At 63.5% G+C, this 56,724-nt stretch carries 52 protein-coding genes and 1 CRISPR repeat array (1 of these 53 only partly in view); of the genes, 28 read left to right on the forward strand and 24 right to left on the reverse strand.

The features are described 5' to 3' along the window. Positions 1-83 precede the first annotated feature (83 nt). Together LU493_RS12575 and LU493_RS12580 are read right to left on the reverse strand one after the other, a co-directional pair. Positions 84-581, reverse strand: coding sequence for a C40 family peptidase (locus LU493_RS12575; RefSeq protein ID WP_275288130.1), 498 nt, complete (start codon positions 579-581; stop codon positions 84-86). A gap of 73 nt (positions 582-654) precedes the next feature. After that, complete coding sequence (locus tag LU493_RS12580) at positions 655-999, reverse strand: hypothetical protein (RefSeq protein WP_275288131.1); 345 nt, start codon at positions 997-999, stop codon at positions 655-657. Positions 1,000-1,143: 144 nt separating this feature from the next. Here LU493_RS12580 and gloA point away from each other — a divergent pair, with 144 nt between their 5' ends. Continuing rightward, positions 1,144-1,677, forward strand: a complete 534-nt coding sequence (gene gloA, locus LU493_RS12585; protein WP_275288132.1) for a lactoylglutathione lyase — start codon at positions 1,144-1,146, stop codon at positions 1,675-1,677. 418 nt (positions 1,678-2,095) lie between these two features. Here the strand turns inward: gloA and LU493_RS12590 are convergent, their stop codons facing one another. The 9 genes from LU493_RS12590 to LU493_RS12630 form a co-directional block, all read right to left on the reverse strand. Beyond that, a complete protein-coding gene (locus LU493_RS12590; protein WP_275288133.1) occupies positions 2,096-2,344 on the reverse strand; it encodes a hypothetical protein in 249 nt (82 codons plus the stop codon). Further along, entirely contained in the window at positions 2,341-2,649 is a 309-nt protein-coding gene (locus LU493_RS12595; RefSeq protein WP_275288134.1) for a nucleotidyltransferase domain-containing protein, read from the reverse strand. Before LU493_RS12595 ends, LU493_RS12590 begins: the two co-directional genes overlap by 4 nt. Before the next feature lie 146 nt (positions 2,650-2,795). Further along, the gene (locus tag LU493_RS12600) at positions 2,796-3,533 is read right to left on the reverse strand and encodes a DODA-type extradiol aromatic ring-opening family dioxygenase (protein WP_275288135.1); all 738 of its coding nucleotides are present in this window, start codon (positions 3,531-3,533) and stop codon (positions 2,796-2,798) included. Positions 3,534-3,587: 54 nt separating this feature from the next. Further along, positions 3,588-3,971, reverse strand: a complete 384-nt coding sequence (locus LU493_RS12605) for a DoxX family protein (protein WP_275288136.1) — start codon at positions 3,969-3,971, stop codon at positions 3,588-3,590. 83 nt (positions 3,972-4,054) lie between these two features. Further along, entirely contained in the window at positions 4,055-4,972 is a 918-nt protein-coding gene (locus tag LU493_RS12610) for a LysR family transcriptional regulator (protein ID WP_275288137.1), read from the reverse strand. A 14-nt stretch (positions 4,973-4,986) separates the two neighbouring features. After that, positions 4,987-6,000, reverse strand: a complete 1,014-nt coding sequence (locus LU493_RS12615) for a metal ABC transporter solute-binding protein, Zn/Mn family (RefSeq protein ID WP_275288138.1) — start codon at positions 5,998-6,000, stop codon at positions 4,987-4,989. Between the two features lie 19 nt (positions 6,001-6,019). Beyond that, positions 6,020-6,910 (reverse strand): metal ABC transporter permease, encoded by an 891-nt coding sequence (locus LU493_RS12620; RefSeq protein ID WP_275288139.1) that lies wholly within the window; start codon positions 6,908-6,910, stop codon positions 6,020-6,022. Next, positions 6,894-7,628, reverse strand: coding sequence for a metal ABC transporter ATP-binding protein (locus LU493_RS12625; RefSeq protein ID WP_275288140.1), 735 nt, complete (start codon positions 7,626-7,628; stop codon positions 6,894-6,896). The genes LU493_RS12620 and LU493_RS12625 overlap by 17 nt, the downstream gene beginning before the upstream one ends. Then, positions 7,628-7,777 carry a hypothetical protein gene (locus tag LU493_RS12630; protein WP_275288141.1) on the reverse strand — a complete coding sequence of 50 codons (150 nt, stop codon included), beginning with the start codon at positions 7,775-7,777 and terminating at the stop codon, positions 7,628-7,630. Before LU493_RS12630 ends, LU493_RS12625 begins: the two co-directional genes overlap by 1 nt. A gap of 280 nt (positions 7,778-8,057) precedes the next feature. Here LU493_RS12630 and betT point away from each other — a divergent pair, with 280 nt between their 5' ends. Both betT and LU493_RS12640 read left to right on the forward strand, forming a co-directional pair. Beyond that, a complete protein-coding gene (gene betT / locus LU493_RS12635) occupies positions 8,058-10,118 on the forward strand; it encodes a choline BCCT transporter BetT (protein ID WP_275288142.1) in 2,061 nt (686 codons plus the stop codon). A gap of 123 nt (positions 10,119-10,241) precedes the next feature. Then, complete coding sequence (locus tag LU493_RS12640; protein ID WP_275288143.1) at positions 10,242-10,793, forward strand: porin family protein; 552 nt, start codon at positions 10,242-10,244, stop codon at positions 10,791-10,793. 25 nt (positions 10,794-10,818) lie between these two features. Here LU493_RS12640 and LU493_RS12645 read toward each other — a convergent pair whose 3' ends face one another. Beyond that, positions 10,819-11,688, reverse strand: coding sequence for a WYL domain-containing protein (locus tag LU493_RS12645; protein ID WP_275288144.1), 870 nt, complete (start codon positions 11,686-11,688; stop codon positions 10,819-10,821). Between the two features lie 154 nt (positions 11,689-11,842). On the opposite strand from LU493_RS12645, the gene cas1f reads away from it, so the two are divergent. From cas1f to cas6f, 6 genes are all read left to right on the forward strand, one after another. After that, positions 11,843-12,817, forward strand: a complete 975-nt coding sequence (gene cas1f / locus LU493_RS12650; protein WP_275288145.1) for a type I-F CRISPR-associated endonuclease Cas1f — start codon at positions 11,843-11,845, stop codon at positions 12,815-12,817. After that, positions 12,814-16,158: a type I-F CRISPR-associated helicase Cas3f gene (gene cas3f / locus LU493_RS12655; RefSeq protein ID WP_275288146.1), complete on the forward strand. Its 3,345-nt coding sequence runs from the start codon at positions 12,814-12,816 to the stop codon at positions 16,156-16,158. The genes cas1f and cas3f overlap by 4 nt, the downstream gene beginning before the upstream one ends. Positions 16,159-16,242: 84 nt before the next feature. After that, positions 16,243-17,613: a type I-F CRISPR-associated protein Csy1 gene (gene csy1 / locus LU493_RS12660; RefSeq protein WP_275288147.1), complete on the forward strand. Its 1,371-nt coding sequence runs from the start codon at positions 16,243-16,245 to the stop codon at positions 17,611-17,613. Next, positions 17,600-18,559: a type I-F CRISPR-associated protein Csy2 gene (csy2, locus tag LU493_RS12665; protein ID WP_275288148.1), complete on the forward strand. Its 960-nt coding sequence runs from the start codon at positions 17,600-17,602 to the stop codon at positions 18,557-18,559. Before csy1 ends, csy2 begins: the two co-directional genes overlap by 14 nt. A 17-nt stretch (positions 18,560-18,576) precedes the next feature. Then, positions 18,577-19,608 carry a type I-F CRISPR-associated protein Csy3 gene (csy3, locus tag LU493_RS12670; RefSeq protein WP_275288149.1) on the forward strand — a complete coding sequence of 344 codons (1,032 nt, stop codon included), beginning with the start codon at positions 18,577-18,579 and terminating at the stop codon, positions 19,606-19,608. Between the two features lie 3 nt (positions 19,609-19,611). Beyond that, positions 19,612-20,181, forward strand: a complete 570-nt coding sequence (gene cas6f, locus LU493_RS12675) for a type I-F CRISPR-associated endoribonuclease Cas6/Csy4 (protein WP_275288150.1) — start codon at positions 19,612-19,614, stop codon at positions 20,179-20,181. 130 nt (positions 20,182-20,311) lie between these two features. Continuing rightward, positions 20,312-22,748: direct repeats of the CRISPR family, unit length 28 nt; unit sequence GTTCGCTGCCGCCCAGGCAGCTCAGAAA. A 113-nt stretch (positions 22,749-22,861) separates the two neighbouring features. On the opposite strand, the gene LU493_RS12680 is transcribed toward cas6f, so the two are convergent. Beyond that, positions 22,862-23,800 (reverse strand): glycerophosphodiester phosphodiesterase, encoded by a 939-nt coding sequence (locus LU493_RS12680; RefSeq protein ID WP_275288151.1) that lies wholly within the window; start codon positions 23,798-23,800, stop codon positions 22,862-22,864. Positions 23,801-23,935: 135 nt separating this feature from the next. On the opposite strand from LU493_RS12680, the gene LU493_RS12685 reads away from it, so the two are divergent. Then, positions 23,936-24,526, forward strand: coding sequence for a DUF4202 domain-containing protein (locus LU493_RS12685; protein ID WP_275288152.1), 591 nt, complete (start codon positions 23,936-23,938; stop codon positions 24,524-24,526). Between the two features lie 110 nt (positions 24,527-24,636). Next, positions 24,637-24,915, forward strand: coding sequence for a hypothetical protein (locus tag LU493_RS12690; RefSeq protein WP_275288153.1), 279 nt, complete (start codon positions 24,637-24,639; stop codon positions 24,913-24,915). Positions 24,916-25,002: 87 nt separating this feature from the next. Here LU493_RS12690 and LU493_RS12695 read toward each other — a convergent pair whose 3' ends face one another. Continuing rightward, positions 25,003-26,259 carry a dicarboxylate/amino acid:cation symporter gene (locus LU493_RS12695; protein WP_275288154.1) on the reverse strand — a complete coding sequence of 419 codons (1,257 nt, stop codon included), beginning with the start codon at positions 26,257-26,259 and terminating at the stop codon, positions 25,003-25,005. 118 nt (positions 26,260-26,377) lie between these two features. Continuing rightward, positions 26,378-27,154, reverse strand: coding sequence for a dienelactone hydrolase family protein (locus LU493_RS12700; protein ID WP_428994562.1), 777 nt, complete (start codon positions 27,152-27,154; stop codon positions 26,378-26,380). Between the two features lie 247 nt (positions 27,155-27,401). Here LU493_RS12700 and LU493_RS12705 point away from each other — a divergent pair, with 247 nt between their 5' ends. Further along, a complete protein-coding gene (locus tag LU493_RS12705) occupies positions 27,402-28,640 on the forward strand; it encodes an ABC transporter substrate-binding protein (protein ID WP_275288221.1) in 1,239 nt (412 codons plus the stop codon). Positions 28,641-28,743: 103 nt separating this feature from the next. Here the strand turns inward: LU493_RS12705 and LU493_RS12710 are convergent, their stop codons facing one another. The 7 genes from LU493_RS12710 to typA form a co-directional block, all read right to left on the reverse strand. Next, on the reverse strand, positions 28,744-30,048 hold the full coding sequence (locus tag LU493_RS12710; RefSeq protein ID WP_275288155.1) for a branched-chain amino acid ABC transporter permease: 1,305 nt from the start codon (positions 30,046-30,048) through the stop codon (positions 28,744-28,746). Then, on the reverse strand, positions 30,045-31,052 hold the full coding sequence (locus tag LU493_RS12715) for a branched-chain amino acid ABC transporter permease (RefSeq protein WP_275288156.1): 1,008 nt from the start codon (positions 31,050-31,052) through the stop codon (positions 30,045-30,047). Before LU493_RS12715 ends, LU493_RS12710 begins: the two co-directional genes overlap by 4 nt. 40 nt (positions 31,053-31,092) lie before the next feature. Then, the gene (locus tag LU493_RS12720) at positions 31,093-31,797 is read right to left on the reverse strand and encodes an ABC transporter ATP-binding protein (RefSeq protein WP_275288157.1); all 705 of its coding nucleotides are present in this window, start codon (positions 31,795-31,797) and stop codon (positions 31,093-31,095) included. A 90-nt stretch (positions 31,798-31,887) separates the two neighbouring features. Continuing rightward, positions 31,888-32,658 carry an ABC transporter ATP-binding protein gene (locus tag LU493_RS12725; RefSeq protein ID WP_275288158.1) on the reverse strand — a complete coding sequence of 257 codons (771 nt, stop codon included), beginning with the start codon at positions 32,656-32,658 and terminating at the stop codon, positions 31,888-31,890. 73 nt (positions 32,659-32,731) lie between these two features. Further along, positions 32,732-34,177, reverse strand: coding sequence for a sodium-dependent transporter (locus LU493_RS12730; RefSeq protein ID WP_275288159.1), 1,446 nt, complete (start codon positions 34,175-34,177; stop codon positions 32,732-32,734). A gap of 149 nt (positions 34,178-34,326) precedes the next feature. Continuing rightward, complete coding sequence (locus LU493_RS12735; RefSeq protein WP_275288160.1) at positions 34,327-34,650, reverse strand: hypothetical protein; 324 nt, start codon at positions 34,648-34,650, stop codon at positions 34,327-34,329. A 179-nt stretch (positions 34,651-34,829) separates the two neighbouring features. Beyond that, positions 34,830-36,656 carry a translational GTPase TypA gene (gene typA / locus LU493_RS12740; RefSeq protein WP_275288161.1) on the reverse strand — a complete coding sequence of 609 codons (1,827 nt, stop codon included), beginning with the start codon at positions 36,654-36,656 and terminating at the stop codon, positions 34,830-34,832. Positions 36,657-36,854: 198 nt separating this feature from the next. Here typA and LU493_RS12745 point away from each other — a divergent pair, with 198 nt between their 5' ends. The 10 genes from LU493_RS12745 to ntrC all read left to right on the forward strand — a co-directional run bounded on the left by LU493_RS12745 (position 36,855) and on the right by ntrC (position 47,208). Continuing rightward, entirely contained in the window at positions 36,855-37,739 is an 885-nt protein-coding gene (locus tag LU493_RS12745) for a LysR family transcriptional regulator (protein ID WP_275288162.1), read from the forward strand. A gap of 137 nt (positions 37,740-37,876) precedes the next feature. After that, a complete protein-coding gene (locus tag LU493_RS12750; protein ID WP_275288163.1) occupies positions 37,877-38,773 on the forward strand; it encodes a HalD/BesD family halogenase in 897 nt (298 codons plus the stop codon). Between the two features lie 274 nt (positions 38,774-39,047). Then, the gene (locus tag LU493_RS12755; protein ID WP_275288164.1) at positions 39,048-40,325 is read left to right on the forward strand and encodes a M24 family metallopeptidase; all 1,278 of its coding nucleotides are present in this window, start codon (positions 39,048-39,050) and stop codon (positions 40,323-40,325) included. 20 nt (positions 40,326-40,345) lie between these two features. Then, the gene (locus tag LU493_RS12760; RefSeq protein ID WP_275288165.1) at positions 40,346-41,206 is read left to right on the forward strand and encodes a glycine betaine ABC transporter substrate-binding protein; all 861 of its coding nucleotides are present in this window, start codon (positions 40,346-40,348) and stop codon (positions 41,204-41,206) included. Between the two features lie 466 nt (positions 41,207-41,672). Further along, positions 41,673-43,079 (forward strand): glutamate--ammonia ligase, encoded by a 1,407-nt coding sequence (glnA, locus tag LU493_RS12765; RefSeq protein WP_275288166.1) that lies wholly within the window; start codon positions 41,673-41,675, stop codon positions 43,077-43,079. 175 nt (positions 43,080-43,254) lie between these two features. Then, positions 43,255-43,548, forward strand: coding sequence for a type II toxin-antitoxin system HigB family toxin (locus tag LU493_RS12770; protein WP_275288167.1), 294 nt, complete (start codon positions 43,255-43,257; stop codon positions 43,546-43,548). Beyond that, positions 43,545-43,994 (forward strand): helix-turn-helix domain-containing protein, encoded by a 450-nt coding sequence (locus LU493_RS12775; RefSeq protein ID WP_275288168.1) that lies wholly within the window; start codon positions 43,545-43,547, stop codon positions 43,992-43,994. The genes LU493_RS12770 and LU493_RS12775 overlap by 4 nt, the downstream gene beginning before the upstream one ends. After that, on the forward strand, positions 43,991-44,590 hold the full coding sequence (locus LU493_RS12780; protein WP_275288169.1) for a DUF4124 domain-containing protein: 600 nt from the start codon (positions 43,991-43,993) through the stop codon (positions 44,588-44,590). Before LU493_RS12775 ends, LU493_RS12780 begins: the two co-directional genes overlap by 4 nt. A 172-nt stretch (positions 44,591-44,762) precedes the next feature. Beyond that, positions 44,763-45,809, forward strand: coding sequence for a nitrogen regulation protein NR(II) (glnL, locus tag LU493_RS12785; protein WP_275288170.1), 1,047 nt, complete (start codon positions 44,763-44,765; stop codon positions 45,807-45,809). Next, complete coding sequence (gene ntrC / locus LU493_RS12790; RefSeq protein ID WP_275288171.1) at positions 45,802-47,208, forward strand: nitrogen regulation protein NR(I); 1,407 nt, start codon at positions 45,802-45,804, stop codon at positions 47,206-47,208. The genes glnL and ntrC overlap by 8 nt, the downstream gene beginning before the upstream one ends. A 210-nt stretch (positions 47,209-47,418) precedes the next feature. Here ntrC and LU493_RS12795 read toward each other — a convergent pair whose 3' ends face one another. Further along, on the reverse strand, positions 47,419-49,236 hold the full coding sequence (locus tag LU493_RS12795) for an aminopeptidase P family protein (RefSeq protein ID WP_275288172.1): 1,818 nt from the start codon (positions 49,234-49,236) through the stop codon (positions 47,419-47,421). A 3-nt stretch (positions 49,237-49,239) separates the two neighbouring features. Then, the gene (locus LU493_RS12800) at positions 49,240-50,811 is read right to left on the reverse strand and encodes a peptide MFS transporter (protein ID WP_275288173.1); all 1,572 of its coding nucleotides are present in this window, start codon (positions 50,809-50,811) and stop codon (positions 49,240-49,242) included. A 327-nt stretch (positions 50,812-51,138) separates the two neighbouring features. On the opposite strand from LU493_RS12800, the gene LU493_RS12805 reads away from it, so the two are divergent. The 6 genes from LU493_RS12805 to LU493_RS12830 form a co-directional block, all read left to right on the forward strand. After that, the gene (locus LU493_RS12805) at positions 51,139-52,092 is read left to right on the forward strand and encodes a hydroxymethylglutaryl-CoA lyase (RefSeq protein ID WP_275288174.1); all 954 of its coding nucleotides are present in this window, start codon (positions 51,139-51,141) and stop codon (positions 52,090-52,092) included. 2 nt (positions 52,093-52,094) lie between these two features. Continuing rightward, positions 52,095-53,300, forward strand: a complete 1,206-nt coding sequence (locus LU493_RS12810) for a CaiB/BaiF CoA transferase family protein (RefSeq protein WP_275288175.1) — start codon at positions 52,095-52,097, stop codon at positions 53,298-53,300. Between the two features lie 98 nt (positions 53,301-53,398). Further along, positions 53,399-54,397, forward strand: a complete 999-nt coding sequence (locus LU493_RS12815; protein WP_275288176.1) for a Bug family tripartite tricarboxylate transporter substrate binding protein — start codon at positions 53,399-53,401, stop codon at positions 54,395-54,397. Then, positions 54,394-54,858, forward strand: coding sequence for a tripartite tricarboxylate transporter TctB family protein (locus tag LU493_RS12820; protein ID WP_275288177.1), 465 nt, complete (start codon positions 54,394-54,396; stop codon positions 54,856-54,858). Before LU493_RS12815 ends, LU493_RS12820 begins: the two co-directional genes overlap by 4 nt. Positions 54,859-54,867: 9 nt before the next feature. After that, on the forward strand, positions 54,868-56,364 hold the full coding sequence (locus LU493_RS12825) for a tripartite tricarboxylate transporter permease (protein WP_275288178.1): 1,497 nt from the start codon (positions 54,868-54,870) through the stop codon (positions 56,362-56,364). Between the two features lie 73 nt (positions 56,365-56,437). Then, positions 56,438-56,724, forward strand: partial view of a deoxyguanosinetriphosphate triphosphohydrolase gene (locus tag LU493_RS12830; RefSeq protein WP_275288179.1) — the start only. It continues 1,051 nt past the right edge of the window; 287 of the gene's 1,338 nt are visible here — the first part of the coding sequence; it begins with the start codon at positions 56,438-56,440; the stop codon falls past the right edge of the window.

The following is a 56,724-nucleotide window of genomic DNA, read 5'->3' on the forward strand; positions in this document are numbered from 1 at the left end:
CTTCGAGCTTCGAGCTTCGAGCTTCGAGCTTCGAGCTTCGAGCTTCGAGCTTCGAGCTTCGAGCTTCGAGCTTCGAGTAGCCCCTAAGGGGCTGGGGCGGCGGCACCGAGAAACCGCTCCTGCCAGTAGTCCAGCCCCAGCGTCGTGGTGGTGACGCGCCGCCCTCGGCCGGGAGCATGGATCATCTGGTCATGACCCAGGTAGATCCCCACATGGCTGGCATCGCCGCCTCCGGCGGTGTCGAAGAACAGCAGGTCTCCCGGGCGTGCCTCGTCGATCGGCGGCAGGGCCTCGAACTGTTGACGTGAGGTGCGTGGCACCTTGATGCCCGCCCGGGCGTAGGCAAGTTGTACCAGACCCGAACAGTCCAGCCCGCTCGGGGTATCGCCGCCGAAGCGGTAGGGCGTGCCGAGCGCCTGACGCGCCTCGGCGAGGATCATGGCGCGGTTCATGGAGAGGTTGCCGCCATCGCGGGTGGCCAGGTCGGGGCCGGCGCAACCCGCCAGCCACGAGAGCCACAGCACTGCCAGCAGCCATCTCGGCAAGAAGATCGCAAGGTGGCGGATGGCGTGTGATGGCATGCGCGGGGCTCCATGGCTGTGAGGTTCCGTCTCCCTCGCATAGCCTAGGCGCTGATGTCGACGCTGGCGAGCATCAGCGAAAGGCGATGCGCGTGCCATGGGTCAAGCGTTCCTCGGGCGTGATGGCGTGTCCCGGAACGCCGATCATCTCGTCGCCGCACTGGTCATCCCAGGTCAGTACACCGTGGGTCAGCCCCAGTTCACCGAGGCGCTCGCGGAGCTCGCCGGTACCCAGGTAGGTGCAGGTATGCCCGGCCTTGTCGGTCAGGGTGGATACGCCGTTGGCATGATGGAAGCGCACCGTGTAGATGCCATCCTGGGACTCGACCTCGACGATGGGCGAGAACCCGTGGGCCAGGGCGTGGGAGAGCTGCTTGTAGGTGATGCGATCACCTGGAGAAAGGTCGGTGGCGGCCATGATGAGCCCCCTTCGCGTGGTGGTGTCGTCTCTCAATGTAGAATCCCGCCGGGGTCGTCGCCATCCCGCCGGCGGGGTGGAAATTCCGGTGCTTCGCCCCCATTCAGGCAGCACTACCCCACACGACGCGAAAAGGAGAGGGCCATGAGCTTTGAGGGTGAGCAGTATCCCGGCGTGAAGGCACCGGCCGCCGAGACCGATGGCTTCCGCCTGAATCACACCATGTTGCGGATCAAGGATCCGCAGACGGCGCTGGACTTCTATTCGCGTGTCTTCGGCATGCGGGTACTGCGCAGGCTGGATTTCGAAGAGATGCAGTTTTCTCTGTACTTCCTGGCCAAGCTCGAAAAAGGCGATGAGGTGCCGGAGGACAAGGCGCAACGCAGCGTCTGGACCTTCAGCCAGAAGGGGCTGCTGGAGCTGACCCACAACTGGGGGACCGAGGAAAAGGCGGACTTCGCCTATCACGACGGCAACGCCGAGCCCCAGGGTTTCGGGCACATCTGCTTCTCGGTGCCGGACCTGGACGCCGCCGAGGCCTGGTTCGATGCCAATGAGGTCGAGTTCATCAAGCGTGCCGCCCAGGGCAAGATGCCGGATGTGGTCTTCGTCAAGGACGTGGACGGCTACTGGATCGAAGTGGTCGAGGCCGCGCGGATGGCCGACAAGGGCGACTAGCGTCGCCAGTGTCGAGCTACGAGCTACGAGCTACGAGCTACGAGACAAGCCCCCGACACAAAGCGTAGAGGCCGCCCCCTTGGGGCGGCCTCTGTCATCGTGTGCTGATTCGGTGTGTGTTGATTCGGTGTCTGGGCGATCAATCGAAGATGCGCTCGAACTCTTCCGAGAAATCCTGGCTGGAGGGAGATATCTGGAGCCAATCGATGCTCAAGGCAAGGAGACGTCGGGCTGTATGAAAGAGTATATGGGATAGCTCATGCAGCAAGTTGAAATGCTCGGCAATCTCTGAGTAGTTGGTGGCATACTCATGCGCGGCCATGTTGCGGATGGCGTGACAGCGTTGCCAGTCGGCCGTGGAGTCGATGACCCCTTGTTTTTCGAAAAAGGCGAGTACTTTTAAGAAGTTATCACTTGGCTATCCCACAAGAAGAGCGCTATGTCGCATGGCGGAGGCCAGGGAATCCTGTAATTTGGCGAATCGCTCGTTGATGGCGGCGAGTGTCTCGAAGAGATCAATATCCTTCTTGTGTGCTTCGAGCCATGCGGCTTCGAGGGGCCAGGCTACCCGGGCCTCGGATTGGTGCAGGAACCAGGCACAACGCTGAATGGCTTCCAGGAGCTGTGCCAGATGGTGTTGTTGCCTATCGAGAATATCCTGGCTCATGCGGCATCCTCGAGCTTGATCGATCGGGCCTGGTACAGGGTGATGGCTTGAAAGGGCGTCGGCTCATCCCCTTGTGTATAAGTCAGAATATCCACAGGGAGTTGCAGGCTGGCCTCCAGGGCCTGCTTCAGTTCGGCACGTGCCAGAAGCGGGATGGGCGTGCTGGAAACCAGCAGCAGGTCCAGGTCGCCACCTCGCCGAGTCTCATCGAGGCGGGAACCAAAGAGTCGAATATCCACGTCACTACCCACCAGATGTCTGGCAATGTCGAGGATACGATGACGTTGCTGGTGGCTAAGGCGCACGAGAATGCTCCGGAAAAGAATGACTCATGAGAAGTCTAGCACTCTGCCGGATATCGCCGACACCTGGCGCCGGCTTGCCCATGGGCCGCTCCCTTGGGGCGGCCTCTGTCATCGTGTGCTGATTCGGTGTCTGGGCGTGGTGAGGATCAAGTGAAGGCGTAGAGATCCATGGTCAGCACGCCGTGTTCCACGCTGTGGTGTCGTCGCTCGGCGCGCCCGCCGGCCCCCATGGCCACCAGCAATGGCTGGAAATGTTCCGGGGTGGGGTGGTTGGCGAGCGCCTGTGGCGCTTTCTGCCAGTCGAGCAGGGCGTCGCGGTCGTCGCTGATCAGACGCTCGTGCACCCAGTCGGCGAAGGTGCTGACCCAATCGGGTACCGGTGCCTCGATGGCGTCAATGGAGCGCAGGTCGTGGGTCAGGCTGCCCGAGCCGACCACCAGGATGTTCTCCTCGCGCAGCACGGCGAGTCGTTCGCCGAGCGTGGCCAGTTCGGCATTGGACCAGCCCGTGGGCAGTGACAGCGATACCACCGGGACATCGGCTGCCGGGTACATCAGTGACAGCGGCACCCAGGCACCGTGGTCCAGGCCGCGCTCCACCGGCATGGCATCGAGCTCGCGGGCCAGTCGGTTGGCCAGCTCGGGCTCGCCCGGCGCTGGATACTGGCACTCGAAGAGTTCGCGGGGGAAGCCGCCGAAGTCGTGAATGGTCTCGGGGCGCTCGCTGGTGCTGACCATCAGTTGTCGGCTGGCCCAGTGAGCCGAGATGACCACCACCGCGGCAGGGCGAAGGGTCCGGCCCAGCTGGCGCAGAAAATCGTGAGCCGGTGTGCGGGTCAGGGCCAGCATCGGTGAGCCGTGGGAAATGAAGAGGCTGGGTAGCATGGTGAGTACCTCCTGGCCAGGCGTCATGACGCGTGACCTTCATGGAATTCGGGTTCAGGCGATGCGCTGGTTCAGGACCAGGCGTCCTCCACCGAGACCTGCCTGCACGAGCAGAGCCAGCATCCAGAAGACCGGGAACTCCCAGCCCCCGCCTTCATTGGAGAATAGCCATCCATTGCCCGCGTGAACCCAGGTGGCGCCGAGCAGAAGCGGGACCAGTGCGAGGCTGATCCAGCGGGTATATATGCCGAGGATCAGAGCCAGGCCACCGCCCACTTCCGCGAGAATGGTCGGGTAGGCGAGCAATCCTGGCAGGCCCAGCGACTCGAAGTAACCGACGGTGCCGGGCACGGTAAAGACGAAGACCTTGAGCAGGCCATGGGCCAGGGCGAGAGTGCCGAGGGAGAGGCGTAACAGCGTAATGGCGTAGGCTTGCATGATGTCCTCCGATAGAGCGTGTGTTGGTCGATGGCCACACTCTATACCGGGACATTGTTGGGATAATCAGTGATTTTTACACATCACTGTTGCGTTATAGGCGACAATTCGAGGTCATGCTCCCATGCCGGCGGGTCGCCCCAGGCGTCGGCGAGGAAATCCAGGAAGCGCGTTACCTTGGCAGGAAGGTGGCGTCTGGCCGGATAGATACCGTGCACACCCAGTACCTGGGGGGGCATGTCGGTGCAAAGCGGCACCAGGCGGCCGCTGCGGATACTGTCGGCCACCAGGAAACTGGGCTGGTGGACGATGCCGAGCCCGGCCTCCGCGGCCGGGGTGAGAACATCCCCATTATTGCTTTCCAGTGGCCCCGACGTGTCACGGCGCTGTCCATCCCATTGCCAATCGCTGCTGAAGGCGCCCAGATAGCGCAGGCAGCGATGCCCGGCGAGCTCCTCCGGGCGACGTGGTTCGCCATGGGTCGCCAGGTAATCGGGAGAAGCGCATAGCACCATCCGGCAACGGGTCAGGCGGCGAGCCACCAGGGTGGAGTCGGGCAGATTGCCAATACGAATGGCCAGATCGTAGCCTTCCTCCAGCAAATCGACGCGACGATCATTGAGGTCCAGGCGTACTCGCAATTCGGGGTGCTGGACCATGAAGTCAGCCACCAATGGCGACAGGTGACGAATACCGAAACTCATCGGCCCATTGAGGCGCAGGTGCCCATGCATTTCGGTGACGTCGGCACTAACGTCGGTCCGGGCATCCTCCAGTGCCTGCAGGATGCTCTGGGCTCGGGCGAGATAGCGTTCACCGGCCTCGGTCAGGTGCAGGCGCCGCGTGGTACGTTGCAGCAGGCGCGCCTGTAGATGCTCTTCCAGTTCCATGATCAGTCGCGACACTCGAGTGCGCGACAAGTCGAGTGCTTCGGCCGCCCGGGTGTAACTGCCCAGTTCGGCGACTCGTACGAAGGCCGTCATGGCATCCAGCTGGTTCATGAGCCCCTCGGTGGTCAGTGCTCGTGATCGTGCTGCGTCTCGGAGTCGCCCCCTGCCAGGGCGTCGTGCAGCACGCGGGCATTGTGACGCATCATGCCGATATAGGTGCTGGCTTCGCCCTCGGGAGCCAGGGCGCCGGAGTAGAGGGTGCCGGCCACCGGGCGGCGGGTTTCCTCGGCCAACTGGTCGATGAGCGCCGAGCTGGTCATGTTCTCGTGGAACAGCGCACGGACATCGTTGGCACGGATCACCTCGATCAGTTCGGCCATGCGAGCCGCGCTGGGGCCGGCCTCGGTGGACAGTCCGGCCGGCGACAGGAAGCTGACGCCGTAGGCGCGGGAGAAGTAGCCGAAGGAGTCGTGGCCGGTGATGACGCTGGTGGACTCGGGCAGTGCCGCCATCTGTTCGCGGATCTCGGCATCCAGGGCGTCGAGATCGGCGAGGTAGCCCTGGGCGCGCTCGCGATAGTCGGCCTCATGGGCCGGGTCGGCGGCGATCAGGCCGTCGCGGATGTTGGTCACATACGTCTTGCCGAGGCGCGGGTCCAGCCAGGCGTGCGGGTCGTCTCCGCCGTGATCATGCTTGGCATGGTCGTGCTCGTCATGATCATGGCTGGCGTGTTCATGGTCAGCGTGGTCGTGCTCACCATGGTCGTCGCCTGCAGCCGCGCCGTCCTGATCCGCGATGCCTTCGGTAGCGACCACCGTTGGCCCCTCGTAGTCGCCAGCGCCGAGCAGGCGCTCCATCCAGCCTTCGAAGTGCATACCGTTGAACACGACCAGGTCGGCCTCGGCCAGGTTGCGCGCGTCGATGGGACGTGGCGAATAGACATGGGCATCGCCGTCCGGGCCGACCAGGGCGTCGACCTCGACATGTTCGCCGCCGACCCGCTCGACCATGTCGGCGAGGATGCTGAAGCTGGCGATGACCTGCACGCGATCCTCGGCCAGGGCGCCGGGCATGGCCAGCAGGGCGGAGAGACCGGCGGCCAGCACGCTGTAGTGCTTCAAGGAAGTGATGGATGACATCGGAGGATCTCCCGGAGAGTCAGTGAGGAGTGGGTGAACCCAGCGGCGCGGCGCGGCGCCGGTGACGAGCGAAGAGGCTGTGATGACGGCCGCACAGCGCCGAGACGATGTATGCCAGGCCGGCCAGCAGGATGATCGCCGGGCCGGAGGGCAGGCTGAAGTGGTACGACAGCAGCAGGCCACCCAGATTGGCGACCAGGGCGATGACGATGGCAATGGCGATCAGGCCTTCCAGTCGTTGGCTCCAGAAGCGTGCGGTGGTGGCCGGCAGCATCATCAGACCCACCGCCATCAGGGTGCCCAGGGTCTGGAAGCCGGCGGTCAGGTTGAGCACCACCAGGCCCAGGAAGACCCCATGCACCAGGCCGCCGCGCACGCCCTGCCCGCGCAGGAACAATGGATCGAGACACTCGACCACCAGGGCGCGGAAAAGCACCGCCAGGGCCAGCACGATCAGCGAGGCGATGCCGGCGATCAACAGCAGGGCGGTGGTATCCACGGCCAGTATCGAGCCGAACAGCACATGGGTCAGGTCCACGCTGCTGCCGCCCAGCGAGACCATCATGACGCCGGCGGCCAGCGAGATCAGGAAGAAGCTGGCCATGGCCGAATCCTCGCGATGGCCGGTCATCTGCGAGACGCTGCCGGCCAGTATCGCCACCAGGATGCCCGACAGGATGCCGCCCAGGCTCATGATCGGCAGCGAGAAACCGGCGAACAGAAAACCCAGGGCGATGCCGGGCAGGATAGCGTGGGACATGGCGTCGCCGATCAGGCTCATGCCGCGCAGCATCAGAAAGACCCCCAGGGGCGGGGCGGCCAGCGACAGGGCCAGGCCGGCAACCACGGCGCGGCTCATGAAACCGTACTCGAAGGGGGCGATCAGCCAGGCGTCAAGCAGTGCCAGCATGAGGAAGATCCGAAAAGTCGATGGGCAGGCGAGGCGCGCGAGCGGGCTGGCCCGTGTGATGGTCGAGCAGGGCCTCGGGGCCGACCCAGCGGCCATGGCCGCCGGCCAGCAGCAGCACGTCGTCGGCCAGGCGCGACAACTGTTCCATGTCGTGCAGCACCACCAGGATGGTGGCACCGGCGGCGGCCATGTCGCGCAGGACCTCCATCAGCACCTCGACGGTCTCGCCGTCGACGTTGGCGAAGGGCTCGTCGAGCAGCAGCAGTTCGGCCTCCTGCATCAGGGTGCGGCCGATCAGGGCGCGCTGGCGCTGGCCGCCGGAGAGCTCGCCCAGTTGACGGTGAGCCAGGTGAGAGATGCCCAGCCGCGCCATGATCTCCCGTCCCCGGCGATAATGCGCGGCGCAGTATCCCTTCAGGGCACCATGACTCGGCCAGGTGCCGGTCATGATCAGTTCCTCGACGCTCATCGGGAAGGTCAGGTCCAGGGCGAGCTGCTGGGGCAGCCAGGCGCAACGTTCCCGCGAGACGCTGCATGCCACACGGCCGGCCACCGGCGGCAGCATCCCCATGAGCGCCGAGATCAGGGTGCTCTTGCCGGCGCCATTGGCGCCGATCAGGGCGGTGATCGCCCCATCCTGAAAGCGGCCGTCCAGATGCTCGAGGACGGTCTGTCCGCCTCGGGCCAGCTGCAGGTCATGAAGCTGCAGGCGCGCCATCAGCCCGCCCCTCCGAGTGCCCAGGCCACCGCCAGCCATAACAGGACCAGCGGTGCCGCGGCGAGCAACAGGCGTCGCGTCGCGGACAGCGACATCAGGGAAAAGTGACATGGCCCCTCGGGGCGGTGGCGGTGGGTGCGATGCGCCATGGTGATGAACCTCCGGTAAGGCGCAAAGGTTATAACATAACATAACAGGCGAGGCCAAACGGATCTGTTGCCCTGTCGAGGCAAAAGGTGTTCGAGGTTGAAAGACGCCGGGCCTGACGAGCAGCCGATGCCCGCAGCCGCAGTGTGTGCCGAGGGCGTTGCGTTGACATCATCGGGAAGAATTGTTGCGATGCAGCGCCCTTGGCCGGGTAGAGTCTGGCTATGCGGCTATCATTACCCGCATGCCACTACCCTTCTTTCCACCAAACGAGTTCATTCCATGACCACGGATACGCACAAGGAGGTCGAGGAGCGCGATCGTCTCAACCCGGTCGTCTTCTACAGCTCCGTTGTCGGTATCGTCGTCTTTTCCCTGTGGACGATGCTGGCCACCGAGCAGGCCAATGGCGTGATCGGCGCCATACTGGGCTGGATATCCCGGACCTTCGGCTGGTACTACTTCCTGACCGTCGTGATCTATCTGGGCTTCGTGATTTATCTGGGCTTTTCCCGCTACGGCAAGATTCGCCTCGGCCCTGAGCACTCGCGACCCGACTTCAATCTGTTCTCCTGGTCCGCCATGCTGTTTTCGGCGGGTATCGGCATCGGGGTCATCTTCTTCGCCCTGGCCGAGCCGGTGACCCAGTTCTACAACGCGCCGGAAGCCCCCGACGGACAGGTTGCCGCGGCACGCCACGCCATGCAGTTGACCTTCCTGCACTGGGGCCTGTCCGGCTGGGGCATCTATACTCTGGTAGGCATGTCGCTGGCGTTCTTCAGCTATCGCCATAACCTGCCGCTGACCATTCGTAGTGCCCTGTATCCGATCTTCGGACAGCGTATCTACGGGTTCATCGGCCATGCCGTCGACACGGCGGCCGTACTCGGCACGGTATTCGGTATCGCCGCCAGCCTGGGGATCGGCGTCATTCAGCTCAACTTCGGGCTGGATTACATGTTCGGCATCCCCGAAAGCACCTGGACCCAGGTCGTGCTGGTGCTGGGCATCGTGCTGTTCGCCACCATTTCGGCGGTCACGGGGGTGGAGCGCGGCATTCGACGGCTCTCCGAGTTCAACATTCTGCTGGCCGTGTTGCTGCTGTTGTTCGTGCTGTTCGCCGGCAAGACCATCTTCCTGCTCAATGCGTTGGTGATGAACATCGGCGATTACCTCTCCGGTTTTGTCAGCATGTCGTTCAACACCTATGCCTTCGATCCTCCCGCCGACTGGCTCAACGCCTGGACGCTGTTCTTCTGGGCCTGGTGGATTGCCTGGGGGCCCTTCGTCGGCCTCTTCCTGGCGCGTATCTCGCGGGGGCGCACCATCCGTACCTTTGTGCTGGGCACGCTGACACTGCCGATCATCTTCATGATCCTGTGGATGTCCCTGCTGGGTAACAGTGCCATCGACATGGCCATGCACGGCGCCACCGACTTCGGCGAGAGCATCATGGCCAATCCGCCGGCGGGGATCTATCTGTTCCTCGAGGAGTATCCGGCCCCCATTGTCACCACCATGGCGGTCAGCATCCTGGCCATCGTGTTCTTCGTCACCTCGGGGGATTCCGGTGCCCTGGTGCTGTCGAACTTCACCTCGATCCTGAAGAACGTCAATTCCGATGCGCCGATCTGGATGCGCATCCTCTGGTCCATGGTGATCGGGGTGTTGACGCTCTCCCTGCTGCTCGCCGGGGGGCTGGGCGCCCTGCAGAGCGCCGTGGTCATTACCGGCCTGCCCTTCTCGATCGTGCTGTTCTTCATGATCGCCGGGTTGCACAAGGCACTGAAGATGGAGGCCTTCAAGGAGGACAGCCGTCTGCTCAGCCTGTCGGGCCAACTCTCGGGCCGCACCGGCGGCGAACGTGGCCGACGCGATAATTGGCAGCACCGCCTCAAGCGATCCATGAGCTTCCCCAACGAGAAGCAGGCCAAGCGGTTCATGGATGACACCTGCCTGCCGGCGCTGGAGGCCGTGCGTGACTCCCTGGGCGAGCAGGGTGTCGAGGTGGAGGTCAATCAGGGCGTGCAGAACGGCTATGACTACATGTCCCTGAACGTCGACCTGCAGGACGAGCAGAACTTCACCTATCAGGTGTGGAGTCAGGGCTTCCCCACGCCAGGCTTCGCCATGCATACGCCCCAGGCCGACAAGCGCTACTACCGGGTCGAGGTCTACCTGATGGAAGGTAGCCAGGGATACGATCTGATGGGGTACAGCCAGGAGCAGGTCATCGAGGATGTGCTCGATCAGTACGAACGGCACATGCAGTTCCTGCACCTCAACCGGTTGGAGCCCGGCCATATCAACATGCCGGACAGCCCCGAGCAGCCACCGGCCTGATCAGACTCAGGCTCTCGCCGATACGCCGCCGGTCCCTTCAGGGGCCGGCGGCGTTTTCCATAGCCCCCGTCGGCGGGGCTGACTGGTAAACTGTGCACTCACTCTTGCTGCAAGGATGACGCGATGTCTCTCGAACGCGCATTGCCGACGCTCGGCGCCCTGGGCGTGGCCGGCCTGCTGGCCCTGGCGGCCCCCAATGCCTTTGCCACCGGCGATACCGGCCTCTACCTCGGGGGCGGCGTCGGCCAGACCCATGGCGACGGCAATTTCGACGACGAAGCCGAGCACTGGAAGCTGGTGGGCGGCTACAACGTTGGCTGGCTGCCCTTCCTCGATGTGGGCGCGGAGCTTGCCTACGTCAACGCCGGTACCCTCGATGGCCAGGCGAACGGTCAGTCGGCCAGTCTCGATGTCGATAGTGTCCAGGCCACCGGCGTACTGGGCTGGAGCCTCGGGCCGCTGGGCCTCTATGCCAAGGCCGGCATGGCCGACTGGGATGCCGAACGGCGCGGCCATGGCGTCGGCGGCGATCTCTCCGGTACCGACCCCGTCTACGGCGTGGGCGCGCGGTTCGGCCTGCTTGGGTTGACCGGGCGTCTGGAACTCGAGCGCCTCGATACCGACGAGATCGGTGACCTGGACATGGTGACGGCCGGCGTGGTCTACACCTTTTAACCCTGGCCCGGCACGGGGCCAGGGGTCAGGACCAGAGGATCCAGGAGGCCAGGGACTCGCGGTTGGCGATCTCGATCTGCTGAGCGCGGGGGTTGGCCTCCGCATGGTGCGGGTTGATGCCCAGCTCGCGCAGGGCGTAGCGCGCCAGGGGGCCACGGCAGTGCAGCTCCAGCTCGCCATCTTGCATGCCGTAATCCAGTGCCAGCAGATCACGCTCGGCCTGAGGCAGGCGTCGGTCGGGAATCAGGCGTACCGCCACGCGGGTCTGCCAGCGCTCATCGTGCTCGACCCCATGCTCACCGAGCATGGGGCCTGCATCCTCCGGCACGCCGCGAAAGCGGCTGAGCACGAAATCCCGATAATTGCGGTGTTTCTCGCAGTAGGCCCTGACATGCCAGCGCCCGGCGGCGAACACCAGGGTGTGCGGCACGAGAATACGATCCTCGCCCTCCGGACTCGAGAAGGACGCATACGTCACCTCCAGCCGGCGTCCCTCCCGGGCCGCCTTGACCACCTCACGCACTACATTCGGGGATATCGTCCGGCTCGGCATCGGCAACGACTCGGTGTTCGCCGCCCCCACGCCGAGCCCGGCGAAGGGCGACCCCAGGGTGTCGTGAGCATTCAGCAGGTGTAGATACTCATCGACCCGGCCCTGGGTGAAGCGAGGCAGGAAATCGGGGCTCGGCAGGAAACCGTGGCGCGTATCGTCGTACCCCAGATTCTCCGGGGCCAGCTCCCGGTAGCGACGCAGCACCTTCTGCGCCTGCTGGCGTCCGATACCGAACGCCTCACCGATCTGACCGGCCACGACCCGGCCTTCCCACAGCGCCAGAATCTCGATCAGCCGATAGCGTGCCAGGGTGTCCCAGGCAAGGGGCGTGTGCGCACTCATGACGGCCTCCATCCTTGGTTGCCATGTTCAACCCGACGATCATGCCCCGAAGTGTAGCCGGGTTGAAGAGTATCGTGGATGGATGTCCATGGGTGGCGGGGATAGGGAGCGCGTGCTTGGATGGGGGAGACGACAGGGCAGTAAGGGCAACAGCATGGATGATCTTTCTCCATCGGATCTCAAAACGATTCTGCACTCGAAGCGTGCAAACCTGTACTACCTCCAGCATTGTCGCGTGTTGGTGAATGGTGGCCGTGTCGAGTATGTGACCGACGAGGGCAAGGAGTCGCGTTACTGGAACATTCCCATTGCCAATACCACTTCATTATTACTGGGCACGGGAACCTCGATTACCCAGGCCGCGATGCGCGAGCTGGCCAAGGCAGGGGTGCTGGTCGGTTTCTGCGGAGGTGGCGGAACGCCACTTTTCGCAGCCAACGAAGTGGATGTCGATGTTGCCTGGTTAACACCGCAGAGCGAATATCGCCCGACTGAATATCTGCAGTACTGGGTGCGCTTCTGGTTTGACGACGAAAAGCGTCTAGAGGCCGCCCGCACCTTCCAGATGGCGCGGTTATCGCGTATCGAGACGCTATGGAAAAGTCGACCTCTCAAGGAAGCGGGCTTTGAAATATCCGCACAGCACCTGGGTGATGTACTGGCACAGCATAGAAGCGCGATTGGCAATGCCGCCGATACGGTCGAATTGCTGACCCTCGAAGCGCGTTTGACCAAGACGCTCTTCAAAGTGGCGACGCAAGCGGTGGGTTACGGCGAATTCACGCGTGCCAAACGTGGCAGTGGAACCGACCCCGCCAATCGGTTTCTCGACCATGGCAATTACCTGGCCTATGGGTTAGCGGCAACCGCGACATGGGTATTGGGGATTCCCCACGGCTTGGCGGTGCTGCATGGCAAGACCCGCCGGGGTGGTCTGGTCTTCGATGTCGCTGACCTGGTCAAGGATGCCATCATTCTCCCGCAAGCATTTTTGTCAGCCATGCGGGGCGACGAGGAGCAAGAGTTCCGCCAGGCCTGTATCGAGCGGTTAACGCGTACCGAGTCTCTCGATTTCATGATCGATACGCTAAAAGCCGTGGCCCTCGACCTCGGAGGGCCGGACGCATGAATGTGCTGTTGGTCTCTCAATGTCACAAGAATGCCCTCAAGGAAACCCGGCGTATTCTGGATCAGTTCGCTGAGCGTCGTGGTGAACGCACCTGGCAGACCCCGATTACGCTCGAGGGACTCGAAACGTTACGCAAGTTGCTGCGCAAGACGGCCCGCAAAAATACCGCCGTGGCGTGTCACTGGATTCGTGGTCACGACCACAGTGAACTGGTGTGGGTGGTAGGCGATGCCAAGCGCTTCAACCTGCAAGGAGCGGTGCCCACCAATACGACGTCGCGGGATATCCTTCGTCGTGAAGACGAAAACGACTGGCATAGTGGCGAGGATATACGGCTGCTGGCGTCCATGGCGGCACTGTTGCACGACTTGGGGAAAGCGTCCGTAGCCTTCCAGCAACGCCTGCAAGGCAAGTTGGAAGGGCGCAACTTGTACCGCCATGAGTGGGTGTCGCTGCGTCTTTTCCAGGCCTTCGTCGGTGATGACGATGACGTAACCTGGTTAACGCGGCTCGCCAAAGGCCACTATCAAACGCAAGACTGGCTAAAGAAGTTGGAGCGCGACGGGCTCGATGCCAACCCCTCCGCAGTATTCCGCCGATTGCCGCCGTTAGCGGCTGCGCTTGGCTGGTTGGTCATTAGCCACCATCGTTTACCTCTCAAACCTCCCGATGACACTTCGGACACGGCGACCCGCTGGGGGAGCCGCAATGTCACGCTACAAATGGAGCAGTTGGATGATCTGCTAGGACTCATCGACGCGCAGTGGAATGAAATTCCCTCGACGCAAGAGTCGGCACGCATCACGCCCTATTGGCAATTCAAGCATGGCTTGCCGGTGGAGACACGGCGTTGGCAGGAGCGGGCGGCCAAGCAAGCGAAGCGCCTTTTGACACGTCTTTTCGGCGACACCTGCTGGCTCGATAGTCCTTATGTCATGCACCTTTCCCGCTTGTGCTTGATGCTTGCCGATCATCACTATTCGAGCCTCGAAGACCCTATGCACCGTGTGCCCGGTGAGCCTCAGTATCCGCTGGTAGCCAATACCGTGCGCAAGACGGGGCAACCGAATCAATTGCTGGATGAGCACATTCTGGGTGTCGAGAAACATGCGGCAGTGGTGGCGCGAGCGCTCCCCAGTGTTGATAGTCACCTGCCTCGCCTGGCTCGACATAAAGGCTTTCGCAAACGTAGTAACCATGTGCATTTTCGCTGGCAGGACAAGGCGTTCGATCTTGCCCAATCGCTGCGTGAACGCAGCCAGCGCCAAGGCTTTTTCGGAGTCAATATGGCCTCCACGGGCTGCGGTAAGACGCTGGCCAACGGACGTATCCTGTATGCGCTGGCCGACCCGGAGCAGGGTGCACGCTTTTGTATCGCGCTGGGACTCCGCACGCTCACCTTGCAAACCGGTCAAGCCTTGCGTGAACGCCTCAACCTGGGAGAAGACGAACTCGCGGTGAGGGTCGGTGGCAGTGCCAACAAAGCGCTTTTCGATCACTACGAACGTGAAGCCGAGGCCAGCGGTTCCGCCTCTCGTCAGGGACTGATCGATGAGGATGCCCACGTCGTGTTCGAGGGCAATTTCGAGGGTCACCCGCTGCTTAAACGTCTGGGAGATGAGCCGGGAACACGCTCACTGGTTGCTGCCCCCATTCTGGTATGCACAGTGGATCACTTGGTGCCGGCGACCGAAAGCACGCGAGGGGGCCAGCAGATTGTCCCCATGTTGCGCCTGATGAGCAGCGACCTGGTGCTTGATGAAATCGACGACTTCGATATCAACGATCTGCCCGCGCTAACACGCTTGGTCCATTGGGCGGGGCTGCTGGGCTCGCGCGTGTTGCTGTCATCGGCCACCTTGCCTCCCGCTCTGGTGCGAGGCTTGTACGATGCCTACCGCAGTGGGCGCGAAGCCTACCAGCGCCATCGCGGCGAGCTTGGCTTGCCAGTCGATATCTGCTGCGCATGGTTCGATGAGAATGATCGCCAGCATCACGACAGTGCCGATGGTGATGCATTCAGCGCCGCGCATGCCGCTTTTGCTGAGCGTCGACTCAAGCGCTTGGCCGATAGCCCTGTGCGGCGGCGAGGGGAGCTCATCCCCATGCCGTCTCTGGGAAAACGACCGGAAGAGATTCGCGCTGGCCTGGCCGGATTGCTACGTGACCAAGCTGGCCAGCTGCACGAGCGTCACCATTCTTGCGACCCGATAACGGGCAAACGCGTGAGCTTTGGCCTGATACGCATGGCCAATATCGACCCTCTGGTGGATGTCGCCACTGAACTGTTCCAGTTGGGCGCCCTCGATAGCCAGCGGATTCATCTTTGTGTCTATCACTCCCGACATCCGCTCGTTATGCGCTCGGCGATCGAACGACGCCTGGACCAGACGTTGCAACGTGCTGAGCCGGACAGAGTGTTCGAGCAGGCCGATATTCGGCGTTTACTCGATGACAGTGAGGAAGAAGATCATTTGTTTATCGTGCTTGGCAGCCCGGTCACTGAGGTTGGGCGGGACCACGATTACGATTGGGCCATTGTCGAGCCCTCTTCCATGCGTTCGATCATTCAGCTGGCCGGGCGGGTATGGCGTCATCGCGACAAGCGCTGCGACACGACGAATGTCCAACTCCTGGAGTCCAACCTCAAACATCTGGAAGACCCCGGGCACCTCGCCTTCCAGCGCCCGGGGTTCGAGACGGACGAATCCTGGCGACTCAATAGCCATTCGCTGAAAGCATTGCTTGCGCCGGAAGACTATCAGGTCATCGATGCTCGGCCGCGTGTGCTGGCGCATGAGGCCTTGCAGCCGCGTGACAGCCTGGTGGATCTGGAGCATCAACGTCTGACAACGCAGATGATCGAACAATCCGCCCCACCGTTGACCAAAAAAGAGCGCCGGTTAGGCAAGGCGCCGTCACTACCACCGCTAGGGGCTTATAGCTGGTATGTCGTGCCGCGCATGCATTTGACCGGCGTGCTCACCCAGCGTCAGCCATTCCGTCAGCAAACACAGACGGATGTGGCCTTGGCCCTGTTGCCCGACGAGGGCGGTGAAACCTGGACGCTGCACCGGGTTGAGGACGGCACCAAGCATGGCGAAACGCTCTATGTGGAAGTGGAAGAGAGCCTGTTGACGCGAATCGACCTGGCGACAGAGCAAGGCGACAGGATTCAGCCCTGGGGAGACGACGACTATCTGACGGCGCTTGCCGACCTCGCCGAGGATCTGGAGATCCCGCTTGATAGAGCTGCGCGGACGTTTGGCATCGTCAGCGCACCCGAGAATACGCGTGGGTGGCGTTATCACCCTGTGCTGGGGTTTGTGAACAGAAGGTGAGTGAAGTGGAAAATAAAGCAAGGTAATGTGAACAGTAAAATGTTATTCATTCAATGAGTGTGCCGATTAAGGTGATCTATGGCAATGACACAACAAGCAGCAGGGATACGTGAGGTCATCGATCGATTCATAAAGGAACGTTTCGATACCAAAGCGGAAAAATTAGCCCCCGATGATCCCAAGTACCAAGAACTAGTTGAACAGTTTCAGCGTGATACCTGGCTTGATGATGCCGCTCGGCGTGTCAGTCAGCTGCAAGTCGTGACCCATTCCCTAAAACCCATTCATCCGGATGCCAAGGGCTCTAACCTATATGCACCCCCTGAGTCTCTTGATAAGCATTCCGCGGTGGGAAGTCATGTGTTGTCAATAGACTTCGACGGCGATGTCGTGGGCAATGCCGCGGCTCTCGATGTGTATAAGTTCCTGAAGCTCGAGTACGACGGCAAATCATTGCTGGAGCGGGTGCTTGAGGACGACGCTGAGCTGGCGCGTGCCTTGAGCGATACTCCTGAGCAGTCACAAGTCTGGATGCAGTCCTTTTTTGCCATTACCGAGCCTCGCGGTGAGCATGCTTCTCATACCCGTGCCAAGCAGGTGTATTGGCTGACAGGCGAAGATGCGGTCGATAATGACGACTTCCACCTACTGGCGCCGCTCTATGCGACCTCGCTGGCGCACCGAGTCTTTCAGACAATCAATCATGATCGTTTCAGCGATATGGCCAAGGAGGCTCGCAAGGCAAAGCGCGAGGGTCGTGCTGGCGAACAAGAAGTTCATGATTACCCCAATATAGCCGCACAAAAAATGGGCGGTACAAAGCCACAGAATATTTCGCAATTGAATAGCGAGAGGGGCGGAAATAATTACTTGCTGGCCTCGTTGCCACCCCGCTGGAATGTACGCGATATCCGTCCGCCGCTAAAGGTGGATTCGGTACTAGACGAACCCGGGATATTTGGTCGGCGAAAGGAAGTGAGGTCGTTGGTCGGTGACTTGAAGCACTTTCTTGAAGCCGCCCCCAAAACGGATATGCATACCCGTGATCTGCGCGATGACTACACTGCGATGATCCTGGATGAGCTCGCGTTGTTTACGATGCAGATGCATGAACTCTCGCCGGGCTGGAGTGCTGACGAAAACTGTCGCCTGTCGATGGAAGAAGCTTTCTGGCTTGACCCTGGCCGCGCACAGGATGATAGCGACTTTCGTGAAGCGCGTAATAATACCGACTGGCCTGGCGAGGTTCGGCGACGATTCGCCAATTGGCTCAATAAGGCGCTTGGCGGAAAGTTGCCCTTGGGCGATGTGGAATTTCGCCACTGGCACAAGGAACTTTCCCGGGATGCCAATCAGCAACACTTGTTGGATAGCGACCGCCGTTGGATGGAAGCCTTGATGGACGACCTGGAAAGTATCGACGATTGGCAGGAGGAAGGTGATGAGCAGGGTTAATAATCTTCTGGTACTGCCGCGTCTCCGTGTACAAAACGCTAATGCGATTTCGAGTCCGATGACGTGGGGATTCCCGGCCATGAGTGCTTTTGTGGGCATGATGTATGCGTTGGAGCGCAAGTTGGCTGCAGCGGATATCAACGTATCGCTGAATCGTATTGGGGTGGTATGTCATGACGTCGAGCCGCAAGCGACCGAGGGCGGTTATACCCGAGCCTTTCATCTCACGCGCAACCCCGTCGATAAAACCGGCGCTACGGCCGCGATTGTCGAAGAAGGGCGTATCCATCTGGATATCACCCTGATATTCGCTATCGATGCCGCGGCTTCGGACGAACAGCGCCGGCATATCGCGCAACAGGCGGGGGATACCGTTGCCGGAATGCGCATCGCGGGTGGCAGCGTAATGCCCAACCCTCGTGTTTCCCCTGACCGGCAACGCCCCATGTGGATTGCGCTGGATGACGATTCCAGTGAACGTGAAAAACAGTTCAAGCGCCTGAAACGCCGCTGGTTGCCAGGCTTCGCCCTGGTATTACGCGATGATCGTCTTGCCGAGCACACCGGGACTCTACAAGCCAAAGACGTTGACGCGACAGCGCTGGATGCCTGGCTCGACCTTTCGCGCCTCAACCATCAGTGCCATGTCGCTTCCGAAGGTGAAGAGGTGCGTTGGGAAATACGGCGCCCTTACCCGGGTTGGCTAGTTCCGGTTCCGGTGGGCTATAGCGCGATCTCTGAGCACTTCGAGCCGGGCAGCGTGGCAAATGTGCGAGATATGCAGATCCCGTTTCGTTTCGTGGAAAGCATTTACTCCATTGGCGAGTGGGTTAGCCCTCATCGTTTGACGTCCCCTGAGGACTTGCTCTGGTATGTCGATAACGATCTCGATGCCGGCTTGTATCGACTCAATAATGACTATACCCAGCGTGCACATAGCACTTAATGACAAGGAGCTGAAAGATGGCTAAGAAAGACGATGCACTCAAGACCGCTTCCGTTCTCGCTTTCGAGCGCAAGCTCGACCCTTCCGATGCGCTGTTATACGCCGGGCAGTGGTCACAGCGCGACGCGCTGGACGACTGGCAGCCGGTCACGGTTCGTGAAAAGTCGGTACGCGGTACGATCTCCAATCGCCTCAAGGCCAAGGAGCAGGATCCGGCAAAAGTTGATGCAAAAATCGAGGATCCCAACCTCCAGACCGTCGATGTCGCTACCTTGCCCCATAAGGCCGACACCTTGATGGCACGTTTTACGTTGCGGGTGCTTGGTGGCGCCGGTACACCATCGGCGTGCAATAACGCCGACTATCAAGCCAAGCTGCAACAGGCCGTTGCGGAGTATGTGCAAACGCAAGGGTTTAACGAGTTGGCACGCCGTTATGCCCACAATCTGGCGAATGGCCGTTTCCTGTGGCGTAACCGTGTCGGTGCCGAGCAAGTCGAAGTACGCATTCGACGCATGGAGTACGGCAAGGTTGCGAAAGAGTGGACATTCGATGCACTGAGTCTATCGCTGCGAGGTTTTGATGATGACGAGCAGACCCAGGCACTTGCGCAAGATATTGCCGATGCCTTGGCGGGTGAACGTCATCTGATTCTTGAGGTTATCGCGTTTGCTCATGTCGGCATGGGACAAGAAGTCTTTCCGTCACAAGAACTGATTCTCGAGCGCGGGCGCGGTGACAAGAGCAAGACACTTTATCAAGTGGATGGCGTGGCAGGAATCCACTCCCAAAAGCTGGGCAATGCCATTCGCACCATCGATACCTGGTACCCAACGCCGGAAGATGGCAGCGACCTCGGCCCCATCGCCGTCGAACCTTATGGCTCCGTGACGACTCAAGGCACGGCCTACCGTCAGCCCAAGCAGAAGGTGGACTTTTACTCGCTTTTGGACAACTGGATGATCAAGGATCAAGTGCCGAGTACGGAACAGCAACACTTCGTGATGGCGACCTTGATCCGCGGTGGTGTCTTCGGCGAAGCGGGGTAAGCCATGGACCATTATCTCGATATTCGGCTACGCCCTGACCCGGAGTTTCCCGCGGCGATGCTGATGAATGCACTCTACAGCAAGCTCCACCGGGCGCTTTACGATCTGCAGGCCGATGACATCGGCGTTAGCCTGCCCGATCACAAGACCGGCGTGCGAGCACGCACACCGGGGGGCCGGTTACGACTGCACGCTCAGCGGAGTCGGCTCGAAGAACTCATGGCTCTCTCCTGGTTGGCGGGTATGCGTGACCACGTAGAGTTGGCGGACATTGCGCCGGTTCCGGCGGAAGCGCGCCACTGTCGTGTGTTACGACGTCAGTTCAATACAGGCGGCCTCAGCCGGGTTAAGCGTTACGCGCGCCGCCACGACATCAGCGAAGAAGAGGCGCGCCAATGCATGTCGGCACCCGCTGAACGCAAGATCTCACTGCCCTTCGTGCAGGTGAACAGCCGCTCAAGCGGGCAACGTTTTGCGTTGTTTATTGAGCACGGGCAGCCACAGGAGATACCGGTGGCAGGGCGCTTCAATCATTACGGACTGAGCCGTGAAGCGACCGTGCCCTGGTTTTGACCCTTTTCCGAGAGGCCTCTGTTGAGGCCTAATAAATCAATAAGTTAGCGCCACTTCCTGGAAAAGGGTGTGGCGCTTTCTTTTCAGGAATGCTCTTTAACAATCAGTTGGTTAGCTGTGATAAGCTCTAGTTCGCTGCCGCCCAGGCAGCTCAGAAAACCGTCGAGGAGAAGACCGGCGACGAGAACATGTTCGCTGCCGCCCAGGCAGCTCAGAAAAATGAGCTGTACGAGGTGGTGAACAACGCTCAGTTCGCTGCCGCCCAGGCAGCTCAGAAATTGTTGCGCGGTATGCCGGTATCAGCCGCCAGGTTCGCTGCCGCCCAGGCAGCTCAGAAAAGCCGGCGCTGCTCGAACCATCGGTCGATGTCGTTCGCTGCCGCCCAGGCAGCTCAGAAAGAGCCCGCACAGCCCACTGAGCCGTCCAATCCGTTCGCTGCCGCCCAGGCAGCTCAGAAATGAGTTCGTGCGCCATCAGCTTCATTACGCGGGTTCGCTGCCGCCCAGGCAGCTCAGAAAATTGGCGACCGGATGACATTGCTCTGTGGCGTGTTCGCTGCCGCCCAGGCAGCTCAGAAAAGAAAGAACGCCCACTTCTCCAATTTGAGAAGGTTCGCTGCCGCCCAGGCAGCTCAGAAAAACCTGGAGGACGCCAACCTGCGGGGCGCCAAGTTCGCTGCCGCCCAGGCAGCTCAGAAAATTCCGTACGCACCTCCAGCTCTTTGGCGATCGTTCGCTGCCGCCCAGGCAGCTCAGAAAAACAGTCATGGCGCGGCCCACGGCCCCCCGACGTTCGCTGCCGCCCAGGCAGCTCAGAAAACTCGCCGGTGACGCGCTGCATGAGGCGTTTGGTTCGCTGCCGCCCAGGCAGCTCAGAAAAAGTAATGGGCCGCGGCGGCGTCGCGGTCGGGGTTCGCTGCCGCCCAGGCAGCTCAGAAAACCACGGCCTCTGCCTGTTCTTCGGTCGGCATGTTCGCTGCCGCCCAGGCAGCTCAGAAATCGGCGGTGTTGTAGCGGTTGGTGTCGAACGCGTTCGCTGCCGCCCAGGCAGCTCAGAAAACGCTCATCAGTCGCTGAGTGACTTGCTCAAGGTTCGCTGCCGCCCAGGCAGCTCAGAAAAGCATACTATTGAGACGCTTGAGGAGCTGGAAGTTCGCTGCCGCCCAGGCAGCTCAGAAATCGGCCATGGTGCGCGTGCTCTGATACTTCTTCGTTCGCTGCCGCCCAGGCAGCTCAGAAAATTCGCTATCGCGAGAGCGGTACGTCCCAGTGGTTCGCTGCCGCCCAGGCAGCTCAGAAAATAAGCCTCGGCCATGGTGCGCGTGCTCTGATGTTCGCTGCCGCCCAGGCAGCTCAGAAATCACGCTGTCGCCCGGCTCGGCACTGCTGACGGTTCGCTGCCGCCCAGGCAGCTCAGAAAATCGGGAATCTCGGCGGTGTAGAGGTCAGAGCGTTCGCTGCCGCCCAGGCAGCTCAGAAATCGAACGAGCCGAAAACGCCACGACCGCTGTAGTTCGCTGCCGCCCAGGCAGCTCAGAAAGTGAGCGCCCGGGCAAGAGGACGAATCAATGAGTTCGCTGCCGCCCAGGCAGCTCAGAAAGGACGACAGCGCGATCGGCACCGGTGCCAACTGTTCGCTGCCGCCCAGGCAGCTCAGAAATCGACGATCACGTCCTGGGGCATCGGCGGCGCGTTCGCTGCCGCCCAGGCAGCTCAGAAAAATCACGTCACTATCCACGCCAGCCGTTTCGCGTTCGCTGCCGCCCAGGCAGCTCAGAAAGATGGCGAGTGGAGCTCTATCGAGGGCGGCGAGTTCGCTGCCGCCCAGGCAGCTCAGAAAAGTCGACAACGGGGGGTTCGGGTTGCCGATTAGTTCGCTGCCGCCCAGGCAGCTCAGAAAGGCTGAATGGCTGCGCCTGCCCGAAACCGAGAGTTCGCTGCCGCCCAGGCAGCTCAGAAAGGTGGAGAGTCCACAGGCTCTACCAATATCGAGTTCGCTGCCGCCCAGGCAGCTCAGAAAAGCCGTAACGCCACCAGCAGCAGGACCCCCCAGTTCGCTGCCGCCCAGGCAGCTCAGAAAAGCGTCGGTGATACCGTTGACCGGATCACCAGGTTCGCTGCCGCCCAGGCAGCTCAGAAAAGGTGCTGCCGGAAGGTGCGAATACGCCGCACGTTCGCTGCCGCCCAGGCAGCTCAGAAAATCGGTGGCCACGATGCCCCAGGGCACACCACGTTCGCTGCTGCCCAGGCAGCTCAGAAAAGAAATGTTGCTGATGACGGCGCTCGGGTCGTGTTCGCTGCCGCCCAGGCAGCTAAGAAATACAACCGGAGTGACTGCAAATACCTGAGCGAGTGAGCGAGTTCGCTGCCGCCCAGGCAGCTCAGAAATGGCGGATAGCGTTATGGTGCGTGGCATCGTTGTTCGCTGCCGCCCAGGCAGCTCAGAAATCGAGGCCGAGATCCTCTCCAACAACAGTTGGGTTCGCTGCCGCCCAGGCAGCTAAGAAAAGGAGCGGCTGGCCCAGAGGGATAGCATCGGCGTTTGCTGCCGCCCAGGCAGTTCAGAAACACAGCGTTGACAGGCATGCTTCGCGACGCTCGTTCGCTTCCGCTCAGGCAATTCAAGAAAAGAAAAAGCCGCCTCGCGGGCGGCTTGGAGGGTGCGTTGCTGTCCAGGCAGCTCACTCTCCCCTGACGTCCTTCAACCGGTCGGGGAAGTTGGTGAAGAGGCCGTCGACGCCCCAGCCGAGCAGTTGGCGCATCTGGTCTTTCTCGTTGATGGTGTAGATGTGCACCAGCAGGTCGTTGGCGTGGGCCTGGTCGATGAAGTCGGCGTCGATCACCGGCTGGCCGTCGTAGAGGTAGTTGGGGCCGACGCCTGTGGCGTAGTCGGCGATGGCCTGGAAGTCGGCGTCGGTGATGTTCTCCGGGCTGGGGGTGACGCCGGTCCATTCCTCGAGCGTCTCGCCGTCTTCGCCGGGGGAGTACCAGAGCAGCTGGACCAGCGGGATGTCGGGGTTGAGATCGTGCACTTCCTTCAGGCTGGCCTGGCTGAAGGACTGGATGACCACCGAGCCCGATTGCACCAGGCCTTCGGCTTCGACCTTGCTGACCAGGGCGTCCTGCAGCTCGGGGTAGTCCTCGGGGGATTTGGTCTCGATGTAGTAGCGCACGTCCTGGCCGTAGCGGTCGATGACCTCGTCCAGGGTGAGGATCTCGGCGCCGGCGTAGGCATCGTCGGCGCGTTCGGGGTGGGCCTCGTTGAACCAGCTGCCGGCGTCCAGCGCCTTGAGTTCGTCGAGGCTGCGTTCCTTCACCGGCCCCTGAGCGTCCGTGGTGCGGTCCAGGGTGGTGTCGTGAATGGCGACCAGTCGTCCATCGGCGCTCATGTGCACGTCCAGCTCGAGGTAGTCGGCGCCCATGGCCAGTGCCTTGTCGTAGGCGGGCCAGGTATGTTCGGGCGCGTGGCCGCTGGCACCACGATGGGCGATGACCTGAAAGCCTTCGAGGTCCTGGCGCTGCTGTTCGAGCGCGTCGGCCTGGGCGGCGAGCGGTGCCATGAGGGTGGCGCTGCCCAGCAGGACGAGCGTGGACGACAGGGCGGGGCGATGGGAAAACATAGGCATCCTTTTGTTGAATGGTCGTGCAATAACCTAACTGCCCTATGGGGCTTCCTGCAAATCGGTGCCCTGGCAGGCGCGGCGTGTTTACATGGGGGGCGACCGTTTCTATAAGGCCTTGAGTTGGAGATCATCATGACATCATCGTCTGCCTATCAGCGGGCACTCGACGCTCTGGATGCCCTGCACGCGGAGGATCCGCGCCGGGTAGAGGTCGAAGGGCAGTCCTTGCCCAAGGAATTGTGGCACGCCGGGCGCATGAGCGCCTGGCTGGAGCGTCTCGAGGCATCGCCCGATGAGCTCGTGCGCCTGGCGGTGCGTGGCCAGCATCTGCAGCGCTGGGAGGTGCCGCGCGATGCGTATCCCGAGGGCCGCGTGGGGTATCTCACCTGGCGGCGCGATCAGGGGCAGCGGGCCGGCGAGACCACGGCGAAGCTGATGCGCGAGGCGGGCTTCGATGATGAGGATGCCGAGCGTGTGGCGAGGATGATCCGCAAGCAGGGGCTGGGGCGCGATGCCGGTACCCAGGCGGTGGAGGATTGTGCCTGTCTGGTGTTCCTGGAGAGTTATTTCGCGGATTTCTCGCGTCAGGTGGAACGCGAGCACTTGATCCGCATCGTGCGCAAGACGTGGGGAAAGATGTCGCCGCAGGCGCGTGAGCTGGCCCTGGGGCTGCCGATGAGCGAGGAGGCGAGGGGAATCGTGGAGGCCGCTCTCGGGGAGTGATCGTCTTGACAGATTGTCATACCCTGGCCAAGCTTAAAAATGATAATTGTTATCATTTATAGGGTCGATCGGGATCGGCCTGGAGAGCGAGCAACGCGAGGGAGAGTGGCATGGCCTATCACATCAAGACGGCGTTTCGCGGCACGAACCCTATCCTGCAGATCTGCGATGTCAGCTCGGGCTCGGTGCGCATGGCCTGGGAGTATCCGAAGGACGACCTGGAGCGTGACGAGGATCCGGAGCTGCTGGCGATGCGCCGGGAGGAGGCCATCCATGATCTCTTTCGGCGCCTGTTTCTGTTGACCACCGAGCAGTATCTCAAGGGCGAGCTTGAGCCAATGCCTCGGCTGGGGGCCTGGCGCCGGGCGCCTCGGCCTGGTGCGGAGTGAGCATCCGGTTGCGGGGCCGCAATGGCCAGGGCCGCCACGTCAGTTTCCTGGTGGCGGCCTTTCTGCTTCCGGCGGGCGGGGAAGGGATCAGCGCTGGGTTCTGGCGTTGTAGACGCTCTCGTCCAGTTCGCCTTCGCTCTTGCCGACCAGGGTGGTGACCATCAGGTCACCGGCCACGTTGACGCTGGTGCGGGCCATGTCGAGGATGCGGTCGATGCCGGCGATGACGGCGATGGCCTCCAGCGGCAGGCCAATCTGGGCCATGACGATGGATAGCATCACCAGGCCCGCGCCCGGTACGCCGGCGGTGCCGATCGAGGCCAGGGTGCCGGTGACGATGATCATGCCGTAGTCGGTCATGCTCAGGTCGACGCCCAGCAACTGGGCGATGAACACCGCGACCACGCCCTGATAGATGGCGGTGCCGTCCATGTTGATGGTGGCGCCCACCGGCAGCACGAAGCCGGCGACACCTTCCGAGACGCCGAGATTGTTACGGGCGCACCGCAGCGAGACCGGCAGGGTGCCGGAGGAGGACGCCGAGGAGTAGGCCACCACCAGGGCGTCGAGGATGCCTTGCAGGTAACGCAGCGGGTTGAGGCGGCCCAGCAAGGCCAGCAGGCCGGAGTAGACCAGCAGAATATGCAGCGCGCTGGCCAGGTAGGCCACGCCGATCACCTTGGCCAGCGGCAGCAGCACCTCGAGGCCGTAGCTTCCCGCCACATGGGCGATCAGCCCGAAGACGCCGAAAGGCGCGAAACTCATGACGATATTGGTCAGCTTGACCATCGCTTCAGCGAAGCTTTCGAACACCTTCACCACGGGCTCGCCCTTCTCGCCGATCAAGGTCAGCGAGATGCCGAGCCCGATGGCGAAGACGATGATCTGCAGGATGTTGCCGTTGGCCAGGGCGTCGATGGGATTCTGGGGCACCAGGCCGACCAGGATCTCCACCAGGGTGGGGGCTTCCTTGGGTTCGACGCCGGACTCGAAGGTCATGTCCAGCCCCACGCCGGGCTGGAAGATCCAGGACGCGAGCAGGCCGATGGCGATGGCGAAGGCGGTGGTCAGCAGGTAAAGGGCGATGGTGCGCAGGCCGATGCGCCCCATCTTCTGCGGGTCGCGCATGGCGGTGATGCCGACCACCAGGGTCGAGAAGACCAGCGGCACGATCAGCATCTTGATGGCGTTGATGAAGATATCGCCGAGGGGCTTGAAGAGGCTGGCCTGTTCGCCCATCAGGGCGCCGGCCAGCACGCCGAGCACCAGGCCGGCGAGGATCTTCTGCCACAGGGGGATGCGCTGCCAGAGATTGGGGCTGGCGGCCGGTTCGTGATTGGACAAGGGGTGACTCCTTTCTGTGTCGGCGCTCTTGGGTAGTGAATTTTAATGGTGAGCGCAGGATTCTACAGAAAGGAGTCTTGTGAAACTTGCAGGAATGCGTCCTTGTGGACTGCGTTGGCTACAGGGCTTCGTCGAGCAGGGAATGGAAAGCCGCCCAGGATTTCTCGTCGGCGCGGGCCTGGTAGCGGTCGCCGCCGATGACGGTGAAGGCATGGGGCGCGCCGGAGTAGACCTCGATCTCGTAGGTGACGCCGGCGGCTTCCAGCTCTTCGGCGAGAGTGGCGACGTCGGACATGGTGATGGAGGTGTCGGCACCGCCATGGGCGACCAGGATGGGCGGGGTGTCGGCGGAATACGATTGTCCTTCCGGTGTGCCGAGACCGCCGTGGAAGGTGGCGTAGCCGTGCACGTCCTCGGCCTGTCCGGAACGGGCCAGTTCCAGCACCACGGCGCCGCCGAAGCAGTAGCCCATGACCACGGTCGGTTGCGCGACACCCTGTTGGCGTGCTTCTTCCAGGCCGGCCAGGGTCAGGCGGCGCATGCGTTCGCGGTCGTCGTAGAGCCGTGCGGTCTCGGCTTTCCTGGCGTCGGTTTCCACGGGGCGATTGCCCTTGCCGTAGAGGTCGATGGCGAAGGCGTCGTAGCCCCGGGCGGCGAGCATATCGGCGCGCTGGCGCTCGTAGTCGGTCAGGCCGTCCCAGTCGTGGATGATCAGCACGGTGCCTCGGGCTTCGTCCGGGGCGCTGGCGAGATAGCCGGTGAAGGCCTCGTCGCCCACCTGGTAGTCGATGCTGTGGCCATCGGGGGCATCGGCCAGGGCGGTGCCGGTGAATCCGGAGAGCAGCAGACTGCCGAGCAGCAGGCCTCGAAGCGGCGGCATTGCGATGCGTCTCATGGTAGGGCTCCCGTATGTCGTGGTGATCAACACTCGATGGCCAGGGCTTGGTGGCCAGGTCCTGACATCAGCACGCGGTGGTCAGGCAATGAACGGAAATCGTGGCTCCCGGCGGGGGGAGTGGCACCTCAGTATAGGACGACATCCCCGCGTGGTGCCGAGCGTTGGCAGACCCGGCTTGTGTTTTGCCGTCTCCCCTTCCAGATTGTGGAAGTGTGATCCTGTGTAACCAGAAGCGAGACCAACAATCATGAACAAGCGCATTCTTGCGATGGCGGTGGCAGCGTCCTCCGTGGCATTTTCCGGCCTGGCCCAGGCCGAGGTGAAGATTGGTTTCCTCGGTGGCTTCACCGGGGGCATCGAGAGCCTGACGCCGCCGATCTATGACGGCGCCCAGCTGGCGGTGAAGCAGATCAACGAGCAGGGTGGACTGCTGGACGGCGAGGACATCGCCATGCCCACCGGGGACACGACCTGTTCCGATGCCTCGGCGGCATCCAACGCGGCCGATCGCATGGTCAACACCGAGGAGGTCACGGCCATCGTCGGGGCCCTGTGTACCGGTGCCACCGTCGCTGCAGCCAACAACGCGGCGGTACCTGGCGGCGTGACCATGGTATCGCCGGCTTCCACGGCGCCGGCGGTGACCGATATCGACGACAACGACCTCGTCTTCCGCACGGTGCCCTCGGATGCCTTCCAGGGTAAGATGCTGGCCAAGCTGTTGCTGGACAAGGGCATCGAGGAGGTCGTGGTCACCTACGTCAACAATGACTATGGCAGTGGCCTGGACGAGGCCTTCACGACGGCCTTCAAGGAAGGCGGCGGCACGGTGGCGGAGAATCTGCCTCACGAGGACAACCGTGCCGACTACCGTGCCGAACTGGGCCGACTCTCTTCTGCCGGGGTGCCCAACCTGGTGGTTCTGGCCTATGCCGACACCTCGGGCCAGACGGTACTGCGTCAGGCCTACGAGAGCGGCATGTTCACCCAGTATATCGGGGCCGACGGCATGGTCGGCGACAGCCTGATCGAGGCCATCGGCGCCGATGTGCTCGACGGCATGATCGCCACGCGGCCGGGTAGTCCCGAGTTGCCCGGTACCGAGATCTTCAACGAGGACGCCAAGGCCGCCGAGATCGACCCCAGCGCGGTGTTCGCCGCCCAGGCCTATGACGCGGCCTTCCTGCTGGGGCTGGCCATCGAGCAGAACGGTAATGCCGAGCGCGAGGGGCTTTCCGAGGCGCTGCGCAGCGTTGCCTCGGCGCCGGGCGAGGTCATCCTGCCGGGTGAGTGGGAGAAGGCTAAGGAGCTGATCGCCGCCGGCACCGAGATCAACTACGAGGGCGCCTCGGGCACCCACGAGTTCGACGAGAACGGTGACGTGCCGGGCGTGGTGCTGGAGATGGTGGTCGAGGACGGAGCCTTCACCAGCCAGGGGTACGTCAACGAAGACAGCGAGGGCGGAGAGGACAGCGGTTCCTGACGCGATGCGATGGGCTCACGATCGAGCCCATCCTCCGCCCCGACACGACGAGGGCCCCGGTCATGCGACCGGGGCCCTTTTTCGTGCGCCGTCTCGGCCGAGGTCAGCCGTGATGACGCACCGTCTCGGGCAGCATGCCCTTGGGGGCGAAGCGTAGCACCAGGCTGATCAGCAGGCCGATCACGAAGACCCTGGCCTGCAGGGCGCGGCTGTCGAGGTTGGTGGGAACCTCCCAGCCGAAGGTGTCGGCGCCGGCATGGGCCGCCCACTCCATCACCGACAGGGCCAGTGGCCCCGACATGATCCAGATGACGTAGACCGCCACGGCGCCGAAGATGGTGCCCAGGTTGTTGCCCGGCCCGCCGAGGATCACCATCACCAGCACCAGGAAGGTGTGGTTCAGGGGCAGGTAGCCCTGGGGGTCGAAGATGCTGTTGAAGCTGGCCATCACGGCGCCGCCGATGCCCATCAGGATGCAGCCCAGCACGAAGATCTCCAGGCGGCGCTTGTTGATGTCCTTGCCCATGGCGGCGGCGGAGACCTCGTTGTCGCGAATGGCGCGGATCATGCGCCCCCAGGGGGCGTTGTAGGCGCGATGCAGCAGGAAGAAGATCGCCGCGATGATCACTGCGGTGACCGACAGGTACAGGGCCCGTGCCAGGGTGAAGCCCACCTCGGAGGGCCCGGGAACCGGCCAGGGCAAGGGGGAGACCGTGGCGGTACCTCGGGTCAGCCAGTCGGCGTTCTTGAGGAAGGCCTTGATGATCTCGGCGATGCCGATGGTGGCGATGGCCAGGTAGTCGCTGCGCAGTCCCAGGCAGACATGGCCGATGAAATAACCGACCCCGCCGGCCAGCGCGCCGCCGATGATCCAGCCGAACCATACGGGGAGGGCCATGCCGCCGATGAAGCCGGCCTGTGATTCGATCTGGCCGGCGACCTCGCGGAAGTGGGTGATCACCACCAGGTAGAGCACCACACCGAGAGCCACGGCAATGGCGGTGCGCAGCACCCTGGGGACGCCGATCCGGTCGAGGCGGGTGGCGGCGACGACCAGGACGATGGCGGCGACCATGTAGAGCAGTACGCGCCCCAGCTCGCCGGGCAGTTCGCTGTTCCAGAAGGCGTCGTTGACCGGAATGCTGAAGAACATGGCGCAGAAGCCGCCGAGGGCGACGAAGCCCATGACACCGGCGTTGAACTGTCCGGCATACCCCCACTGGATGGTCAGCCCCAGGGCCAGGATGGCGTAGCAGGCCGACTCCACCAGCATGCGGGTGCCGTAGGCGGGGCCCATGGCGGTGTAGACCACCAGCACCACGGCCAGCAGCCCCAGGAAGAGGATCAGCTCGCGCAGCGGAAAACGACGTGGCGCGGCGACGGTATCGGAGCGTTGTTGTTCTGTCATGTGATCACCTTGCCCTTGAAGATGCCCGTGGGGCGCCACACCAGGATGGCAACGAGGATGAAGAAGGGCACCACGATCTTGTATTCGGTGCCGACGAAGGCCAGGTTGTGCGGCAATTCCAGCCATGCGGGCAGGCTGTCGCGGAAGGGCCGTAGCAGCAGGCCCCAGTTGAAGACGGCCAGGGACTCGGCGAAGCCGACCACGAAACCGCCGGCGATGGCGCCGAAGGGGTGGCCCACGCCGCCGACGATGGCCGCGGCGAAGATCGGCAGCAACAGGAAGAAGCTGAGATCGGGCTTGAAGGTCACGTCCAGCGACAACAGGGTGCCGGCGATGGCGGCCAGTCCGCCGGCGAGTACCCAGGTCACCGCCACGATGGTATTGGTGTTGATGCCCGAGGCCTGGGCCAGGTCGGGGTTGTCGGACATGGCGCGCATGGCCTTGCCCAGCCGCGAACGGCTGAGGAAAAAGTGCAGGGCAATCACGCAGATGATCGTCAGCGCGAACAGGTAGAGCTGGGGTTCGGTGATCACCACCGGTACCCGCACGCCCTCGATGGGGATGGGCAGGCGGAAGATTTCCTTGCGATCATCCACATAGAGGCTGGAGCCGCCGGTGCCGGCGAACACCCGGATCAGTCCCTGCAGCATCAGGGTCACGCCCAGCGAGGCGATCACCATGACGATGGGCTTGACGCCGTGGGCGCGCAGCGGCTTGTAGAAGGTGCGGTCGATGCCGACCGCCAGCCCCGCGGTCAGCACCATGGCCAGGGGCATCATGAGGATCGGCGTGGGCACGCCGATGGCGCTCCCTGCGCCCGGAAATAGCGTCGTGAGCAACAGCACCATGAAGGCGCCGAAGGTCATCATGTCGCCATGGGCGAAGTGGGCGAAGCGCATGATGCTGAAGATCAGCGTCACGCCCACGGCGCCCATGGCATAGATCGAGCCGGAGACGCTGCCGGCGATCACCACGTTGTTGATGAAAAAGACGAGTTCGTTCAAGGCACAGCCTCCAGATGGTTTCGTCGACGTCGAGCGAGGCTCAGCCGCCCAGAAAGCTCTTGGCGACGTCCGGGTCGGCCAGCAGGGCCGCGCCGGTGTCGGTGAAACGGTTCTGGCCGGCGGCCAGCACGAAGCCCTTGTCGGCGATGCCGAGCGCCTGCTTGGCGTTCTGCTCGACCATCAGGATGCCGACGCCGGCGGCGTTGATCTCCTTTACCCGGGCGAATATCTCGTTCATGTAGCGTGGTGACAGCCCGGCGGTCGGCTCGTCGAGCAGCAACAGGTCGGGTTCGGCCATCAGGGCACGCCCCATGGCGACCATCTGTCGTTGTCCGCCGGACAGTTCGCCGGCGGGCTGGTGGCGCTTGTCGTGCAGGGGCGGGAAGAACTCGTAGATGCGCGCGAGCATGCGCTTGACGTTGTCGGGCTTGAGATAGGCGCCCATCTGCAGGTTTTCCTTCACCGTGAGGCTCGGGAAGATATTGTGCTCCTGAGGCACGAAGCCCATGCCGCGCCGCACCAGCTTGTTGGGCGGCTGGTTCTGGATGGGGTCGCCGTTCAACAGGATCTCGCCCTGGCTGACATTGAGCAGGCCGAAGATGGCCTTGAGCATGGTCGACTTGCCGGCGCCGTTGGGGCCGACGATGACGCCGACCTCGTTGGCCTCGATCGCCATGTCCACCCCGTTGAGGATGTTCATGCCGCCATAGCCGCCGTGCACGTTGCGTGCGTCGAGTAGAGGCATATAAAGGGTCTCTGCGTTGTGTCGGGCGCGCCTCGGCGTCGCCCTCTGCTGTTGTTATCCGCGATGTTCCAGGGGGCGTGTGCGTCGCCCTCAGGCCACGTTGGCCCCGAAGTAAGCCTCGATCACCCGCTGGTCGTTGCGTATTTCCTCGATGCTGCCTTCGACCATCACGCTGCCCTGGGCGAGCACGATCACCGGGTCGCAGAGGCGCGCGATCATGTCCATGTCGTGTTCGATGACCAGGAAGGTGTAGCCGACCTCGCGGTTGAGCCGTTCGATGTTGTGCATGAGATCACCGAGCAGGGTGCGGTTGACGCCGGCGGCGATCTCGTCGAGCAGCACGACCCGGGCGTCGGTCATCATGGTGCGACCCAGCTCGAGGAGTTTCTTCTGGCCGCCGGAGAGGTTGCCGGCCAGCTCGTTGCGGACATGGTGCAGGCCGATGAAGTCGATGACTTCCAGGGCCCGGCGGCACACTTCGGCCTCTTCGCGACCCACGGCACCGGGCTTGAACCAGGTGCTGAACAGGTGCTCGCCGGCCTGACGGGGCGGGACCATCATCAGGTTTTCCAGTGCCGTCAGGTTGGCGAACTCGTGGGCGATCTGGAAGGTGCGCAGCAGCCCCTTGTGGAACAGGTCGTTGGCGGAGCGGTTGGTGATGTCCTCGCCGTCGAGCCATACCTGACCGCTGTCCAGCGGCAGGGCGCCGGCGATGATGTTGAACAGGGTCGACTTGCCGGCGCCGTTGGGCCCTATCAGGCCGGTGACCGAGCCCTGCTCGACCTGGATCGAGCAGTCGTCGATAACCTGCAGGCCACCAAAGGCCTTGTTGACGTGCTGTACGTCGATGATGGCAGACATGGTGATTCCGTCTCTGTTTGTTCGTTGTTGTATCCCGAGGGGGAACTGGTTGCCGCTCGTCACGTTGGCATCTTCAGGGACTCTGATGGTGCTCCGCCAGGAAGGTGCGGCTGGCGGCGAAGGCTCCCACGATCACCACGGCGCCGATCATGGGCAGCAGGTAGCCTTCCACCTGCGGGATGGCTCTCAGGAACACGAAGGCCACCGCCGCCGGGGAAACGAAGCGTACCAGGAAGCGCCAGGTGTGAAGCCAGCCTTCGCTGGTGCGCAGCTCCTTCATGACCTCGCCGTGGGTCAGTGCCCAGCCGGCGAAGAGGGCAATCATCAACCCGCCCAGGGGCATGAGTATATGGGTCAATAGTTCCAGCAGGCTGAAGGCGCTGATCCCCAGGATGTCGTGGAAGGGGCTGTTTTCGGCCCAGACATTGAAGCTGAACACGGTGAGCAGGCCCAGTGCCCAACTGGCGATGGCCATCACGGCCACCGCCTGGGCACGATTGAGATCGAAGCGTTCCACCAGGAAGGCGGCGACCGGTTCGATCATCGAGATCGCCGAGCTGATGGACGCGCCGAGCACCAGGATGAAGAAGATGGCGCCCACCAGTGAGCCACCGGGCATCTCGGCGAAGGCCAGCGGCAGGGTGATGAACATCAGTCCCGGGCCTTCATCCGGATCGAGGCCGGCGCCGAATACCAGCGCGAAGATCGCCAGCCCCGCGATCAGCGCCACGGCGGTATCGATCACGACGATGGCCAGGGCGGTACGGCTCAGCGAGGCTTCTCCGGGCATATAGGCGCCGTAGGCCATGATCGCGCCCATGCCGAGACTCAGGGTGAAGAAGGACTGGCCCATGGCGGCCAGCCAGCCTTCGAGACTGAGGTCGCTGAGCTGGAAGGTGAACAGGAAGCGTGATGCCGTGCCCATGTCGCCGTTCATGGCGCTGTAGGCCAGGATGACCAGCAGGATCGCGAGCAGCGCCGGCATCAGGACGCGCAGGCCGTTCTCGATGCCACGGTGGATACCGAGCCCGACGATCAGGCCCGAGGCGGCGATGAACAGGGTGTGGTAGAGCGTCAGCAGGGCCGGCGAGGCGAGCAGGGTATCGAAGCCGCTGGCGATGGTGGCGGCATCGGCACCGGCCAGCGAGCCGGTGAGCATGCGCCAGATGTAGTGCAGGGCCCAGCCGGCGATCACCGAGTAGAAGCTGAGAATGATGAAGGCCGAGGCGGCACCCACCCAGCCGATCGATTCCCAGGCTCGCGAGGTGTCATGAGTGCGGCTCAGGAAGCGCATGCCCATGATCGGGCTGCGACGGCTGCTGCGGCCGAGCAGGATCTCGGCGATCAGGATGGGGACGCCGACCGCGAAGAGTGTCGCGATGTAGATCAGCAGGAAGGCACCGCCGCCGTTCTCGCCCGCCAGGTAGGGGAAACGCCAGAGATTGCCGAGCCCCACCGCCGAGCCGACGGCGGCCAGCAGGAAGGTGCCCTTGTGCGTCCAGATGTTGTTCGTACTCATGGAGGTCCCACGATTGCCCAGGGCTGGAAGATGTCCGCGCCGGGGGGCCAGCCGAATCGCCGTCAACTTTGCGACACAGGGGCGGTGCTTGGCTAGTGGGCGAGCGTTTAGGCGTCGTTGGCGGCGGTGGATGGTAACCGCGCACGGAATCAGTCCTCTTCTTCCGCATCGTCCTCGTGGGGGTGGTTCGGCTCCATGGCGCGGTCGGTGTCGGCGAGGCGTACGGTATCGCCCAGCTCGAGCTTGCCGTGGGACTTGAGGCGGCGGCCATTGTCGGCGGCGATCAGCGCCACGACGTCACCAATGCTGGTGCCGTCCACGTAGGCCTCTACCTTGATCCGGACAATCGTGCCCTGGTGGCGTGCCGAGAGGATATCGCCGGGGCCGGGATCGGCGTGATGATGGGGGTGCTTGGCGAAGTATTGCATCACGCTGTCGGCGCCGGGGTCGTCCCAGTCGATGTGCTTGTGCATGGTGGTATCTCGCGCTGCGGGAGTGTCCCTCTAGACTAGTCGCTGTCGGGCAAGGGACAAAAGGGCGTTGCCTCAGGGAGGGGCCTGGGTGACCCGCCCTCGAGGCCCGGCCAATGAAAAGCCCACCGTGTAGGTGGGCTTCGATTCTGCCTGGTGCCTGGACGTGGCTCAGGGCCGCGTCACTTCTTCTTGGCGCGCTTGCGCTCGTTTTCGGTGAGCAGTTTCTTGCGCAGGCGAATGTGGTTGGGGGTGACCTCCACCAGTTCGTCGTCGTCGAGAAATTCGACGGCTTGCTCCAGTGAGAAGCGTACCGGCGGTGTCAGAATCAGGGCCTCGTCACTGCCGGAGGAGCGCATGTTGTCGAGCTTCTTGGCCTTGGTCGGGTTCACGACCATGTCTTCGGCACGGTTGTTGATGCCGATCAGCATGCCTTCGTAGACTTCGGTGCCGTGCTCGACGATCAGCTTGCCGCGGTCCTGCAGGGCAAAGAGCGCGTAGGCCAGGGCCTTGCCGCTGACCATGGACACCAGCACGCCGTTGCGCCGCTCGACGGAGGCGTCGGGCTTGAGGGGGCCATACTGATCGAAGCGGCTGGTCAGGATGCCGGTGCCGGATGTCAGGGTCAGGAACTGGCCGCGGAAGCCGATCAGCCCGCGCGCGGGGATGATGAAGTCCAGGCGCACTCGGCCCTTGCCGTCGGGGTTCATGTTCTTGAGCTCGCCCTTGCGGTAGCCGAGCTCTTCCATGATGGCGCCTTGGTGCTCCTCCTCGCAGTCGATGATGACTTCTTCGTAGGGCTCCTGAGACACGCCGCCGATCTCGCGGATGATCACTTCGGGGCGGCCGACGGCCAGCTCGAAGCCTTCGCGGCGCATGCTCTCGATCAGCACGGAGAGGTGCAGCTCGCCACGACCGGAGACCTTGAACTTCTCGGGGCTGTCGCCTTGCTCGACGCGCAGCGCCACGTTGTGGATCAGTTCCTGGTCGAGGCGGTCCTTGATGTTGCGGCTGGTGACGAACTTGCCATCCTTGCCGGCGAAGGGCGAGTCGTTGACCTGGAAGGTCATGGAGACGGTCGGCTCATCGACGGTCAGGGCGGGCAGGGCTTCGACGTTGCTCGGATCACAGATGGTGTCGGAGATCGCCAGGTTCTCGATGCCGGTGATGCAGACGATGTCGCCGGCGGTGGCTTCGTCGGTCTGCACGCGTTCAAGGCCGAGGTGAGTCATCACCTGGCCGATCTTGCCACGCCGTTCCTTGCCTTCCTTGGTGACCACGGTGACCTGCTGGCCGGGGCGCAGGGCGCCACGCGTGATGCGGCCCAGGCCGATGACGCCGACGTAGCTGTTGTAGTCCAGCGCCGAGATCTGCATTTGCAGCGAGCCGTTGAGCTCGACCTTGGGCGGCTCGACGATGTCGACGATGGCGCGGAACATCGGCGTCATGTCGTCGGTGAGCTGCTCCGGCTCTTCACCGGCCACGCCATTGAGGGCCGAGCAGTAGATGATCGGGAAGTCGAGCTGTTCGTCGCTGGCGCCGAGGTTGTCGAACAGGTCGAAGATCTGGTCGATGACCCAGTCAGGGCGTGCACCCGGGCGATCGATCTTGTTGACCACGACGATCGGCTTGAGGCCCTGGTCGAAGGCCTTCTGGGTGACGAAGCGAGTCTGCGGCATCGGGCCATCGACGGCGTCGACCATCAGCAGTACCGAGTCGACCATCGACATCACGCGCTCGACTTCGCCGCCGAAATCGGCGTGTCCCGGCGTGTCGACGATGTTGATGTGGTAGTCGCGGTCTTCCGGACTATGCCAACGAATCGCCGTGTTCTTGGCCAGGATGGTGATGCCGCGCTCCTTTTCCTGATCGTTGGAGTCCATGATGCGTTCCTGGCCCTCAGCCTTGCGGTCCAGGGTGCCGGACTGCTGGAGGAGCTTGTCGACCAGGGTGGTCTTGCCGTGGTCGACGTGAGCGATGATGGCGATGTTGCGAAGATTCTCGATCACGACGGGATCCTGCTGGGAAAAGTGGGGCCGCATTATAGGGTCAGGGCCGTGACGCTACCAGCCTTGTGGTTGGAAATCCGTTCCCGAACGTCGTGGAATCCGCTTCGATACGGTGAAGAAAAGGCCTGACCGCGCCGGTCGTCGGCGATCCATGTCTTGGGTAAGATGGTTGATCCTGTCGACCGGGCGAGCAACGCCATGCTGGATATCAAGTTCTATGTGCTGATCGATGCCATCGCGACGCACGGTACTGTCCATGAGGCGGCCGCGGCGATCGGCGTGACACAACCGGCGGCGACGCATCGCATTCGCGAGATGGAGCGACGGCTGGGGGTATCCCTGTTCCTGCGGGAGGGGCGGCGTCTGGTGTTGACGGCATCCGGCGAGCGTCTGGTGGCTGCCGCCCGGGATACCCTGCCGAGGCTGCGTAGTGCGGAAATCGAGGCCTGGCAGCTGGCGCGTCATGGCGAGCCGCCCATACGCCTGGGCATTGGTCCCTACGATACGTTGTCCCGGGTGGTGCCCCATCTCTACGATCAGCCGTATGGCGACATCGACCTGGTGAGCCTGCCGATGCCCGAGATGACGGGCGCCTTGCTGGCCAGGCGGGTCGACATGATTCCCATGATCGAGGTACCCGTTCAGCGGGGCCTCGACTATCGCGAGCTGTTCGAGGAACCGCTGATGGCGGTGCTGCCGCCATCTCATCCCTATGCCGACCGCGAGTCGGTGCCGCCCGAGGTGTTCGATCGGGATCGCCACTTCACCTACAGCGTGGCGCCGGAAGCGGGGCATGAGTTCGAGCACTTCTTCCAGCCCGCCGGTATCTATCCCTCGCACATGGTGCAGGTCGAGTCCGTGAGCCTGATTCTCGACCTGGTGGCGGCCGGCAAGGGGGTGAGCATCCTGTCTCGCTGGGCGGTGCGTGATGCCGCCCGTTCGGGCCGGGTGGTCATGCGTCCGCTGGCCGGTGAGCTGCCTCGCATTCCCTGGTACCTGGCCTTTGCCGATGAGCCGCGCGTCGCGGAGGTCGCCAGTCCACTGGCGTCGCTGATGCGCAAGCTATATCGGCAAGCGTCTTGAGAGTCATTTTCAACTGACTGAATCGATTGATAAAAAAGTCATGACATCGGCGACGGAATTCTGATTGGAGTTGCTGAGAGGGGCTGCCTAGCCTATGGCGCAGTGTTCACCTCCCCCACCCAAGAGGAGACGAGTCGATGACACCTTCTACCCTCCGCGAAGAACGCTCGCCGACCACCGAGGCGCCCGCCGAGGCCTCTCTGGCACGGTTGGTCGACCTGGCGCAGTACCCGATCGACCGGCAGGAAAGCGATGCCTATCGCCATGCCGTGGAGCGGGTGCGCGCCCAGCTGAGGCAGGACGGCTGCGCCCTGTTGTCCCGGTTCATTCGTGACGATGTCGTCGAGGCGCTGCGCCGGGAAAGCGAAGCCCTGGCGCCCCTGGCCTACTACTCCGACAACAACGTCAATCCGTATGTCACCCAGGACGATCCCAGCCTGCCCGAGGATCACCCGGTGCGTTGCTTCCAGCACTACACCAATGGCTTCGTGGCCAAGGACCTCATTCCCGAGGACGCCATCGTCAAGTCGCTCTATCGCGATCCGTCGTTTCAGCGGTTCATCGCCGACTGCCTCGAGGAGCCGGTGATCCACGAATTCGCCGATCCCATCGCCGGGCTGGTGATCAATGTCATGCCCGACGATACCGAGCTGCCCTGGCACTTCGACACCAATGAATTCATCGTCAGCCTGATGACGCGGCGGCCCCACAGCGGCGGGGAGTTCCAGTATGCGCCCGGCATCCGGCGGCCCGGCGAGGAGAACTTCGCCGGTGTGCAGCGCATTCTCGAAGGTGACCACTCCGAGGTCGAATCGCTGACGCTCGATACCGGTGACCTGCAACTCTTCAAGGGTCGCTATTCGATGCACCGCGTGGCCGCCGCCCAGGGGCAGCGCCTTTGCACCCTACTGGGCTACGCCAAGACGCCCAACATGATGGGCAGTCTGGAGCACACCGAAAAGATCTATGGTCGCGTGACCCAGGCTCACATCGATGCGCACAATCAGCGTCGTCATGACAATCTCATGGGCTAGGGAAGTACTGCATAAATGCCTGTGCATGCAAATCGCTTCGCTATAGCCGCCATCCCTGGCGGCTACCCTGCGGGCCCGCCTAAAGGCGGTTCAAATTCGCTCCCGGCGAATTTGTACGCGGTGCTCGAAAGCTCGCCTAACCCTTCGTTATGTCTCGCTTTCTGTGCTCCGGGCGCCTCGCGCTTCACTATGCTCGGCAATTTATTCAGCACTTCCATAGGCGCTCCTTGGCGCCTAAAGGTAATTTGCCCGCGAACCAACGAGAGTTTTTCCCATGAGCCAGATCGTGGCCCTCGCCGACGCTCCTCGAGACGGTCGGTCATACGCTGACGGTGACTTTCGCCGCCAATCCATCGATGCCGAGCTGTTGTCGCGGGTCGAGCGCTATCGTCTCGGCCGCCTGCGTCAGCAGATGCGCCACCACGAGATGGATGCGGTCATCCTGTTCGACCCGATCAACATTCGATATGCCTGCGGTTCGCGCAACATGCAGGTCTACTCGCAGCGCAACCCCGCACGTTACCTCTATGTGGCCCTGGACGGCCCGATCGTGCTCTTCGAGTTCAGTGCCTGCCTGCACCTGGCCAACGGGCTTCAGTTGCTGGACGAGGTCCGTCCGGCGCGGGCGGTCATGCCGCAATATAGCGGGCCGCGCTGCCCGCAGCACACGGCCGCTTTCGTCGACGATATGCAGTCCCTGTTCGCGCGCTCGGTCACCCGGGGCAAGCGGCTGGGTATCGAGTCGGCGCCCACCGCCGCCGTGTCCGCCCTCGGCGAGGCGGGATTCGAGCTGGTCGATGCCGCCGTTGCCGTGGAAGGGGCCAAGTCCATCAAGAGCATCGATGAACTGAGCCTGATCCATCGCTCGGTGACACTGACCGAATCCGCCATGGCGCGCATGGAAGCCGCCTTGAGGCCGGGCATGTCCGAAAATGAGCTGTGGTCCATTTTCAACCAGCACGTGCTGGCCACGGGGGGCGAATACGCCGAGACTCGGCTGCTGGCCTCGGGGGCACGCACCAACCCGTGGTTCCAGGAATGTTCCGACAAGGTCATTGCGCCGGGCGAGCTGGTGGCCTTCGACACCGACATCGTCGGCTGTTTCGGCTATTACACCGATTTTTCGCGGACCTTCCATGTGCCCGGACGTGGTGGGCCCACCCAGGAACAGCAGCGGCTCTATCGTATGGCGGCCGATCAACTGGAAAGCAATATTGCCCTGCTCGATCCCGGCATGAGCTTTCGCGAGTATTCGCGCCGTGCCTGGCCGATTCCCCAGGGGTATCGCGAGAACCGTTATCTGGACATCGTGCATGGCTGCGGGATGACCGGTGAGTGGCCCCTGATCGCCCATGACATGGACTGGGACGACGTCGGCTACGACGGCCACATCGAGCCGGGCATGACCCTGTGCGTGGAAGCCTATATCGGGCACCGCGATGGCAGTGAAGGGGTCAAGCTCGAGGAGCAGGTATTGATTACCGAACGGGGCATCGACCGCCTCTCGACCTATGGCTATGACGAGACACTGCTGGGCTCGCCAGCATCATGACCGTAAACGCAAGGAGACTCATGAAATCGATCACTTCCCTCTTCGTTGCCCTCGGCGCCCTGGGGATTGCCGGCACGGCATCGGCCGACGAGAAACTGACCATCGGCACCAACAACTGGTCGGAGAACATCGCCGTATCGCACCTGTGGCAACAGTTGCTGGAGGAACGCGGATATCGCGTTGCCCTGACCACGACGGGCAAGAGCATCATCTTCAGCGCGCTGGCCCAGCGCGATATCGACATATCGCTGGAAGTCTGGCTGCCCAATGGTGATGCCCAGTACCTGGAGCCCTATCAGGATCGTATCGACGTCCATGACGCCTGGTACAACGGCGCCCAGGACGAGCTGGTGGTGCCGGCCTATCTCTCCGACATCGATACCATGGCGGACCTGAAGGCCAATGCCTCGCGATTCGAGTATCAGGGGGAGCCGACGATCATGGGCATCGAGTCGGGCTCTGCCATCGCGGGGGAAACGGAAACCGCCATCGAGCGCTATGACCTGCCGTTCCGCCAGTTGAACAGCTCGTCACCCGCCATGCTGGCCTCGCTCGAGGAGGCGTATCGCAAGGAGGCGCCCATCGCGGTCACCCTCTGGCAGCCGCACTGGGCCTATGCCGAGTATGACCTCAAGGCCATCGAGGATCCCAAAGAAGCCTATGGCGGCGGTGACGATATCAAGTGGATGTCCAAGGCCGGGTTCGCCGACGAACACCCCGAGGTGACGGATATCCTCAATGGCTGGCACATGAGCCATGCGCAGCTCTCGGACCTGATGCTGACCATCGAGGATGTCGGCAGCCCGGAAGAAGGGGTGCGTCGCTGGGTCGACGACCATCCGGCACTCATCGAAGAGTGGCTGGGCGACGCCGATTCATAACGCGGAGCGCGTTCCCGGATCCATCCCGAATATCCCGTCACGCTTGGCGCCCGCCGTCGGCCGTATCGACCCGGTCGATTCGGTCGATTCGGTCGAGGGGCAGTCATGGTGAGGCGGGATACCTTTTTGTGCACGGTTTTGGTGCTTTTGCGGTTTTTTGCGCTCCATTTTGGTTCATGGCGGAGCGCCTGTGCCGCATCGATATAGGGCGGTCGGTGAACGAGCGTGGCACGAAAAATGCGTCTCCGGAATTTTTCCTCTTCAAGATCAGTGTGCTATGCAGATATCTGGTTCGAATGCGCCATTTTGGCACGCTTTATGCTTCTTCATCGCAAACGCCATGGTCGCCACGGCGGTTGTGGGCAGCCAGCTTACGGCATGCTACAACATTCGCTACCCGACCAGCGGTCAAGACGCTTTGAATTCGCTTCAGAGTCAACGAGCCAAGCTCATTGTGGAGGACCTCATGTCTGACAAGACACTCGCCCTGATTGAAGAACATGATGTGAAGTGGGTCGATCTGCGCTTCACCGACACCAAAGGCAAGGAACAACACGTCACCATCCCGGCTCGCGATGTGGATGAAGAGTTCTTCGAGAACGGCCAGATGTTCGATGGCTCCTCCATCAATGGCTGGAAGGGGATCAACGAGTCGGACATGATCCTGCGCCCGGAGGATGGCACCGGCTTCCTCGACCCGTTCACCGAAGACGCCACCCTGGTACTGCGCTGCGACATCATCGAGCCGGCCACCATGCAGGGCTATGAGCGCGATCCGCGTTCCATCGCCAAGCGCGCCGAGGCGTATCTGGAGTCTTCCGGCCTGGGCGATACCGCTTTCTTCGGGCCGGAGCCCGAGTTCTTCGTCTTCGACGAGGTGCACTGGAAGGCCGACGCCGAAGGTGCCATGTACAAGATCAGCTCCGAAGAGGGGGCCTGGGCCACCGACCGTCAAGTCGAGGGCGGCAACATGGGCCACCGTCCGCGGGTCAAGGGCGGCTACTTCCCGGTGCCGCCGGTGGACAGCTTCCACGATATCCGTGGCGCGATGTGCAACACCCTGGAGGCCATCGGCCAGAGCGTCGAAGTGCATCACCACGAGGTGTCCAACGCCGGCCAGAACGAAATCGGCGTCAAGTTCAACACCCTGGTGAAGAAGGCCGACGAGCTGCAGGAAATGAAGTACGTGGTGCACAACGTGGCCCACGCCTTCGGCAAGACCGCGACCTTCATGCCCAAGCCGGTGGTCGGCGACAACGGTTCCGGGATGCACGTCCACCAGTCTTTCTGGAAGGATGGCCAGAACCAGTTCGCCGGTGACGAGTACGCCGGTCTTTCCGAGATGGCCCTGTACTACATCGGTGGCATCATCAAGCACGCTCGTGCCCTCAACGCCTTCACCAACGCCTCTACCAACTCCTACAAGCGTCTGGTGCCGGGCTTCGAGGCGCCGGTGATGCTGGCTTACAGCGCGCGCAACCGCTCTGCGTCAATCCGTATCCCCTACACCGCCAGCCCGAAGGGCAAGCGTGTCGAGGCCCGCTTCCCGGACCCGACTGCCAACCCCTACCTGTGCTTCGCGGCGATGCTGATGGCCGGTATCGATGGCATCAAGAACAAGATCCATCCCGGCGATGCCATGGACAAGAACCTCTATGATCTGCCGCCGGAAGAGGGCAAGTCCGTCCCGACCGTGGCCGAGAGCCTCGATCAGGCGCTGGAAGCCCTGGACGCGGATCGCAGCTTCCTCACTGAGGGTGGTGTCTTCACCGACGAGACGATCGATGCCTACATCGAGCTCAAGTCCGAGGATATCGAGCGTCTGCGCATGACGACTCACCCGATCGAGTTCGACATGTACTACAGCTGCTGATCGTCGGCGCTTCGGCGCCGCGCTACCGCGACAGCAAGAGGCGCGCCCCACCGGGCGCGCCTCTTTTTTTCATCATGTTGTTTTCAAGTGCATGCTCTTTTGAGAGCTTTTATATCAAATTGCCATGTATAGCATTTTGATATATTCTTGCCCATGACGACACAGGGACGCGCGCATGCACATCATCACGCAGAAGCGTATCTGGGAGGCCATGGAACAATGGTCGCAGACCGCCACTGCCCTGGAGGCATGGTATCGGGTCATGAAGGCCAGTGAGCCTGGAGACTTTGCGGCTATGAAGCGCATTTTCCCGGCAACCGACAAGGTGGGATGCCATCACGTCTTCGATATCGGTGGCAACAAGGTCAGGCTGATCGCCGTTGTGCATTATCGTGCAAAGCGCGTGTATATCCGCGCTATTCTCGACCATCGCGGGTATGACAAGGGCAAATGGAAGGAGTCGTCATGAACGCTACCCTCGATCAAGCGGCCATGCACTGGGCATACATTGCGCCTCTGCTCACCGAGCCCGAGAACGATGCGGAGTATGCCGCCAAGGTAGAGGCACTGGACGACCTCGTCGACATGGTGGGCGATGACGAGGAGCATCCACTGGCCGGTCTTGCCGCTCGTCTGGGGGATCTTATCGAAGCCTACGATGAGAAACACCGGCCCATGCCTCAGGCATCCGGAACCGACGTGCTGAGGTATCTCATGCAAGCGCATGAGGTGACGCAGAGTGAGCTTCCCGAGGTCGGCGCACAGCCGGTGGTTTCGGCCATCCTTTCCGGCAAGCGCTCCTTGAACTGGCGTCAGATATGCGCACTGTCCGATCGCTTCGGGGTGCCGACGGATGTGTTCAAGGAGCCGCCTTCCCGAGCGTTTCCCGACCCTTCGATGACCGGGAGATCATGAGCAGGGAATCCATGAAGAGGGCGCGTCTGGTGCGGTTCATCGGGTTGTGGGTGGCGCTGCTGGTGAGCTCGTCGGCTTCTGCCGAAACCCTCTACCGCACCATCGATGCACGGGGCCATGTGTTCTTCACCGATGATCCCTCGCGGGGCGGCGAGCCGGTCGAGTTTGCGCCGATCAGCGTGGTGCCGTCGCTGCCGCCATCGCCAACATTGACGCGTGCCGCCCCGGACCGCGACGGCACACCTCCCCCGACGTATGAGGCTTTCGCGATTGCCTCGCCCGGAGACGAAACCACTCTGCCCACCGGGGCCGCCGGCGATGTACGGGTACACCTCGAACTCCGGCCGGCATTGCGGGAAGGGCACCGGTTGCGTCTGCTGCTCGATGGGGAGATCGCGCGGCCCGCCTCGCGCGAGCCGCTCATCGAGCTCACCAATCTGGCGCGTGGCGAGCACCGGTTGCGGGCGGAACTGCTCGACGGCCGCGGCCAGGTGCTGCGGCGCACCCCCGCGGTGACACTTCATGTGCAACGGGCCAGCGTGAATCTGCCTCAGAATCCCCAACCCCCCGATTCCCGCGGCCAGGCCGATCATTGAGAGGACGCCGGCTGCCCAGGATCGTGCATGCACCATAATAGTGCACTAGGATGGTGCACAGTCCTGGTGCTCGCTGCCCACCAGCGCCCGCATGTCGGCCGTACCGAAGTGGCGCGCTTCTTGCACCGGACTTCTCCAGTTGGAAACTTCTTCGTGCATCGCGGGATCGTCCATGTATCAACGTTTGATGGAACACCTCACCACCGCCGTCCTCCTGCTGGACGGCCGGCTGCGGCTGCAATGGATGAACCCGGCGGCCGAGGCGCTGTTGGCGCTCAGCCGCTCGCGGGTGACGGGCCAGTCTCTGCCTGAGCTGGTCGTCGGCGAGGAGGACATCGGCGAGCTGCTGGCCAAGGCGAGGGACGAGTTTCATCCCTTCACCCAGCGCGAGGCGCGCCTGACCCTGGTCACCGGGGATGTGCTGACCGTGGACTACACCGTCACGCCCCTGACCCGGGACGAGCTCTTGCTGGAAGTGGAGCCTCGCGACCGACTGCTGCGCATTTCCCGGGAGGAGGCCCTGCAGACGCGCCAGGAAACCATCAAGGTGCTGGCGCGAGGTCTGGCCCATGAAGTCAAGAATCCTCTCGGGGGCATTCGTGGCGCGGCCCAGTTGCTGGAGCGCGATCTCGACAGCCCGCAGCTCACCGAATTCACCCGAATCATCGTCGAAGAGGTCGATCGCCTGCGCGACATGGTGGATGCGATGCTCGGGCCGAACCAGGTCGAGCGTCATGAGCCGCTGAACATCCACAAGGTGCTGGAGCGGGTGCGCTCGCTGCTGTCCGTCGAGCATCCGAGCGTGACGATCATTCGGGATTACGACCCGAGCCTGCCGGACCTCGTCGGCGACGAGTCGCAGATGATCCAGGCCATGCTCAATGTGGCGCGCAATGCCGTCGAAGCCATGACCGAGGCCGATGTGCCGGCTCCCAGCCTGATGCTGCGGACGCGCGCCCGACGCCAGTTCACCCTGGGGGCCGAGCGGCATCGGCTGGTCTGCGAGGTGTCGATCATCGACAACGGCCCGGGCATTCCCGAGCGACTGCGCGAAACCCTGTTCTACCCGATGGTCTCGGGGCGTGCCGAGGGCAGTGGACTGGGGCTGTCCATCGCCCAGTCGATCCTTCATCAGCACCAGGGGCTGATCGAATGCGATTCCGCGCCCGGCCACACCGAATTCCGCCTGCTGATACCGCTGGAGAGATCCCATGAGTGAAGCCGCTCGCGTCATGATCGTCGACGATGATCGCGCCATCCGCTGGGTGCTGGAGCGAGCCCTGGCCCAGCCCGACCTGGAGGTCGAATGCGTCGAGCGCGCCGATCGAGTGCTGCCGCGGCTGCTTGAGGAGCCGCCCGATGTGCTGGTCACCGATATCCGCATGCCGGGGATCGACGGCCTGGACCTGATGGCCCGGGTGCGGGAGGCGCATCCCGACCTGCCGGTCATCGTGATGACCGCACACTCGGACCTCGACAGCGCGGTGGCCTCCTATCAGGGCGGAGCCTTCGAATACCTGCCCAAGCCCTTCGACGTCGACGAGGCGCTGGCCCTGGTGCGCCGTGCCGTGGCCCATGCCCGGGAGCGCCAGCGCCCGATCACGCCCCCGGAGGGTCTCGAGACCGAGATCATCGGCGAGGCACCGGCCATGCAGGAAGTGTTTCGTGCCATCGGCCGGCTTGCCCAGTCGCACATCACGGTGCTGATCAACGGCGAGTCGGGAACCGGCAAGGAGCGAGTGGCCCAGGCGCTGCACCAGCATAGCCCCCGGGGCGGCGGGCCCTTTATCGCCTTGAACATGGCGGCGATTCCCCGTGACCTGATCGAATCCGAGCTGTTCGGCCATGAAAAGGGCGCCTTCACCGGCGCCACGGCCCAGCGCCAGGGGCGTTTCGAACAGGCCGACGGCGGCACCCTGTTCCTCGACGAGATCGGCGACATGCCCGCCGAGACCCAGACCCGGCTGCTGCGGGTGCTGGCCGATGGCGAGTTCTACCGGGTCGGTGGCCATACGTCGGTCAAGGTCGATGTCCGCATCATCGCCGCCACTCACCAGCATCTCGAGGAGCTGGTGAATGACGGACGCTTTCGCGAGGATCTCTTTCATCGCCTCAACGTGATTCGTGTCCATCTGCCGAAACTCGCCGATCGGCGCGAGGATATCCCGCGTCTGGCGCGTCACTTCCTCGCCGAGGCCGCCAAGGAGCTGTCCACCGACGTCAAGGTGCTGACCGAGGAGGCCGAGGAGCACCTGACCCGCCTGGCCTGGCCGGGCAACGTGCGTCAGCTCGAGAATACCTGCCGCTGGTTGACGGTGATGGCCTCCGGGCGCGAAGTGCTGGTGGAGGATCTGCCTCCCGAATTGCGCGACGGTGAGGATGGCGGCGCCTCCGGCGATTGGCGCCTGGCCTTTCGCGACTGGGCGGATCGCGCCCTGGCCGCCGGCCATACCCACCTGCTGGAAGAGGCGGTCCCGGATTTCGAGAAGATCCTCATCGAGACCGCGCTCAAGCACACCGGCGGTCGCAAGGGCGAAGCCGCCGAGCTGCTGGGGTGGGGGCGCAACACCCTGACCCGCAAGCTCAAGACGCTGATGCCGGAGATGGCGGAGGATTGAGCCACGAGCCACGAGCCACGAGCCACGAGCCACGAGCCACGAGCCACGGGCTACGAGCAGGAAGCTTCAGCTCTGGAGGCGGTTGTCGGGGTTCGGATCTCGCATCTCGCTGCTCGTATGCGTTGGGTTTCGAGCTACGAGCGAGGGGCGCCGGTCATGCCGGCGCCCCTCGTTGTTGCGGGACAGCTCGATGGTAGGGCAGAAGCTTTCCTAGCCGCGTTCGAGCGGCTGGGTGCGCTTCTCGAGCCAGGCCAGGGCGTCGCCCTCGAGCTTGGGCGCGAGTCGTTCGCGGACCTCGGCGTGGTAGGCGTCGAGCCAGTCGATTTCGCTGTCGTCGAGCAGGGAGGGCTCGATGCAGCGGGTGTCGATGGGGCACAGCGTCAGGGTCTCGAACCGCAGGAAGTCACCGAACTCGCTCTCGGCGGCGGGACGGTTGGCGACCAGGTTCTCGATGCGGATGCCCCACTGGCCCGGGCGGTAAACGCCGGGCTCGATGGAAGTGATCATGCCGGGCTGCATGGCGGTATGCGGCGCCACCGGGGCGTGCCAGGCGATCACCTGCGGCCCTTCGTGAACATTGAGGAAGTAACCTACGCCATGGCCGGTGCCGTGGCCGTAGTCGCGTCCGCTGGTCCACAGGGGCGCGCGGGCGATGGGATCGAGCTGCGCCGAGGGAATGCCGCGCGGGAAGTGAGCACGGGACAGCGCAATGGTGCCCTTGAGCACCAGGGTGTAGTCCTTGCGGTGGGCATCGCTGATGCGGCCCACCGGGACCACCCGGGTGATGTCGGTGGTGCCGCCCGGGTACTGGCCGCCGGAGTCGATCAGCAGTAGACCGTCGCCTTCGATGGTGGCGTGGGCCTCCGGCGTGGCGTGGTAGTGCGGCAGGGCGCCGTTGGCGTTGAAGGCGGCGATGGTGGAGAAACTGCGGCTGACGAAACCGGGGCGACGGGCGCGGGCGGCAGTAAGTTCCTCGTCGACGGTCAGCTCGGTGACCGTCTCGCCGCGCTCGAGTGCCGCTTCCAGCCAGGCGAAGAAGTTGCACAGCGCCGCGCCGTCCTCCTCCATGGCATGACGCACCTGGGCCAGGTCGGCGTCGCTCTTGCGGCCCTTGGCCAGGGTGCTGGGCTGGAAGGCCTCGACCAGGGTGGCGCCGTCCGGCAGGGCCTCCCGAGTGCCCAGGGTCAGCTTGGCCGGGTCGAGCAGTATCCTGGACTCGGTGGTCAGCTCGCCGAGGCGGTGATGCCAGTCGGCGTAGTCCGCCACCGCGATGCCGTCGTCGGCCAGCGCCGCCGTGAGTTCGTCGTCGAGCTTGCCGGGGGCGACGAACAACGTGGCCGTCTGGCGGCCGATCAGCAGGTGGGCGAGGAAGACCGGATTGAAGTCGACATCGTCGCCGCGCAGTTGGGTCAGCCAGGCGATGTCGTCGAGGGTCGAGATCGGGTGCCAGTCGGCCTCGTGCTCGGCCATGGTCTCGCGTATCCGGGCCAGCCGCTCGCCGCGGCTCTCGTCCAGGTAGGCCCTGTCATGGGCGTAGATCGGCGCCTCGGGCAGCGATGGGCGGTTGGGCCAGATGGTGTCGAGCAGGTCCAGGTCGCCGCGCAGGCGAATGCCGGACGGCGACAGCGCCTCTTCCAGGCGCCGAGCGCTGGCCAGAGCGACGACATCGGCGTCGAAGCCCAGGGTGGCACCGGAGTCGAGCTGTTCGGCCAGCCACTGCATGGGGGCATCGCTCTGGCCGGGATGCAGTTTCATCAGCTCGATGCCGGTGCCGGCCAGTTGCGCCTCGGCCTGCACCCAGTAGCGGCTGTCGACCCAGACACCGGCGGCGTGCCGGGTGACCACCAGGGTGCCCACCGAGCCGTCGAAACCGGACAGCCAGGCCCGGCCGGCCCAGTGTTCCGGCAGATACTCGGAATTGTGCGGATCGGAGGACGGCAGCCACCAGGCGTCGATGCCGTGCTCGTGCATGGCGTTGCGCAAGGCCGCCAGGCGTTCCGCCGGGGTGTTGGGGGCTTCACTGGACATGGATCAGGCTCCGGTTGAATGAGTGGACGGCGCCGGCTCGGCGTTCGCTTCGCCCTTGAGCATACGCTTGATGAGCGGTGTCAGCAGCGCCAGGACGATGGCACACAGCACCAGGGCGATGGCCGAGCGGCCGAACAGGTCGGGCAACTGCTGGAGTTCCTCGCCGTTGACATGTCCGCCGATCAGGCCGGCCACCAGGTTGCCGAGCGCCAGCGAGGTGAACCACAGGCCCATCAACTGGCCGCGCAGGCGCATCGGTGCCAGCTCGCTCATGGTCGAGAGGCCCACCGGACTCAGGCACATCTCGCCGAGCGTCAGCAGCAGGAAGCTGCTGGTGATCCATAACGGCGAGACCCGGGTGTCGCTGCCGATCACCTGCTGGGCGGCCAGCATCATCAGGCCGAAGCCGGCGGCGGCGAACAGCAGGCCGAGGGTGAACTTGGTGGCACTGCTGGGCTCGAGGCCACGACGCCCCAGTGCCGGCCACAGCCAGCCGAACAACGGGCCGAGCAGGACGATGAAGATCGAGTTGAGCGACTGGAACCAGACGGTGGGGATCTCCCAGCCGAACAACGCACGGTCGGTATAGTCGTGGGCGAACAGGTTGTAGGACGTCGGCTGCTGTTCGAAGGAGGCCCAGAAGAAGGCCGAGGCCACGATCAGCAGGAAGGCCACGACCACACGGGCTCGCTCGCGATTGTCGAGACCGGCGAAACACAGCAGGTAGATGAAGAAGGCCAGCGCACAGACGATGATCACGCTGGTCATGCCCTCGGCGATGGCGACCGGATCCAGCGCGATCACGCCGGTGGCGACCAGCGCCACGAACAGTGCCGTCAGGGCGGACAGGGCGGACACGGTCAGGCCCACGCCGCGGCGGCGAACGGCCGGTGCATCCCAGCTGGAGGCACGGCCTCGCAGGCTGTCGGAACGGCGCATGGCGGGGATCGCCCATAACCGGAAGATCAGCAAGGCGGCCAGCATGCCGAGCCCGCCGAGGCCGAAGCCCCAGTGCCAGCCGTGTTCGCGCATCAGCAGGCCGGTGAGCAGCGGCGCGAGGAGTCCACCGATGTTGATGCCCATGTAGAAGATCGCGAAACCGCCGTCGCGGCGGGCATCGCCCTCGTCGTAGAGGCTGCCCACCATCACGGTGATGCAGGTCTTGAACAGCCCCGAGCCGAGCACGATCAACAGCAGGCCGATGAAGAACAGGGTGGCGCCCCAGAGGGCGGAGAGCGCGATGGCCAGATGGCCCAGGGCAATCAGGATGGAGCCGTACCAGACGGCGCGCCGTTGGCCGAGCCAGTTGTCGGCGAGCCAGCCACCGGGCAGCGCCGACAGATAGATCGCCCCGGCGTAGATGCCGACGATGGCGGCAGCATCCGCGCGACTGAAGCCCAGGCCGCCGTCGTAGAGGCTGGCCGCCATGAACAGTACCAGGAGCGGGCGGATGCCGTAGTAGGAGAAGCGCTCCCACATCTCGGTGAAGAAGAGCGATCCCAGGGCCCCGGGATGACCGAAGAAGCCGTTGTCGCGTCGGGACGCGCTGTCCGGCGTCGGGGATGTCGAATGCATGAAACCGTGCCTTGTGATGATATGCGAGCCGCTCATGGCAAAGAACAGCGTTCGCTTAGATAAGGAAACGTCGTTAGGCGCACGATATTGATGATTTGTTCTGTCGATACCGCCTTTGGCAGGGGATTCTATGGCAGATGCTTAGCGAGCGAAATGCTCGGGTGGTGAAGGTGACGCGATCCTGTAATTTGTAAACACCCTCCAAGGAGGCCCAAAGTCGGGCGGGCTCTGCCGGTTCACCAACAAAAGGCGAATGTGAGCCGGTCGACCTGGTGCCTATAGTGGGTTGGTGCGCCCCCCGAGGGCATTCGTCGACAGGAGCACTCCATGCCCGCCAGCGCCGAGCGTCTGCCACGACGCGTTCAGGTCACCGAAGTGGGTCCCCGCGATGGGTTGCAGAACGAGCCGGTGACCTTGAGCACCGCCGAGAAACTCGAACTGATCCATGCCCTGCTGGATGCCGGCGTGAAGGCCTTCGAGCTGACCTCCTTCGTCAGCCCCAGGGCAGTGCCGGCGCTGGCCGATGCCGACGAGCTGACGGTCGCGCTGCGTGATCGCCGGGGAGCACATCTCTCGGCCCTGGTGCCCAATCCGCGTGGTGCCGAGCGAGCGCTGGCGGCCGGCGTCGATGCCGTCGTGCTGTTCGTCTCGGCTTCGGAGACGCATAACGCCAAGAACGTCAATCGCTCGGTGGATGCGTCACTGGAAGGCTTCGAGGCGGTGGCCAGGACACTGGAAGGCAGCGGCATCGAGCTGCGCGGGGCGATTGCCACCAGCTTCGGTTGTCCTTTCGAGGGGGATGTGGCGGTGCGCGATGTCGGGCGCATCGCTCGACGCTTCGCCTCGCTCGGCATCCGCCATGTCTCGCTCGGCGACACCACCGGCATGGCCACGCCGCCGCTGGTTACCGAGCGCGTGCGTCACCTTCGCGACGTCGCGCCGGAGATCGTGCCGACCCTGCATTTCCACAATACTCGAGGCATCGGACTGGCCAATGTCATGCAGGGGCTCGCCCTGGGCGTGGATCGTTACGAAAGCGCCATCGGTGGACTGGGTGGCTGCCCCTTCGCGCCCGGCGCTTCGGGCAATATCGCCAGCGAGGATCTGGTCTATCTGCTCGACGAGATGGGCATCGAAACCGGCCTGGATCTCGAAGGCATGATCGCGGCCGCCAGGGTCGCCACGCGCCTGATGGGGCGCCCCTTGCCGGCCCAGGTGTCCAGGGCCGGGCCGCGCCTGGCGCTCAGTGACTGTTCCGCCGTTCCCACCGCGAGAGGATGAAGATGTCGGATACGCCGCCCCACGCCGAGGGTGCCCTGCGAGGCATTCGCGTCATCGACCTGACCCGAGTGATCTCCGGACCGTTCTGCACCCAGATCCTCGGCGATCATGGTGCCGAGGTGATCAAGATCGAGCCGCCCGGGCGCGGCGATATCGTGCGTTCCCAGGGCAACATGGTGAACGGCTTCAGCTGGTACTTTGCCCAGTTCAATCGCAACAAGCGCTCCCTGACCCTGGACCTGCGCCAGGAGGAGGGCAAGGCGATCCTGTGCCGGCTGCTGGAGGACGCTGACGTGCTGGTGGAGAACTTCCGCCCCGGTGTCATGGGCAAGATGGGGCTCGATGATGCCTCCCTGCGCGAGCGCTTTCCTCACCTGGTGGTCGGGCGCATCAATGGTTTCGGCTCCACCGGCCCCTATCGGGACCGACCCGCCTACGACTTCATCGCCCAGGCGATGAGCGGCTTCATGGGCGTCAACGGCCCTGCCGACGGCGAGCCCATGCGCGCCGCACCGCCGATCAGCGACATGGTGGCCAGCCAGAACCTGGCCTTCGGCATCAGCGCGGCGTTGGTCCGACGCGAGCGTACCGGCGAGGGCGATATCGTCGAGACCGCCCTGACCAATGGCCTGATCAGCATGATGGGCTACCTGGCGGCGGAGTACTTCGCCACCGGGGAGGTGCCCAGGCGTACCGGCAACGATCATCCCATGCTCTATCCCTACGGCCTGTTCCAGGCCAGCGACGGCGAGGTAGCCATCGCGCCCAGCAACGACATCATGGTCGAGCGTTTCCTCGATGCCCTGGACATGCGCTCGTTGCTGGAAGACGAGCGCTTTGCCGACAACCAGCGGCGCATGGCCAACCGCGAGGCGCTGCGCGAGATCCTGACCCGGGTGACCGAGCGGCGCAGCGTGGCGGAATGGATCGAGCACCTCAACGAGGCCGGCGTGCCCTGCGGGCGCGTCCATGACCTGCGCGAGACCTTCGACGATCCTCAGGTCCAGGCCCAGCAGATGACCCTGGAGCTCGATCAGGGCGAGCATGGCAAGGTGCCCACCACCGGCTTCCCGGTGAAGATGAGCGAGGCGCCCGCGGCGGTGCATCACCCGGTGCCGGGGCTCGGCGAGCACACCGAGGTCATCCTCGCCGAGCTGGGGGTGAGCGACGCAGAACGTAGAGCGTTACGGGGAAAAGGCGTCATCTGAGAGAGACTCTCCACCCTCGCGGTGACAATGGGCGCCGGACAGGCCCGCCCCGGGAGCCGCGATCGATACGACAAGGTACAACAAGAAGGAGCGACGATATGCCGATCACTACCACGAAGATCATCCCGCGCCTGGGCGCCTCCGCCCTGCTGGGCCTTGGCCTGGCGGTCAGCCTGCCGAGCCAGGCACTGCCCATCGACGAATGCATCGCGCCCGCCGATCCGGGGGGCGGCTGGGACTTCACCTGCCGTTCGGTGGGCAAGCTGATGAGGGAGCTGGACCTGGTGGACGGCAATGTCCAGGTCACCAACATGCCGGGCGGCGTCGGCGCCGTGGCGTTTTCCAACGTGGCCGGCAAGCGGGCCGACGACAGCAACCTGATGGTCGCCACCAGTACCGTGGGCATGACCCAGATCGCCCAGGGGCGTTATCCGGGCGGTGCCGACACCATGCGCTGGCTGGCCATGCTGGGCACCGACGTGGGCGTCATCCTGGTCGATGACGACAGCCCTTACGAGACCCTCGACCAGCTGCTCGAGGCCATCGTCGAGGATCCGACCTCGGTGGCCATGGCCGGCTCCAGCGGCGCCGGCGGCTGGGACCACATTCGCGCCCTGCGACTGGCCAAGGCGGCGGGGCTGCCCGGTGACCAGATCGGTGCCCTGCGCTGGGTGCAGTTCGATGGCGGCGGTCCTGCCGTGACCCAGATGATGGGAGGGCACGTGGACGCGGTGTCCACCGACCTGGGCGAGATCGCCGGCTTCATCGAGTCCGGCGATGTCCGCGCTCTGGCGGTGCTGGCTGAAGAGCCGCTGCCCGAGCCCTTCGAGGAACTGCCGACGGCCGTGTCTCAGGGCTATGACGTGACCGGCTACAACTGGCGCGGCTTCTATACCGGCGGCGAGGTGTCGGACGATGATTATGCCGCCATGGTCGATACCCTCGAGACGCTCTACGAGAGCGACGAGTGGAAGGAGGTCGCCGCACAAAACGGCCTGGTACCGCTGTGGCGGGGCGGCGAAGCGTTCAATGACTTCGTGCGCGAGTCGATCGATGACGTCGAGGCCATTTCCCGGGAGATCGGAGTCATCCAGTGAGTGACGAGGGGGCGTCCGACCGCGCCGTCCTCGGCGACCGCATCGCCGGGGCGGTACTCGCCTTGCTGGCACTGGGTGCCTGGTGGCATGCCCAGACCTTCGTCACCGGCTTCATGCAGCCGGTAGGGCCGGGGGTCTTCCCCCGGCTGGTCAGCGTGCCGCTGGGGCTTCTGGCGCTCTATCTGATCGTTCGCCCCGGCCTCAACCATCGCTGGCCGGGTGCGGCGGCACTCTGCCGCCAGCTCGGCGTGTTGCTGTTGCTGGGGGCCTATGCCGCCTTCCTCGAACCCTGGGGCTTCGTGCCCTCGACCCTGGTGGCCACCGTCGTGCTGATGCGCCTGTTCGGGGCGAACTGGCGCCAGGCCCTGCCGTACGGCGTGCTGCTGGGGCTGGCGCTCTACGTGCTGTTCGAGTTCGCCCTGGGCATTCCCTTGCCCGACATGCCCGGCCTGAGTGTGTAGCCTTTCTCTATGGAAATTCTCGATTTTCTCGCCCATGGTTTCGCGGTGGCGCTGCAGCCGGATCATCTGCTGCTGGCGCTGATCGGCTGCACCATCGGCACCCTGATCGGTGCCCTGCCGGGGCTCGGCCCGGTCAACGGCGTGGCCTTGCTGATTCCCCTGGCCTTCAACTTCGGCCTGGCGCCCACCGCGGCGCTGATCCTGCTGGTCAGCGTCTACTATGGCTGCATGTACGGTGGGCGGATCAGTTCCATCGTGCTCAATATTCCCGGCGACGAGCCGGCGATGATGACGACCCTGGACGGCTATCCGATGGCCCGCGCCGGCCGTGGCGGCGAGGCGCTTGGGCTCTCTGCCGTGGCGTCCTTCGTCGGCGCGACCGTTGCCACCATCGGTCTGACGCTGTTCGCGCCCCTGCTGGTGAAGGTGGCGATCCGTTTCGGCCCCGCCGAATACTTCGCCCTGTTCGTGCTGGCCTTCGCCACCATCGGCGGGGTGACCAGCGGCAGTTTCACCAAGAGTTTCATCGCCGCCTGCCTGGGGCTGCTGCTGGGCACCGTGGGGATCGATCCGGTCTCCAGCGTGGCGCGCTATACCTTCGGCTGGTACGAGCTGTACGACGGCATCGACTATATCGTCGCCCTGGTCGGGCTGTTCGCGGTTTCCGAGTGCCTGCTGTTTCTCGAGCGCGACCGCGACAAGGCGACCGCCGCGATGCGGATCGGCTCGGCCATTCCGGGCATGCGACGGTCGCTCGACTGCGCCTCGACCATCGGGCGGGGTTCGGTGATCGGCTTCATCTCCGGCGTGCTGCCCGGTGCCGGGGCCTCGCTCGGCAGCTTTCTCTCCTACGTGCTGGAGAAGCGCTGGTGGGGCGCCAGGGGCAAGTTCGGCGAGGGAGACCCTCGGGGTGTGGCGGCGCCGGAGGCGGGCAACAACGCCGCCGCCGGGGGCGCACTGATCCCCATGCTCTCGCTGGGCATCCCCGGCAGCGGCACCACGGCGATCCTGCTGGCGCTGTTGCTGTCGATGAACATCACGCCGGGCCCGCTGCTCTTCGAGCAGCAGCCGGACATGGTCTGGGGGCTGGTGGCGGCGCTGTTCATCGGCAACGTCATGCTGCTGGTGCTGAACATCCCGCTGGTGGGCTTCTTCGCCAAGGTGCTGCAGGCGCCGTCCTGGTTCCTGATGCCGATGGTGACGCTGGTGGCCTTCGTCGGGATCTACTCGCTCAACAACAGCCCCTTCGATCTCTACATGATGCTGGCCTTCGGGGTACTCGGCTATGTGCTGCGCAAGCTCGAGATACCCACGGTGCCGGTGGTGCTCGGCCTGCTGCTGGGCGGTCAGATGGAATTCAACCTGCGACGTGCCATGTCCATCTCCGGCGGCGACTGGAGCATCCTGTGGAGCAGCGGCATCTCGATCGGCATCTACCTGCTCGCCATTGCCCTGCTGCTCGCCGGGCTGGTTTATGCGCTGATGATCAAGAAACGGCTGGAATAAGCGAAAAACCGCCTCGTGTGGCTGGGCGAGCCGGGGTCCCGGTGCCAGAATGGGAGCCTCAAGGAGGTCGCCCATGACGCAGATGACCTGGGAGCGCCTGCTCGACCCTGCCCGGCTGCACGATGAGCGCGGTGCGGCACGGGGCGAGATCGGACGCAGCCCGTTTCACAAGGACCATGATCGCATTGTCTTCGCCGGTTCATTCCGCCGCCTGGGCCGCAAGACCCAGGTGCATCCCCTGACCGACAACGACCATATCCACACCCGCCTGACGCATTCCCTGGAAGTCGGCTGCGTGGGCCGTTCGCTCGGCATGAGCGTCGGCGAGGAACTGCGTCATCGCCTGCCGTCGGACATCAC

It is taken from the genome of Halomonas elongata (genome assembly GCF_029081005.1).
Lineage (GTDB): Bacteria > Pseudomonadota > Gammaproteobacteria > Pseudomonadales > Halomonadaceae > Halomonas > Halomonas elongata_B.

Excerpts from the sequence above, each read along its gene's own strand:
- LU493_RS12800 (WP_275288173.1), bottom strand. The coding sequence starts at position 50,811 with ATGCATTCGACATCCCCGACGCCGGACAGCGCGTCCCGACGCGACAAC.
- LU493_RS12810 (WP_275288175.1), top strand. The coding sequence starts at position 52,095 with ATGTCGGATACGCCGCCCCACGCCGAGGGTGCCCTGCGAGGCATTCGC.
- LU493_RS12580 (WP_275288131.1), bottom strand. The coding sequence starts at position 999 with ATGGCCGCCACCGACCTTTCTCCAGGTGATCGCATCACCTACAAGCAG.
- gloA (WP_275288132.1), top strand. The coding sequence starts at position 1,144 with ATGAGCTTTGAGGGTGAGCAGTATCCCGGCGTGAAGGCACCGGCCGCC.
- LU493_RS12755 (WP_275288164.1), top strand. The coding sequence starts at position 39,048 with ATGAGCCAGATCGTGGCCCTCGCCGACGCTCCTCGAGACGGTCGGTCA.
- LU493_RS12825 (WP_275288178.1), top strand. The coding sequence starts at position 54,868 with ATGGAAATTCTCGATTTTCTCGCCCATGGTTTCGCGGTGGCGCTGCAG.
- LU493_RS12775 (WP_275288168.1), top strand. The coding sequence starts at position 43,545 with ATGAACGCTACCCTCGATCAAGCGGCCATGCACTGGGCATACATTGCG.
- glnA (WP_275288166.1), top strand. The coding sequence starts at position 41,673 with ATGTCTGACAAGACACTCGCCCTGATTGAAGAACATGATGTGAAGTGG.
- LU493_RS12620 (WP_275288139.1), bottom strand. The coding sequence starts at position 6,910 with ATGCTGGCACTGCTTGACGCCTGGCTGATCGCCCCCTTCGAGTACGGT.
- LU493_RS12700 (WP_428994562.1), bottom strand. The coding sequence starts at position 27,154 with ATGAGACGCATCGCAATGCCGCCGCTTCGAGGCCTGCTGCTCGGCAGT.
- LU493_RS12690 (WP_275288153.1), top strand. The coding sequence starts at position 24,637 with ATGGCCTATCACATCAAGACGGCGTTTCGCGGCACGAACCCTATCCTG.
- LU493_RS12630 (WP_275288141.1), bottom strand. The coding sequence starts at position 7,777 with ATGGCGCATCGCACCCACCGCCACCGCCCCGAGGGGCCATGTCACTTT.
- LU493_RS12750 (WP_275288163.1), top strand. The coding sequence starts at position 37,877 with ATGACACCTTCTACCCTCCGCGAAGAACGCTCGCCGACCACCGAGGCG.
- LU493_RS12590 (WP_275288133.1), bottom strand. The coding sequence starts at position 2,344 with ATGAGCCAGGATATTCTCGATAGGCAACAACACCATCTGGCACAGCTC.
- csy3 (WP_275288149.1), top strand. The coding sequence starts at position 18,577 with ATGGCTAAGAAAGACGATGCACTCAAGACCGCTTCCGTTCTCGCTTTC.
- LU493_RS12625 (WP_275288140.1), bottom strand. The coding sequence starts at position 7,628 with ATGGCGCGCCTGCAGCTTCATGACCTGCAGCTGGCCCGAGGCGGACAG.
- LU493_RS12645 (WP_275288144.1), bottom strand. The coding sequence starts at position 11,688 with ATGAGTGCGCACACGCCCCTTGCCTGGGACACCCTGGCACGCTATCGG.
- LU493_RS12745 (WP_275288162.1), top strand. The coding sequence starts at position 36,855 with ATGCTGGATATCAAGTTCTATGTGCTGATCGATGCCATCGCGACGCAC.
- LU493_RS12770 (WP_275288167.1), top strand. The coding sequence starts at position 43,255 with ATGCACATCATCACGCAGAAGCGTATCTGGGAGGCCATGGAACAATGG.
- cas1f (WP_275288145.1), top strand. The coding sequence starts at position 11,843 with ATGGATGATCTTTCTCCATCGGATCTCAAAACGATTCTGCACTCGAAG.
- LU493_RS12720 (WP_275288157.1), bottom strand. The coding sequence starts at position 31,797 with ATGCCTCTACTCGACGCACGCAACGTGCACGGCGGCTATGGCGGCATG.
- LU493_RS12615 (WP_275288138.1), bottom strand. The coding sequence starts at position 6,000 with ATGTCATCCATCACTTCCTTGAAGCACTACAGCGTGCTGGCCGCCGGT.
- LU493_RS12610 (WP_275288137.1), bottom strand. The coding sequence starts at position 4,972 with ATGAACCAGCTGGATGCCATGACGGCCTTCGTACGAGTCGCCGAACTG.
- glnL (WP_275288170.1), top strand. The coding sequence starts at position 44,763 with ATGTATCAACGTTTGATGGAACACCTCACCACCGCCGTCCTCCTGCTG.
- LU493_RS12575 (WP_275288130.1), bottom strand. The coding sequence starts at position 581 with ATGCCATCACACGCCATCCGCCACCTTGCGATCTTCTTGCCGAGATGG.
- LU493_RS12735 (WP_275288160.1), bottom strand. The coding sequence starts at position 34,650 with ATGCACAAGCACATCGACTGGGACGACCCCGGCGCCGACAGCGTGATG.
- LU493_RS12605 (WP_275288136.1), bottom strand. The coding sequence starts at position 3,971 with ATGCAAGCCTACGCCATTACGCTGTTACGCCTCTCCCTCGGCACTCTC.
- LU493_RS12710 (WP_275288155.1), bottom strand. The coding sequence starts at position 30,048 with ATGACAGAACAACAACGCTCCGATACCGTCGCCGCGCCACGTCGTTTT.
- LU493_RS12640 (WP_275288143.1), top strand. The coding sequence starts at position 10,242 with ATGTCTCTCGAACGCGCATTGCCGACGCTCGGCGCCCTGGGCGTGGCC.
- csy2 (WP_275288148.1), top strand. The coding sequence starts at position 17,600 with ATGAGCAGGGTTAATAATCTTCTGGTACTGCCGCGTCTCCGTGTACAA.
- LU493_RS12805 (WP_275288174.1), top strand. The coding sequence starts at position 51,139 with ATGCCCGCCAGCGCCGAGCGTCTGCCACGACGCGTTCAGGTCACCGAA.
- LU493_RS12600 (WP_275288135.1), bottom strand. The coding sequence starts at position 3,533 with ATGCTACCCAGCCTCTTCATTTCCCACGGCTCACCGATGCTGGCCCTG.
- LU493_RS12685 (WP_275288152.1), top strand. The coding sequence starts at position 23,936 with ATGACATCATCGTCTGCCTATCAGCGGGCACTCGACGCTCTGGATGCC.
- LU493_RS12730 (WP_275288159.1), bottom strand. The coding sequence starts at position 34,177 with ATGAGTACGAACAACATCTGGACGCACAAGGGCACCTTCCTGCTGGCC.
- LU493_RS12725 (WP_275288158.1), bottom strand. The coding sequence starts at position 32,658 with ATGTCTGCCATCATCGACGTACAGCACGTCAACAAGGCCTTTGGTGGC.
- LU493_RS12795 (WP_275288172.1), bottom strand. The coding sequence starts at position 49,236 with ATGTCCAGTGAAGCCCCCAACACCCCGGCGGAACGCCTGGCGGCCTTG.
- LU493_RS12680 (WP_275288151.1), bottom strand. The coding sequence starts at position 23,800 with ATGTTTTCCCATCGCCCCGCCCTGTCGTCCACGCTCGTCCTGCTGGGC.
- ntrC (WP_275288171.1), top strand. The coding sequence starts at position 45,802 with ATGAGTGAAGCCGCTCGCGTCATGATCGTCGACGATGATCGCGCCATC.
- cas6f (WP_275288150.1), top strand. The coding sequence starts at position 19,612 with ATGGACCATTATCTCGATATTCGGCTACGCCCTGACCCGGAGTTTCCC.
- LU493_RS12815 (WP_275288176.1), top strand. The coding sequence starts at position 53,399 with ATGCCGATCACTACCACGAAGATCATCCCGCGCCTGGGCGCCTCCGCC.
- cas3f (WP_275288146.1), top strand. The coding sequence starts at position 12,814 with ATGAATGTGCTGTTGGTCTCTCAATGTCACAAGAATGCCCTCAAGGAA.
- betT (WP_275288142.1), top strand. The coding sequence starts at position 8,058 with ATGACCACGGATACGCACAAGGAGGTCGAGGAGCGCGATCGTCTCAAC.
- LU493_RS12760 (WP_275288165.1), top strand. The coding sequence starts at position 40,346 with ATGAAATCGATCACTTCCCTCTTCGTTGCCCTCGGCGCCCTGGGGATT.
- csy1 (WP_275288147.1), top strand. The coding sequence starts at position 16,243 with ATGACACAACAAGCAGCAGGGATACGTGAGGTCATCGATCGATTCATA.
- LU493_RS12780 (WP_275288169.1), top strand. The coding sequence starts at position 43,991 with ATGAGCAGGGAATCCATGAAGAGGGCGCGTCTGGTGCGGTTCATCGGG.